Below are 57671 nucleotides of genomic sequence, written 5' to 3'. Positions count from 1 at the left end.
TTTGACCGTGTGGAGGATTTCGGCTTTATCGCTCCTCTCGTCGGTGCACCCGAAGAGGACAAGACACACGAGAACGCACCCGCCGCTGAGTCTGCTGCTTCGACCGCAGAATCTGCTGATGCTAACGCGGTTGCCGCTGAGCCGGTTCGCCGCGGTGCGGTTCCCCTGTCTGATGATGCGGAGAGCACCTTGAGCGCGCATGACTTTGTGGAGAAGCGGAAGAGCCCGCAGGCTGAGGGGAACTAACGCCCGTGAGTGTTTCGCCTGAACGTAATAGTGCTTCCCCCGCGTATTCTCCCGCGCAGGGTGCCGCCACCCCCGCCTCCGGCGAGGAACGGAGCGAGTCTTTTGATGAGCTTCTGACCTGGGCGTACACCGCCGCCGGTGAGCGCCTGCACCGGGTGGGGGAGCGTCTGTGTGCCCTGCCCGCGTGGCTGTCGGTACTGCTGATTTACGGTCTGTCCCGCGTGTGGGGTTTCATCGTGTTTGCCGTGGTCGGCCAGCAGCAGCTGCGCAGCCCGTGGGGTCAGCACCTGGACTACCTGTCGTTCATTAGCATCTGGGATGCCGGCTGGTATGAGCAGATTGCGGTACAGGGTTACCCGAGTGAGCTGCCGGTGAATGCGGCGGGTGTGGTTCAGCAGAATCAGTGGGCTTTTTACCCGATTTTCCCGCAGCTTTCCGGTGCTATTAGCCATGCGACGGGCATCGGGTACTACCCGGTGGCGGCGACGGTTGCTCTGCTTGCTGGTTTTGCGGCGGCGTGGGTGATTTACCTGCTGTTTGAGGCGTCGTTGAAGGCGACAGGTTTCACAAGTGAGGAGTCGCCTTCTGCCCTGTCTATGTGGGCTGTGGCATTGGTGTCGTTCTTGCCGGTGGCGCCGGTGCTTCAGGTGCCGTATGCGGAGTCGCTGAACCTGGTGTTCATTGCCGGTGCGCTGTTGTGCCTGGTGCAGGGACGCTACGGTCTGCTGGTTCCTGTGGCGGCGTTGGCATGCCTGTCCCGCCCGGTGGGTGTGCCCCTGGGTGCGGCTGCTGGCTTGTGGTGGTTTGCGTGCTGGGTGCGTTCGAGCCGCCAGTCCGGTATTGGCGCGGCGTTTGTGCGCCATCTGGGGCAGCTGGTGAGCGCCTTGGTGGTGTGTGCGTGTGCGCTGGTGTGGCCTGCGATTGCGTGGTGGGCTACGGGCCGTGTGGATGCGTACACCGCCACGGAGACGGCGTGGCGCGGTACCCATTTGGCGCCGATTCAGCCGTGGCTTTCGCAAGGGTACCTGTACTTTGGGTATGCGGCTCCGGTGCTGCTGGCCCTGCTGATTTTGGGCTTTATTGCCCTGTGTTTGAGCCCTCTGGCGCGTAGGGTTTTGGCGGCTCCGCTGAACCTGTGGTGCCTGAGCTATTTTGCGTATTTGATTCTGTTTTTGAATCCGCAGTCGTCGACGTTCCGCCTGTTGTTGCCGTTGTTTCCGCTGGTGATTGTGGCGGCGGCGGCGAGCCGTTCGCGGGCGTATCGTTGGGCGTTGCTGGTGGCGGGTGCGTGTGCGCAGTGGGGCTGGGTTGGCTGGCTGTGGCATTGGAAGCAGCTACCCGGCGGTGGAGATTATCCGCCGTAAACCGCTGAATCTATTCAACGGATGTTTGAGACCGCCGGTGCGCTGCCGGCGGTCTTTTGCGTTCTTAGCCGTGGGCGCAATGCCCCTCCGTAGCGCGGTAGCGTACGCCTTCTGCTTGTCCAGAGCTTAAAGACACGTCCAGAAAGCGCCGCGGGTTCGGCGGTGCTGGCTCGGAACTGATAATCTATATTCTGTGTTTGGTATTAGTGGCACCGAGTTGATTATTTTGGCCATCATCACGTTTGTGGTGATTGGCCCCGAACGCATGCCCGAATACGCCCGACAGATCCGTGAATTCGTCAAGACAGTGCGCCGCATGGCGTTCGACGCGAAGGATGACTTCAAGGAAGCCCTGGGCGAGACGGGTCTGGAAGATATTAACTGGCGCCAGTACGACCCCCGCCAGTACGATCCGCGCGTGATTGTGAAGCAGGCGTTCGCTGAGGATGACGCCGAGCGTGAGCGTGAGGCGAAGGAACGTGAAGAGGCATTGCTGAAGGAGAAGGAAAAGTCGGAGAGCCGTGCTCTTCCGCGAGGCGCATACGCCCCCTTCGACGTGGACGCCACCTAAGATTTTGAAATGAAAGAACCCCGCACCGTGATGGTGCGGGGTTCTTTCTGTATCAGCTTTTGGCCGTCAGCTTCTAGACGCTTGGGCCTAGACGGCTACATCTCTAGACGGCTAGATCTCTAAACGAAGAGCGGCAGGCTCTGACCCGCCCGCGACTCGCCCGACTGCAACAGCTGTGAGGCGATGGACTGAATCTCTTCGGCGGTGGGGGAGCTCGGGTGGCCCCAGACGACGGGCATGCCCTCGTCGCCGCCGGTACGCAGGTTCACATCCAGCGGGACGGAACCGAGCAGCGGTACCGGGTAGGAGAGCGCCTCCGAAAGACGCTCAGCGAGCACCTGACCGCCGCCAGAACCGAACATGTCGAGCACGGTACCGTCCGGCAGGGTCATGGCAGCCATGTTCTCCACCACGCCCACGACCTTCTGACCGGTCTGCAAGCTCAGGGTGCCGGCACGTTCCGCCACATCCACCGCGGCGTGCTGCGGGGTGGAAATGAGCACCAGCTCCGCATTCGGCAACAGCTGAGCCATGGAGATGGCAATATCGCCGGTGCCGGGCGGCAAATCGAGCAGCAGCACGTCCAGGGCGCCGAAGTGAACGTCCATGATGAACTGCTCCAGGGCACGGTGCAACATGGGGCCGCGCCACGCCACCGGCTCGTTGCCCTTGAGGAACATGCCGATAGAAATCACGCGAATAAAGCCGCCGCTGACCTTCTGCTCACCCCAACGCTGGGCGGGGGTGGGAACGTCCACGGTCGGCGGAAGAATCAGGTCATCCAGGCGGGTCGGGGCGTCGGTAATACCCAGCAGACCCGGAATGGAGAAGCCGTGCACATCCGCGTCAATAATGCCCACCGCAAGCCCGCGCGAAGCGAACGCGGCGGCAAGATTCGCGGTCATGGAGGACTTACCCACGCCACCCTTACCGGACACCACACCGAACACGCGGGTCAGCGAACCGGGCGCGGTAAACGGGTTGGAACGCTCCGGCTTGAGCATCGAACGCAGGGCAGAACGCTGCTGCGGGTTCATCGCACCCACCTGCAGCTGCACACGCTCAATACCCTCAACGGTGGCGGCGGCGTCACGAACCTGCTGCTCGATGGTGTTCTTCAGCGGGCAACCCTCAATGGTGAGTAGCACCGTGACCTCAGCCCAGTGGCGGCAGGGAATCGGCTCACCGCGCTCATCCAGTTCAGGATGCACGAGCGCAGTCTCCACCATGCCCAGCTCCGTAATGGGGCGGCGCAGTTCAGGATCCTCGACGCGGGCGAGTGCCGCGTAGAGCGCATCCTGCAGGGGCGAATTAGCGGTCACGGGCGCCTCCCTCACGGGTGCGCTCTGCCTGCTGCTGTGCCTGCTGGGATTCGCGGCTCTGAGGCTGGCTCAAATCGCCTCGGTGGGAATCCTGTGGGGAGTCCTTCGCAGAGCGTTCAGCCTTGTCAGAAGACTTCTCGGTACCGTTCTCGGTGCCCTCAGAGCTCTTGCCCTCAGCGCCCTGCTCCTCAGCGTCCTTTTCCTCGCCCTCGGAGATATCGATATCGTCGATAGCCTCCTCCAGGTCCTCAATGTCCTCACTGATGTCTTGCAACTGCTCGGCGTGACGCTCCTGCTCCTGCGCAATGTTCTGCAGTTCCTCAAGAATGTCACGCAGCTCGCTACGGACGAAGTCACGGGTCGCGACCTCACGCAGAGCAATACGCAGCGAAGCAATCTCGCGGGTCAGGTACTGGGTCTCCTCCAGGTTCTGCTGGTCACGCTTACGGTCCTCGGATGCCACCACGCGGTCGCGGTCATCCTGACGGTTCTGCGCCAACAGTAGCAGGGGAGCAGCGTAAGAAGCCTGCAGGGACAGCATCAGGGTCAGCAGGGTGAAGTTCAGGCTACGCGGGTCAAACTGCATCTCCTCCGGTGCCAGGGAGTTCCAGGCAAGCCACACACCACAGAAAATGGTCATCCACATCAAAAACTGCGGGGTACCCATGTAGCGTGCGAAACCCTCGGTCATGCGGCCGAAAGCGTCCGGGTTGGGGCTTGCGAACAGCTTCGGCTTGCGGGTGCCGGGGGTGCTCAGCTGAGAGTCGCTACGCTGCGGGCGGGAGTCGCCGCGCTCGCGGTTGCGTTCAGCGTACTTCTTCTCCAGGCGGTCCTTGAGGATGCGCGCCTTATCGATGCGGGGGTTCTCTTCGGTACGGTTTGCGTCGCGGCGGTTCGATTCAGGCAAAGCGTCGTCCTACCTTTCGTACGGGAGTTCCATCATCGTAAGTGCGCCAGTCTTCGGGCAGGAGCGCATCGAGCACGTCGTCGATGGTCACTGCGCCTACTAGGCGGTGCGATTCGTTCACAATGGGAACGATGGTCAGGTCATAGGTCGCCAGCACGCGTGCCAGCTCTTCCAAACTTGCCTGGTCAGAGACAGGCTCAGTATCGGTATCGAGGATGTGACCAATCGGCTCGCTCGGCGGCACACGCAGCAGTTTCTGCATGTGCACCAGGCCCAGGTACTTGCCGGTCGGCGTTTCCAGGGGCGGGCGGGTCACCATGACGGCAGCCGCCATCGCCGGAGGGATCTCCTCGGCGCGGATGTGCGCGAGCGCCTCCGCGACGGTCGCCTCGGGGGAGAGAATAATCGGCACCGGGTTCATGAGCGAACCGGCGGTACCCTCGTCGTATTCGAGCAGTCGACGCACGTCGTCTGCTTCGTCGGGTTCCATGAGCTCGAGCAGCTTTTCACGCTGGGTGTCGTCCAGTTCGATGAGCAGGTCGGCGGCGTCGTCCGGTTCCATCTCTTCGAGGACCTGCGCGGCGCGCTCGTCGTCCAGGTGCGACAGAATCTGCACCTGGTCCTCGGCGGGCAGCTCCTGCAGAACGTCCGCGAGGCGTTCATCCTGCAGTTCGGCTGCGATTTCGACCATGCGCTTATCGCTCATCTCGTGGATAGCATCCGCAAGGTCGGCGGGCTTGGAGTTCTCGTGGTTCGCCACGAACGCGGTTGCCGCCTGCGGTTCCACGTCGGTGGAGAGCACCGCCTCGTCCCAGTCGACGATGAGGGTCTCCTTGGAGCGGCGGCGCCACGTGCTGGAGGCGGAGCTGACGCGGGAAACGAACAGCTCGGTCACGCCCCAGTCGCCGTTGCGGCGCTGCTCAATGGCGACGTCCTCAATGACGGCGTCGCCGCTGCCGTCGAGCAGGCGCACGCGGCGGTCAAAGAGCTCACCCACGATGAGAGTCTCAGAGTTGCGCTGTTCGAAGCGGCGCAGGTTCACCAGGCCGGTTGAAATGATCTGTGAAGCGTCGATACTTCGCACACGGGTCATGGGCATGAATACGCGTTTCTTGCCGAGCACCTCAACGATGATGCCGACAACAATAGGTTCGGTGCCCTTGGCGGGGCGGGCGCCCGCAATGGACGCGCCAAGGCCGCGTTTGAGCACGACGACGTCTCGGAGACGGCCGAGGCGGTCACCGAAGGGGTCAAAAACGTCGAGGCCCAAAAGGCGGGCAATGTAAATCTTGCTGGGGGTGCTGAACTTCGAATTGCTCACCTCTCTAGGGTACGCTCCACCGCGGGGATTCGCACTTTGAGAAGCCGAATTGAACAGGTGTTCTTACGCCCGGTTGATGCTGCGTGTACGTGCCCTCTACATTCTTTCTACGCTGGGCTTAATGCGGGGCTTGGTAGTGGGCTTGATGCGGAGCTCTACGCCGGGGGAGAGCACTGACCGGCTCACCCCTCCCGGTTTTTGCCGGGCGGTAGAATAGGAGCCATGACTTCTAACCTGCCGAATATTCCCTCGACCCCGCCTTCTTCGTACTTGGCGTCGCGCCTGGCGCAGGCTCAGGGCAAGCCCCTACCCGCCGGTGAGGCAATCGCTTCCTTCGTTCGTCACGATGATGCGCTCGCCGCCTTTGACGTGCTCAGTGAACAGGATTATCCGGTCACGGCACTGTACCTGGTCAATGACGGTATCCGTCAGGTGGAGTACCCGGTGCAGCCCGGTTACGGTCGTGCCCTGATTTCTGCGGCGATTCAGGGTGCGGTGATTGGCCTGGTGTTTTCGGTGCTGATGACCCTTGCCGGTGACTCTTTTATCTCTGAGGCACTCAAGTACGTGCCGCTGTCGGTTGCCGTGTTTGTGCTCTGGCAGATGTACGTTCTGCGCCGCTCTCACGGAGGCCGCTACCCGATGCGTACCGAGGCGATTCCCTCGCGTACCGTGATGTACGCTCTGCCGGAGTACGCTCAGGATGCGCGCCGCGTGCTGGGTGCGCACCCTCGCTTCTCGGCGGCGGTTGCGGCTGCACGTGCGGCGGCAGCCCCGGAAGCTTCGCAGGCTCGTGCGGCTCAGAGCACCGTCTCGATGAACGGCGCCCCGGTTCCGACCGGCGCCCCGAAGGCACCCTCGTACCGTGCACAGGCGGGTAGCCAGCCGGCACCGAACCAGAACCTGCCCGAGCGAGATACTTCCGCGCAGGATGCGGTGGCTCAGAGCGCGGCGCAGAACATGCCCGCTCCCACCCAGCCTACGCAGACCGTTCAGCCCGCTCAGACTTCTCAGCCTGCTAGCCAGGAGCCGGTAAACACTGACCAGGCAAACAGCGCGCAGGCAACCGAACAGAACACCACTGCCCAGAAGCCGAATCCGCAGAAGCGCCCGGCTCAGCGTTTCGGTCTGCGTGTGGACGACCCGGAAGAATACGCGAAGCTGATTCAGCCCAAGCCGCAGCGCCCCACCCCGCGCCCGCAGGGCCTGCACGATAAGAACCAGCCCGCCAAGGACTCCGAATAGCCCTGACACAAATAACCCTAAGCCGCAACGGCGATAGCCGCCCATAACGGCGGAAAACAGGCAGAGAAGCAACCTAGAAGACATGCGAAAGCCCCTCACCGAATCACTCGGTGAGGGGCTTTCGTTACGCATTGTCGTCAGACCGTACTAGCCGGTACAGCCTGGCGGGAATGGTTACGCCTCCTTGGAGAGCTTAGCCATCCACTCCTCAATCTCCTCGACGGTGCGGGGCAGTGCTGCGGAGAGGTTCACGTTGCCGTCCTCGGTGCAGAGCACGTCGTCCTCCAGACGGATGCCGATGCCGCGGTACTCCTCGGGAACGGAGAGGTCCTCGTCCTTGAAGTACAGTGCCGGCTCGATGGTGAAGACCATGCCCGGCTCCAGCTCAGCCCACATGTACAGCTCAGCCTTAGCCTGTGCGCAGTCGTGCACGTCCAGGCCCAGGTGGTGGCTGGTGCCGTGCGGCATCCAGCGGCGGTGCTGACCGCCCTCAACGGTGAGCGAAACATCTGCGGAAACCGGCAGCAGGCCCCACTCCTCCAGGCGGTGTGCCAGAACGTTCATGGCGGCCTCGTGGATCTCGTAGAACTTGGTGCCCGGCTTAGCCACGGCGAACGCGGCGTCAGCGGCATCCAGCACGGCGTTGTAGACCTTCGCCTGAACCTCGGTGAACTTGCCGTTCACGGGGAAGGTACGGGTCACGTCAGCGGTGTACAGGGTGTCGTCCTCAACACCGGCGTCCAGCAGCAGCAGCTTGCCCTCGTCGACGGTGCCGTTGTTACGAATCCAGTGCAGGATGGTTGCGTTGTTACCGCAGGCTGCGATGGTGTCGTAACCCAGGTCGTTACCGTCGGTACGCGCCACGGAGAAGAACGCAGTCTCAACGACGCGCTCGCCGCGGTGGTGCGCCACAGCCTTGGGCAGGGCACGAACAACCTCTTCGAAGCCCTTGACGGTCAGGTCAACGGAACGCTGCAGGTTCTCAACCTCAATCTCGTCCTTAATCAGGCGAGCCTCAGACAGCTCCACAGCCAGTTCGGAATCCAGCTTGTCAGCCTGCTCCAGCTCCACGCCGGTGTTGTAGCGGGAGGTATCAACGAGAGCGTCAACAGCCGGGTCAACGTTGCGGACCAGGCGGATGTTCACGCCGCCCAGGCCCTGGTTACCGGCGTTCTTGGTGATAGCCACCTCAAGCTCGGACAGGTCGCGGGTACGCAGACCGAAACGCTCGGAGAACTCCTTCAGGGTGGGGCGGGGGCCAACCCAGAACTCACCGTAGCGTGCATCCGCGTAGAACTCTGCGGTGTCGCGGCCAGCCAGCGGGCGGAAGTACAGGGTGACTTCGTGGTTGGAACCGTTGTCGCCGGTACCCTCTTCCACGGGCTCAAAAATCAGCACGGCGTCCGGCTCGTGGTCGATGCCCAGGCCGGTCTGGTGCGCAAACGCCGAGTGCGGGCGGAAGCGGTAGTCGCAGTCGTTCGAGCGGACCTTCAGCGGGCCCGCGGGCAGGACGAGGCGCTCGCCGGGGAAAGCCTTGGAAATCTTGGCGCGGCGCTCGGCTGCGAAGTCGGCTACGCGCTCGCGGGTGTAGCCGCCGTCCTCAGCCTGTGCCCAGTTCTGGGCGATGAATTCGGTGAACGCAGACGCTTTGGGGGTGCTGCGGTGGTCGTTCTTCTGAGCTTCGGTGCTCTTCTCATTGTTCTCAGTCATGCCTTAATCATATCGCCTTCGCCACATGTGGGCAGGTGTTTTAGCGCTTTTGACCATAAGAGAGGGGGCGGTGGGTCAGAATATATCTTTGACCTGCGACCGGGTGCCCGATATTGTGCCGCCGATATTGGTAGGGTTGAATCAGAAGAGTAGATGACATACCTTAAAACCCCGCTGAGGTGGCGACGAACTAGCAGGGGCGGGGAAGGAGAGAATATGACGCACACAGAACACCGGAATAGTGCACCTCATGCGAAGCAGGCACCGCAGCCCGCTGAATTGGGCGCGCCTGAAAACCTGAACCCTGCCGGTCGCTACGACTTGCATATTCACTCCGCTATTTCTGACGGAACGCAGAGCCTGACTGAGCTGGTGCCGCTGATTGCTCGCGCCGGGTTGGCGGGTTTCGCGCTGACTGATCACGATACGACGGCCGGGTGGGCGCAGGCGGCTCAGCTGGCGGATGAGTACGGTCTGGATTTTCTGCCGGGTGCCGAGTTCTCTTGCCGCTACCGTTACACCGACGGTGAGGGTCGCTCACGCACGAAGACCATTCACCTGCTCGCTTATGGTTTTGACCCGGTGGGTTCGGAGCTGGCGCACCGTGTGGAGGCGATTCGTGCCAGCCGTGCGGGCCGCGCGCAGGCTATTGTGCAGCGTCTTGCCGCCGACTACCCGCTGACCTGGGATGACGTGTTGGCGCAGGTGGGGGAGGGGAACACGGCGGTGGGCCGCCCCCATATTGCTGACGCGCTGGTTGCTGCTGGCGTGGTGACTGACCGTTCTGAGGCTTTCGCGAAGCTGCTGTACACGGGCAGCCCCTACTATGTGCCGCAGGATGCGCTGGACCCGCTGGAGGCGGTGCGTCTGGTGCGTGAGGCTGGGGGCGTGCCGGTGATTGCGCATCCGATGAGTACGATGCGTGGCCCTGCGTTGAGCCTGGAGTATCTGGGTTTGATGGTGGAGGCTGGCCTGGCGGGTGTGGAGGTGTACCACCGCGAGAACTCCGCGGAGGACCGGGCGCGTCTGCTGGAGTTTATTGAGCGTCAGCGTGCGGCGGGCCGTGAGGTGCTGGTGACGGGTTCGAGCGATTATCACGGCGCGGGTAAGCCAAACCTGCTGGGTGAGAATACGACGGATGCGGTGACGGTGGCGCGTATCCGCGAGCAGCTGGCGGCCCAGTAGTAAGACCCAGTAGTAAGACGAAAGAGTGCGGGGCGGATTCCCGGTCAAGGAACCCGCCCCACACTCTTTTATTTTGTTCTAAAGTGCCGTATAGCTATGTGGGTTGTATCGGTGAATCCTCCAGCTGGCATGACGCAGTCTCAGATAAAGCACATAACCACGAGGCAGCGAACTGGTATATCAGTTCGTGGGCTAGTGACTGCACTTTCACGGGAGTACGTTCTGATAATCCCTACGAAGATAGTGACAATCCAGAGGATAAATTTTCACTTGATACGGCTCTCGCAGCACGATGGGGGTTCTATATTGAAGGAGGAGCCGGACGCCTTAACATCATCGGGGCAAATGCTTTCGACGCCTGTCATCAATCTAGTAAGCAACGTACTAGTGACCAGATAAAATTGCTGACAAATAACTGGATCCTACGCGTTGATAAACCGCTATATAAGTATGCCAGAATTGAAGTTAATCACTACTCATATAATCTTGGAATTAAAGAGGAAGAAACTCCTGAGAAGAAGCTCTCTATAACCGTATAAGAGCGAAAAATAGTTGTGCCCCGCATTTATTATGCGGGGCACTATGATTACTTGTCGAATGCTCCCAGAGAGTCAGCGACTCGCAAAGCTGAAAAAGCTAAATCGTATTCTGCGAAGGTGAACCAACTATTTTTCCCTGATTGTGCATTGAAATTCATTCCGAATCGAACATTATAATATTCGTTGATGTATCCTTCTTTCTCTAAAGAAATCTTTTGGGTAATCCACAAATAAGCCTTATGCAGCTCTGAACCGTAAGGCATATTGGGCCATTCTTTATCCCAGGGGTCGCTCCATGCTTCCCTGTGGTATTCAGGGACATTCACGTCCGGCTTACCGGCCAAGCGGTACAGCATGAGTACAATCGTGGAATCGCCAGCGGGGGTATCGTAATGGAAATTCCCATCACTCCAACCCCAGGTAATGCCCCGCTGACGAGCCCACATCACCACAGGAAAACGCGGATCATCAGTCTTAATATCACCATAAGGAGACTGAGCCGGAAGATTCTTCACCTCAGGAGAACCCGACAGGCGATACAAATACTCCACAAACTGGCCACGAGAGATAACACTATCTTTCTTGACCATTTGGTGCTTCTGATACTCAGAAATCAGACCAACGCACTGCGCCCAATTAAAGATAACGCGACGCCCCAATTCACCATCGTTCCGATAGTACTCATATTCTGCACGGTCGTTACAGGTCACTGCCGGTTCATTCGGGTGCACAATGGGGGTCACCTGGCGAGGTTTCAGAACACCAAGAGAATATGCTGGCACGCTGCCGCACACCATGGCGCCTGCCAAGAGCACAGTGCCACCGGCCTGGATAGCCCGCTTCGTGGGGTGGGCGAATAATTGTCGAAGCATCATAGCTCCTTCAAAATAAGAGGGGAGGCACAATCTTTGTGCACCCTCATGAGTAGAACGTTCTCAGCGTATCAAAAATCCTAACCTTCAGGTAGAGATTTAGAGAATATGCAATGAGGTGAAAACAAAAGAGTGTGGGGCGGGTTCCTTATTGGGAATCCGCCCCACACTCTTAACACGTGCTCTCACGAATACGTGGAAAAGACCGCCTAGACGCTCTCACGCGACGCATGATGCTGCAACACCGCACCCGCAGCAACCGCATCCCGCTGAGCCCGCGCCGCACGAGCCTTAGCCCGCGCCTGATGCTGACGCTGACGACGCAACTCATCACGCCCATCAATACGCATCTTCTTATCCACCGCATCCATTGACCGGTGACGCACAAACCGGCACGACGCACCCTCAACCGGCTGCGTAGTCTCCGTGAGCGTATCCAACACAGCCTTCAGCGCATGACGACTCGCCGCCGTCAACGCATCACGACTCGTACCGCCACGAACACCCACCGTACGCTTCGGCGTGAACAGCACACTCGCCCCACGCGGAACACCACGATACTCAGCGAACGACACCGGATCCACACTCAGGCGCTTAGCCATCACCTCAATAGCCGGCGGATTCTGATCCACACACACGAACTTACGACCCAGCTGAGCCGCCGCCGCACCCGTAGAACCAGAACCAGCAAAGAAATCCAACACCCAATCACCCGGGCGGGAACTCGCCGCAATCATACGGCGCAACAAACCCGTAGGCTTCTGCGTGGGATAACCCGTCTTCTCCTTACCCGTAGGCGACACAATAGTATGCCACCACACATCCGTAGGGAGCTTACCGCGAGAAGCCTTCTCCTCAGTCACCAAACCGGGAGCCATATACGGTTCACGATCAACCTCCGCAGTATTGAAGTAATAGCTGCGGTGATCCTTCGCGTACACCAAAATATTGTCGTGCTTCGTCGGCCAGCGGCGCGTAGACTTCGCACCGTAGTCATAAGCCCAAATCAGCTCATTAATGAAGTTCTCACGACCAAAAATCATGTCGCACATAATCTTCACATAATGAACCTCACGCCAATCCAGGTGCAGGTACAGGGTGCCGTCCTGCGCGAGCAGACGATGCGCCTGCTCAATACGCGGCGCTAGGAACGCCCAATAATCCTCGAACGAGTCGTTATAGCTCGCCAGAGTCTGCAGGGTGCTCGAATAGCTCTTGCCTTTAAAACCGGTGCGGTCACCCTTCTCAGAAGCCTCCGCGCTCAACGTGCGGCGCGTCTGCTTCTTACCCGTATTGAATGGCGGGTCAATGTAAATCACGGTGAACGCACCATCGGGCAGCTCACGCAGATACTCCAGGTTATCTGCCTGCACCAGCAGCGACGGGCCCTGCGGATCGAAAACACTCGAATCCGTGCGGTTCGCCTCAGCGGCAGGGGAGGGCGCGGCGGGCGCCGGGGATGCTGAAATACCCAACCCCGGCCCTAGCCTTCAGAACCAGCACGGTCAGCGCCACGGCCCTTACCGCGAGAACCCTCAGCACGGGAGCCTTCAGAGCGGCGGCGAGCACGGCGGCGGCCCTCACCCTCCACGGGCTGACCCTCAACACGGCGGGTACGGCGACGCTGACGAGGCGCACGCTCAGAACGCTCCGAAGAACGTTCGGATGCGCCCTGCTCGTTACGCTCCGCACGCTCAGAAGAACGCTCAGCGCGCTTGCGGCCCTCGGAGCGGCTACGGCGCTCGCCGCGGCCCTCACCGGAACGACCCTCACGGCCACCGTCACGGCCGCCGCGGGAACGGCGCGAACCCTTCTCACCGTCACGACCGCCAGAACGGCCACCATCGCGGCCACCGCGAGAACGAGCCGGACGGCCATCACGAGAGTCACGGGCGCTCTCAAAGAACTCGTCGCCCATACCCTCAGCCACACGCTCCTCGCGCGGCAGGCGGCCCTTAGTGCCAGCCGGAATGTTCAGGTCATGGAACAGGTGCTCAGAGGAAGAGTACGTCTCAACCGGCTCAGGAACACCCAGCTCCAGGGCGTCGTTAATGACCTTCCAGCGCGGCAGGTCATCCCAGTCAACCAGGGTCACAGCGGTACCCTCATTGCCGGCACGACCGGTACGGCCGGTACGGTGCAGGTAAGTCTTCTCATCCTCGGGCACGCGGTGGTTAATCACGTGGGTCACGTCTTCAACGTCAATACCGCGAGCCGCCACGTCGGTCGCAACCAGAATGTCGACCTTGCCGGTGCGGAACGCCTTCAGCGCCTGCTCACGCGCAACCTGGTTCAGGTCACCGTGCAGGGGAGCGGCAGCGAAGCCACGGTTCACCAGCTCCTCCGCCACGCGGGCAGCGTCACGCTTGGTCTTGGTGAAGATGACGGTGCGGCCGCGGCCGGTAGCGCGCAGAATGCGGCCAATCATCTCGTCCTTGTCCAGGTGGTGAGCACGGTAGACAACCTGACGGATCGACGCCTTAGTCTTCGAGGCGTCCTCGGGGTCAGCGGCGCTAATGCGCATGGGCTTGGTCATGTACTGGCGTGCCATCGCAATGACCGGGCCGGGCATGGTTGCGGAGAACAGCATGCTCTGGCGGTCCTCCGGCAGGTAGCTGAGAATCTTCTCAACCGACGGCTGGAAACCCAAATCCAGCATCTCGTCAGCCTCATCGAGGACCACGATCTTAACCTGCTTCAGGTTCAGGAAGCCCTGCTGGTACAGGTCGATAATGCGGCCGGGGGTGCCCACCGCAACCTCCAGGCCGCGGCGCAGCAGCTCAGCCTGAGGCTCAATCGGCACACCACCGTACAGGGTTGCGACGCGGGCGTTGCGCAGCTTCGCAGCAATCGCCAGGTCCTCGCCCACCTGAATAGCAAGCTCACGGGTCGGAACCAGAATCAGCGCCTGAGGTGCGCCGGGGTACTCCAAATCAGCCCAACCCTCATCGTCGCGGCCGACCACACGCTGAATGGTGGGCAGACCGAAGCCGAGGGTCTTACCGGTACCGGTCTTCGCCTGACCAATGATGTCCTGGCCAGACAGAGCCACGGGAAGAGTCAGCTCCTGGATGGGGAAGGGGGAGGTAATGCCAACCGCCGCGAGGGCGTCACTAATATCCTGGCGAACGCCGAAGTCGGCGAAGGACTTTGCAGTCTGAGTGGTTTCCTGCGTGTTCGTTTCAGTCACTGGACCGTATCTTTCTACCCCTGTTCGGGGTGTGTTTCTCCCCGAGACGGGGTGTGCCAGCCAGCGCCCCAACGGTGGAGGCGGTGACGGGCGGGCGTCGAAAGCCGGCCGCGGGAAATTCTTACACGGGAAATTCTTGCCGAGACGCCGCCTGCACACATGCTCAATGCTCATGGTTGATTCATGATGAGGTGCAGCCTCGGGGTCTTGAAAAAGGTACGACCGGTCATTCACTTAACCCCTCAATATTAACCTGGATTTGCTTCCGGCGCACCCCCGACCGGTTGTGGTGTGCACCCGTGATGGGCGATATACCGCCCCAAAACCGGGTGCCGCGAGGTTTTTGTGTAGGCGGTTTAAAGCGCAAAACCCCGCATTCGGCACGGCGTAACCACGTGGCGCATAAAGCGCACGCACACAGCGCATAAAGCGCGGTTACGCATCGTGACGGATGCGGGGAAAGCTCAAGCTAAAGGGTAAACAGCTACCGAACTAATTAGGCGCCGATACCGAAGCCAACGTGACGCTTAGCGTCGGAACCCAGCTCAACGTAGCCAATCTGAGCGCCAGAAATCAGGGTGGTGTTGCCCTTATCATCCATAATCTGCAGCAGCGAGCCGTCCTCAATAGCCTTCGAGACCTTCTCCATGAGGATTTCCTTAGCCTCACTGGTCTCAACAACGATTTCACGAGCAATGTGGCGAATGCCAATCTTGATTTCCATGAGTCTCCTCGCAGAATAGTCCGGCACAGCCAAACGTGCGCCGGGTATGGGAACTGTCTTATCTAGCATCTACTCTAGCGTGAATACGCCCATCGGCACCGTGAACGGGCGGTACTTCGCCGGGGGCTAATAAAATACTCGCCGCGTCACGCGTGAAAATGCGCGTGAAAAACGCCGGGAAGAGCGAGGGAGAGGTGCTCTTAAGAGTCCTCCACCTGAATACCGTAGAGAGTCTCCAGCGCCTGCACGTAATCCTCTGCGCGGCCCTCCGACGCCAGCTTCTTGGCGCGCACTGTCGGGGTGTGCAGCAGGGACTTCACCATGCGGCGCATCGCCAGCTCAAACTGCTCCGTCGCCGCACCGCAACCAAACTGGTTACGTACCTTCTCCAGCTCGGAATCCAGCACATCCATAGTGTGCGAGCGCAGCGCAACAATCGCGGAGTCAATCGTGCGGGAACGCTGACGAGACACAAACGCCGCCAGCTCAGACTCCACGATGCGCGTAGCCGTCGCCACGGACTCCTCGGTCTCCTCGGGTGCGGCAAGGCGCACCGATTCGAGGGTAATCAGCTCAACGTTCGGCAGGTCGGCGACCGAGGGGTCAAAGTCACGCGAAAGGGCCAGGTCAAGAATCGTGTGGTGGCCGGCCGGAATCTGCTCGGGAAGCAGCGGATCGGAGCCGCCGGAGCAACCAATAATGACGTCAGCCTCAGCCATCGCCTGCTCCATGCCGTCCACCGGCACCGCAGAAACCTCGCGCTTCGCCGCGAACTCGGCGGCACGTCCCGAACGGGAATTTACCCAAATATCGGTGCAACCGCGCTCACGCAGAGCCGCAATGGTCGCGCCCGCATAAGCACCCGTACCGAAAATCAGGGCGCGGCGGGTCGACCAATCCTTCTCGGCGACCTCATCCGCAAGATCCAGGGCAACAGACACAATCGAGCGGCCCTGAGCGCCAAGCGCCGTGTGCTGACCCACCTGACGAGCCGTATGCGCCGCATGCTCGAACAGCTGCACCAGCTCACCCGGAAGAGTCACACCCTCCTCTTGGGCTTTCGCCTGCGCGGCAGCCAGGGCGCGGCGTACCTGACCGGCGATTTCGCGCTCGCCAACCACTGCAGACTCCAGGCCGGAGGCGACCGTCAGCAGGTGGCGTGCCGCCTCCTCGTCTGCGTACACGTCGAAACTGGTATTGACCAGTTCCTTGTCCAGGCCGGAGGTTTGCGCAATCGAATCAACAATCAGCTCACGAACCATGTGCACATGCGCAGAGACGTGCAGCTGAACATACATTTCAAGACGGTTACAGGTGGCAAGAACTACTGCACCCTTAACACCGAGCTGACGCGCTACATCCGCCGCCAGAACATCGGGTACGCCGGAGGCACCGGCGCTCAACGCAGCGACGGTGGTCAAATCAACGGTGTGGTGCGATGCCACAAATGCATAAGTACTCACTAGAGGTTAATCATAACCACGCCGACTAAGCCCCTGTAAAGCTCATAGAACCTAAGTTCACAGCTCCACGCGGCTTAGTGGGTGCCACATAGCGGACAGGAGGTGGGGGAATCTGCGGGGGTGCGGGTGCGGTATTTCAAAAGCGGGGGAGGGGAGAATATCTCGGAATGTGATGCGGCGTATTCGGGGCTTCATCTGCGTATTCTTCGCGTCAACAAGGGGTCTAATAGGGCATATGCAGGGTGTCAGCAGAGTTCTAGCAGGTGCGAACTAAGGTGTCCCTCACCACTAAGAAAGTCACCATTAGGTAAAAGTCACCATGACAAAGTGTCGCAAAAACGCCCACATAAACCTGTCACACTAGACACTATGAGCGAAAACCAGCACACCACTCCCGCGTCGGCAGAAGGCGCCGCACAGGCACCCGCCCTGCCCGCACATCCCACCGACGCCCAGCGACCCCTGCTCACCGCCGAGCAGCTCGCACACCTACCCGCCAACCATCCCCTGCGCGCAGGCACCGCCGCCAACTCGCCCATGCTCCGCGCCCTCACCGGCCGCCCCTCCAGCCACCGACCCGTCTGGTTCATGCGCCAGGCAGGCCGCTCCCTGCCCGAATACCGCCAGGTACGTGAAGGCATCCCCATGCTGGACGCATGCCTCACCCCCGAGCTCGCCGCAGAAATCACCGTGCAGCCCGTCCGCCGCCACAAGGTTGACGCCGGCATCTTCTTCTCCGACATCGTCATCCCCATGAAGCTCGCGGGCGTCAACGTTGACATCGTGCCCGGTAAGGGCCCGGTCCTCGACCAGCCTTTACGCACCCTCGATGAGGTGCGCGCCCTGCCCGAACTCAAAGACAGCGACCTCGACCCCATCCGCGAAGCCGTCGCCGCCACCGTAGAAATGCTCGGCGACACCCCGCTCATCGGCTTCGCCGGAGCCCCCTTCACTGTCGCCGCCTACATGGTCGAAGGCGGCCCCTCCCGCGACCACCTGCGCCCGCGCACCATGATGCACGCCGACCCCGCCGCCTGGCACGAACTTGCCGAATGGGCAGCCCGCACCGCAGGCCAGTTCCTCCGCGCGCAGATCGAGGCTGGCGCATCCGCCGTGCAGCTCTTTGACTCCTGGGCAGGATCCCTCGGCGAAAGCGACTACCGCCGCTACGTGCAGGCGCACTCCGCAACCGCTCTCGATATGGTGCGCGAATACGGCGTGCCGCGCATCCACTTCGGCACCGGCACCACCGCCCTGCTGCCCGCCATGCACGAAGCCGACGCAGACGTCATCGGCGTGGACTACCGCCTGCCGCTGTCCGCAGCGAACACCCTGCTCAACGGCGCCGTACCCCTGCAGGGCAACATCGACCCGGCACTGCTCGCCGCAGGCAGCGAAAACCTCTACGCACACGTAGACGAGGTCCTCGCAGAAGGCAACGCCGCCCCCTCGCACGTGGTCAACCTCGGCCACGGCGTACCCCCGACCACCGACCCGCAGGTGCTCACCGACCTCGTGGCATATATCCACGAACGCACCGCGCAGGCATAGGATAAATAACGATAAATAGACGGCGCAGATGCCGGACACCCTCCGGCATCTGCACCGAACATCTGCACCCCGAACCAACCACCACACCCGTTACCCCCCCAAAAAAAGGGCAACTCCACCGCAGACAGACCGAAGGAGAACCACCATGGGCCACACCAACCAGGCACCGCACCGCACCGCACAGGTCAGTTCCTCCGCCGCGCCCCAGAACGCACGAGCTTTCACCCGCAACGAGAAGGCACCCACCGCCATTGTCATCGGCGGCGGCCCCTCCGGCCTAATCTCCGCACGCCGCCTCGCCGCAGCCGGTATGCGCGTCACCCTGCTCGAACAGCGTCACCACCTTGGCGGTGCCGTTGGTGCCCACGAAGTTGGCGGCCTTCTGCTGGACTCCGGCGCAGAATCCTTCGCAACCCGCAGCCCCATTGTCAGCGACCTCGTCAAGGAACTCGGCCTGGGCGACCAGATCGTCACCCCCAACTCCTACGGCTCCTGGCTGTACCTGCCGCAGGGCGCCCGTCGCACCCCCAGCACCGGCATCATGGGCATCCCCGGCAATGTGAACGATAAGTCGCTGATCCCCGTCATCGGTAAGAACGGTCTGCGCCGCGCCCAGGTGGACAAGTTCCTGCCCGTCTCCGCAGGCGAGAACGCGAAGACCCTCGGTGAGCTCGTGCGCATCCGCATGGGCCAGAAAGTGCTCGACAACCTCGTCGCACCCGTAGTCTCCGGCGTGTACTCCACCCACCCCGATAAGCTCGACGTCGATGCGACCATCCCCGGTCTGCGCGAAGCCTTCCGCAAGCACCGCTCCCTCTCCGCCGCAGCGCACGCTTTCCGTTCGGCAGCCCCCGCAGGCTCACAGGTCGCCGGTATCGTGGGCGGCATGAATCAGCTGTCCGAACGTCTCGTCGAAGACCTGTACGCCTCCGGTGTTCGCATCGTCACCGGATTCGACGTCATCGCCGTTGACCGCGACGAATCCACCGGCCAGTGGTTCATCATCCAGCGCCACACCACCGACGGCGAAAACACCCCCCTCTACGCCGACTACCTGGTGCTCGCCACCGACGGCCCGACCGTGGCACGACTCATCGGACCGCACGTCTCCACCGCACTACCCGCCCTGGAACCCGGCCCCGAAGTCGCCCTCGTCACCCTCGTCGTTGATGCCCCCGCCCTGGACAAGCACCCCCGCGGTACCGGCCTGCTCGTCTCCGAAGAAGCCACCGCCGTACGCGCCAAGGCACTCACCCACGCCACCGCCAAATGGCAGTGGGTCGCCGAGGCCGCAGGCCCCGGACGCCACGTGGTACGCCTCTCCTACGGCCGAGGCGGCGAAGACTCCCGCTTCTCAGAAGTGGCACTCGCCGACGAGCAGCTCATCACCCTCGCCCTGCGCGACGCAAGCCGCATGATGGACGTAGCCCTCACCCACAGCAACCTCGTTGACGCGGACGTCGTACGCTGGCGCGGTGTACTACCCGCCTCCACCCCCGGCCACCGCGACCGAGTCAAGGAATTCCGCGAACGCGCCAGCGAACTCGGAACCCTCAGCACCGTCGGCTCCTGGGCGGCAGGCTCCGGCCTGGTCTTAACCGTCAAAGACACCTACGAACAGATGGACCGCCTCATCTACCACGCGGCACAGGACTGGGAAGGCGTCACCTCCCCGCAGGTCGCAACCGCCAAATAGACGGCACCGCAACCTCCCAAATCAGCCAACAACTAAGCCAAAAATTTGAGAAAACGCGCGGCTACGGAAGCCGCGCCTCCAGCACAGCGAACCCTCGCTGAAGAAAGGAACACACAATGTCTCACGATCACGCAGCACACGGCCACGGCGGCGCACACGGCGCAGGTCAGGGCGGCTACACCCACGCAGGCCACGGCTACGGCGGCGCACCCAAGGGCTACGCAGTCCAGCACTCCGCAGCTGACGAGAACCGCCGCGGCCGCGAAGAGGGCGAAACCCTGCACTACGCCCTGTACACCGTGTTCGCACGCTCCGGCGCACGCCCCGCAGAGTCCAACACCGACGAGGCACGCGCCGAGTTCGAGAAGGTCGCAGAACAGCTCGCAGCAGACGGCGTGACCCTGCGCGGCATCTACGACGTCTCCGCAATGCGCGACAACGCAGACGTCATGATCTGGACCCACGGCGCAACCCCCGAAAAGCTGCAGGCAGCAGTCCGCAAGATCCGCCGCACCGCACTCTTCGCAGGCACCACCATCGTCTGGTCCACCATGGGCGTACACCGCGAAGCTGAATTCACCCGCAACCACGCACCCGCCTACGCACGCGGCAAGGCACCCGAAGCATGGGTCTGCGTCTACCCCTTCGTACGCTCCTACGACTGGTACTACATGAACCCCGAACGCCGCGCAGAAATGCTCAAGAACCACGGCATGAAGGCAATCGACTTCCCGCAGATTCTGGCAAACACTGTCGCAACCTTCGGCATGAACGACTACGAATGGGTCCTCGCCCTCGAAGCACCCGAACTCGTTGACCTCGTCGACATGATGCGCCACTTCCGCAACACCGAAGCACGCCTGCACGTGCGCGAGGAAACCCCCTTCTACACCGGCCGCCGCATCGGCGCAGACGAAGTAGCAGAGGTTCTGGCGTGAGCCATCAGCCGAATGACGGCGTAACCCTCAACGGCACGCTCCTGCCGGACGACGTGGTACCCAACCGCACCGACCCGGCGAACACCGCCTCCAACGGCCCCGCCGCGCTCAACGAGCAGACCCTCGGCGACTACCGAAGCGAACGCAGCATCACCCGTGAACGTGCCGAAGAGGCACGCCCCTACGACCTGGTGATTCTCTCCTCCTTCGGCGGCCCCGAGGGGCAGGAGGACGTCATCCCGTTCCTGCGCAACGTGACCGCTGGCCGCGGCATTCCGGATGAGCGCCTCGAAGAGGTCGCCACCCACTACCGTGCCAACGGCGGCGTCTCGCCGATTAACGAGCAGAACCGTGCCCTGCTCGCCGCGCTGCAGCAGGCGCTCGCCGAACGCGGCCCGCACATCCCGATCACCTGGGCGAACCGCAACTGGAAGCCCTACGTGAAGGACGTGCTTGCCGAAGCCTACGAGAACGGCCACCGCAACGTGCTCGTGCTGGCGACCAGCGCCTACCCCGGCTACTCGAGCTGCCGCCAGTACCGCGAGGACTACGGCATCGCGATTGAGCAGCTCGGCCTGGAAGGTCGCGTGCATGTGGGTAAGATTCGTCAGTTCTTTGACGTGCCCGGTTTCTCCCGCGCTTTTGCTGACGGACTGAAGGACGGTCTGGCAACGGTGCGTGAGCAGCTTGCCGCACGCGATAGCGGTTCGCTGAACCCGCGCCTGCGCATCATGTTCTGCACCCACTCGGTACCCACCTCCGCAGCGAACGAGGCTGGCCCGCGCGGCGTGAACTATGAGGGCGGCTCCGCCTACGTGGAGAAGCACCTGCAGGTCGCCCGCGCCGTGCTTTCGCTGGTTCGCGATGAGGCTCCGCAGCTTCTGCAGAACGTCGAATGGGAGCTGGTGTACCAGTCCCGTTCAGGCCCGCCGTCCATGCCCTGGTTGGAACCGGACGTCAACGACGCCCTGGAGGCGCTGCCTACCCCCGCCAACCCCGGAGAGGACGGCGAAGCCCCCGTGGAAGGCGTCGTGCTGGTGCCCCTCGGATTCGTCTCCGACCACATGGAAGTCAAGTGGGACCTGGACACCGAGGCGCTGGACACCTGCGAGCGCCTGGGCGTGGTCGCGGTACGCACCCCGACCCCCGGTACGCATCCGGCGTACGTGGAGTCGCTGCGCCGCCTCATTGAGGAGCGCGTGGAGAACGGTGTTCCCGCCGATCTGCGCCCCGAACGTGAGAGCGTTCTCGCTCCGAGCGCGAGCGGCCAGTACGGCTGGTTCGACGAGTGCGAACCCGACTGCTGCAAGCCCGGCCGAGGTGCCCCGAAGCCGGTCATCGCCGAGTACGCAGCCGGTGCTGATACCGCCGAGTCTGAGGAAGCTCCCGCCAGCCGCTCCGGTGGATGCGGCTCCGGCGGATGCTGCTCCCACTAACACCACCCCCTGTAGCTCCGGCTCGCCTCAACACCCCCTGACCGGGGTGTGCGGGCGGGTCGGAGCGCACGTGCCTACGGGCTGCCCCCAGAATTTAGACAAACACACAGCGTCGCAAACACACAGCCTCTGGGGAAACGCACACGCCTACGGGCTATCACACACATCACCGACAAGGAGAGATATGAGCCATCACGAGTACATCTTGGGCACCCGCGGGTCTGCTCTCGCCCTGACCCAAAGCCGTATTGCCGCTGAAACCGTCACCTCCCTCTACACCGAACACCAGGCACACCACGGCGCCGCAGATGCCGAGGTCGTGGACTTCACCCTGCGCACCGTCAAAACTGAAGGTGACGTGCTCACCGGACCCCTGGCAACCCTCGGCGGTACCGGCGTATTCGCTGCGGCACTGCGCCAGCGTCTGCTCGACGGCGAGAACGCCTCCGAAGAAAACCGCGTGGACATGGCAGTACACTCCCTCAAGGACCTGCCCTCCGCGCCCTGCCCCGGCCTGGTGGTCGCCGCAACCCTCAAGCGTGAAGACCCCCGCGACGCCCTCGTGGCACGCGACGGCCTGACCGTAGACACCCTGCCCGAAGGCTCCCGCGTGGGCACCGGCTCACCTCGTCGCGCCGCCCAGCTGCGTGCCCTGCGTCCCGACCTCGAAATCGTGGATATTCGCGGCAACGTGGGCACCCGCATTGGCCGTGTCAAGGGCCTGGAAGAGCACGCCGGTAAGCAGGTCGTGCTCCGCCAGAACACCGAAACCTCCGAACGCGCCGACCACGGCGTAGGTACCGAACGCAGCGGCGACTGCGACGCCGTGGTGCTCGCCGTCTCCGGTCTCAAGCGCCTGGGCAAGGAACACCTGATTACCGAGTACCTTGACCCCAGCCGCATGCTGCCCGCCCCCGGCCAGGGCGCGCTCGCCCTGGAAGTGCGCGAAAGCGAATTCGAGAACCCGGACCCCGCTGTGCTCTCCGACGCTGAGGTGGCACGCCCGGTCCGCGCCCTCGGCCGCGCCCTGCTCGCCGCAAACCACCACGAAACCCGCCTCGCCGTCAGCGCTGAGCGTGCCCTGCTGCGCCGCCTCGAAGCCGGATGCGCTGCCCCCATCGGCGCGTACGCGCAGGTGGTCGAGGGCGACCTGGTGCTCAACGTCGTGGTGGCGTCCCCGGACGGCACCGACATGCTGCGCCACACCTCCGCAACCGCCGAACTGGATGTGCCCGGCGCCGAACGCCTGGGCGTGCGCGTGGCGGAAGACCTGCTGCAGATGGGTGCCGCCGCCCTGGCTGGGCTGGAGGCGAAATAGGCGTCATGTCTGCCGACAGCTCGCAGACCCACCGGGGGTTTGAATCCCCGCGCACGGTTCTGCTGACCCGCTCCGCCGCCCAGGGCGCCGCCTTCGCACGCGTCCTCGCCGAAGAATGTGCACAGAATGGGTTGGGGGAGCCCCGGGTACTCTTCGCCCCGCTACAGCAGGCACGCACCGTCGAACCGGACGCAGACCACGCCGCCGCGCTGGCGGCGCTCGCCTCCGGTCAGTACGCGTGGGTGAGCTTCACAAGCGCCAACACGGTTCGCGCCTGCGCCGAGCTGTGGGGTGCGGAGTTTGCCCGCGCCTGCGCGAGCGGGGGAGTGCGCATCGCCTGCGTGGGTGCGGCAACCGCCCGCGCCGTGCACGCCCAGCTGGGGCTGGGCACGGATTTTCAACCGCAGGTGCAGAGTGCCGCCGGTATGCTCGCGGAGTTTGAAAAGCCTGCAACCGAGCCCGCCGCCGTGCTGGTTCTGGAAGGCTCCAACGCCCGACCGACCCTGCGCGAGGGCCTCAAAGACCTGGGCTGGGATAGCCACCGCTGCGTGCTCTACGACATGGTGCCCGCCGAGCAGGTGGCGCCCGGCGAGCTGAGCCTTGCCGCCGCCCGCGCACTCGTGCAGGGGAGTACCGTAGATGTACCCGCACCGGATGTGCTGGTGGTGACCGCCCCCTCCCGCCTGCACGCCCTGCTGGACGGCACCCCCGCGCTAACGCCTGAATCTGTGCCTCCCGATTCCGTGCCGCCGGTGGTGGCAATTGGGGCGAGTACCGCCTCTGCATGCCGCGCCCTGAACCTGCGCTACGTGCAGGCCGATTCGCCGTCACCGCAGGATTTGGCGCGCGCCGCTGCATCCCTCATCTACTAAGACCACATATTTTTATCGAGTTTTCAGGAGAGATCATGAACCTCACCCGCCGCCCGCGCCGTCTGCGCACCACCGCAGCCATGCGCTCCCTCGTCGCTGAGACCACCCTGCGCCCCGCGCAGCTGATTCAGGTGTTCTTCGTTCGCGACGGCATTGACGAGCCGCAGCCGATTCGCTCCATGCCCGGCCAGTACCAGCACACCCTGGAGAGCATCATTCCCGCCGTGCGTGAGGCGTACGAGGCGGGCATCCGCTGCATTGACCTGTTTGGCATTCCCCGCGATGAGGATAAGGACGAGGTCGGTTCGACCGCGTGGGATCCGCAGGGCATCCTGAACCGTGCGATTGCGGTGTGCCGTGAGGAGTTCGGCGACGACCTGGTGGTTATGGCTGATACCTGCCTGGACGAGTTCACGAGCCACGGCCACTGCGGCGTGCTGGTTGATGACGGCCACGGCACCCTCGTGGTGGATAATGATGAGACCGTGGAGCTGTACTGCAAGATGGCGGTTTCGCAGGCTCGTGCGGGTGCGCACACGGTGTCCCCGTCGGGCATGATGGACGGCCAGATCGCGGCGATGCGCGCTGCCCTGGACGAGGCTGGCTTTGAGGATGTGTCGATTCTGGCGTATTCGGCGAAGTACGCTTCGGCGTTCTTCGGGCCGTTCCGTGACGCGGTGGAGTCGACCTTCAAGGGTGACCGTAAGACGTATCAGCAGGATCCGGCGAACCGCCGCGAGTCGCTGCTGGAGGTGCGCGCCGACTTGGAGGAGGGCGCGGATATGGTGATGGTGAAGCCTGCCGGTAGCTACCTGGATATTGTGCGTGAGGTGGCGGAGTTTTCGCCGGTGCCGGTGGCGGCGTATCAGGTGTCGGGTGAGTACGCGATGATTGAGGCGGCTGCGGCGAACGGCTGGATTGACCGTAAGGCTGTGGTGTTGGAGTCGCTGCGCTCGATTCACCGCGCCGGTGCGGACGTCATCCTGACCTATTACGGTACGGAGGCGGCAGGCTGGCTCCGCGAGCTGGACGCCTAAATCCCTCCCTCTTTGAACGCTGAGAAGCCACATGTGTTTCGAAAAGCCACTTCTTTGGTGGCTTCTCGAAACACATGTGGCTTTTCGCTGTTTATGATCGTTCCTCCGGCTCTTCGCTGACGGGTTTGTACCCGAGGGAGGCACACACAATGTTGCCGTTGGTGAAGTATTCCGTGAGCTTCTCACGGTCGGCGGGGGAGCGTAGGTACGCCCAGCGTTCCTGCTCCAGGTAGAAGGCAACCTGGGAGGTGAGGCAGACGACGCGCTCATCGTGCACCGCCACAATGTGCCTGCGCAGCCACGGCATGCGCTTGGCGAGGTTCGGCGGAATGAAAGACGGCACCTTGATTTCTATCTGCCACTGCGACGGCTCGTAGAAGGTCGGCTTGATCTGTTCGGGGTTCTTCGGGAAGACACAGAACTCCACAATATCGGGGTAGCTGTACTTCTTCGCGGGGAGGAAGAGCCGCCCGATGTAGAACGAGTCGGGGTTGAATAGCAGGTACCGCCTCATATGAACCCACCGAGTTACTGCGGTTACGGTGGTAACAATTGCCAGCGTTATGGATGCGCCACCAATGGGCATAGGGCGGACACCCAGAATCGTCCAACCGACCAGCGAGTAGAAGAAAACGATGAGAGCCAGAACCAGCACAAAGTGGGTTTCAACGTAGAAATCATTCTTTGCTCGAACCGGTTTAGCTTGAGGATGAGCCCCATTCGGCACAGCAAAAATGTTTAGACGCATCAATGCTGCGCTATAGATTTGAGGCAATCCGGCTGTAATGTCATCCGCGTCGATGCTGCGGGCTTTACGCCAGGTACGGCGACCTGAACGTGCACCCACGAACACCATGTAGAACGGCAACAACAGCGCCGGTAGCAGAATGCCATTATGGGCAATATCTGTGTACAGACGAAAGATGGATCGTGCGACAAGGCATGCCCACACATACATGAGCACGTGGAACCACGCCTCAATCGAGGAGATACCGTATACGCTATCGATTTCTTTGCGGGCGCGGGTGAGGTTAGAGCGCAGTTTATGTTTTGGTAGCGGGTTACCCTCCAGGGAGCGACGTTCGGCATACCTCATTGCATTGTTGACGGGAGAGCCGTAACGGGCGATGTAGAGCTCTTTTGCTTTCTCCGTGGTGATGGTTGCCGGATGGGTGATAGCGGGCACTACGCATAACCCTATGTAAACGATAAAGGCGATGAGCCATATGTAGCGTACTGGCTCTAGGGGCATCCCCAAAGCGCTTAGCTCCATGAATTGTCCTCTCTACGTTGTCGGTGATGGTGTGTTCGTGATGGTGTGTCTACGGTGCTGAGAAGCCACATGTGTTTCGAAAAGCAACATAAAACGTGGCTTCTCGAAACACATGTGGCTTCTCGCGGTATAAGAGCGGTATTAGAGCAGTCCGCTTACTTGTACTGCGCCTTCTGGAAGGACGCGCGGCGTGCCGCCTCCTCCGCATGCTTACCGGCAGGCTTGTACCCCATGGTCGTGCAGATGACGCGGCCGTCCACGAAGTACTTCGCCAACATTTCACGGTCCGCCGGCGAGTCCAGCTGCGCCCAGCGTCCCTGCTCAATATTGAATGCAATCTGCGCCACCAAACAATCAATCTGGTGATCATTCAGCGAATAGTTGTGCTTGCGGCCGCCGGGAAGCAGAATCTCCAGCTTCCACTGGCTCGCGTCCTTTGGGTTCAGCTTGATAGCGTCCGGGTTCTTCGGGTACACACGGAATGCGCGAACCTCAGAGTAGGGGCGGGACTTCGCCGGAAGGAGCAGACGCCCAGCCTGGAACGAATCCGGGTTGTACAGCACGTAATCGCGGTTATACATCAGCAACATAATCAGCAACGGAATGTACGCCGCCGCCAAGAACCAAGAAGCATGACCGATATAGATTGCTTCCCAATCCTCGTCGATGCTCCAGCCAGCCAGCGAAACTAAGAAGACCGAGGCGAGCAGGAACGCAATACCACCGAGGATCCAGTAGGCGGTGCGGTCGTCACGAATCGGCTCCACACCCGGCACGGTGCCGCGCACACGGAACGGGGCGCTCAGCTTACCCAGCGTCGCCGAGTAGATGCGCGGCATGCCCAGCACACGGTCGTCCTTACTGTATCCGCGGGCCGCACGCCAGTGGCGGCGGCCAATACGCGCACCCAGGTACACCATGAGGAACGGCAGAAGCAGCGCCGGCAGTACAACGCCGTCATACACGATATCCCAGTACAGGGTAAAAATGGAGACCGCCACAATCCAGCCCCACAGGTACATGACCACGTGGAACCAGCCGCTAAACACGCCGGCGCCCTCTATGGAATCCAGCTTCTTCTTCGCCTTCTTCGTGGCGCTACCCTTGCGGGAGGAGCTCAGCGGCGCACCCATCGCGGTGCGTTCCGCGGTGGCGCGGCGCGCCTCATCAACGGGCGAACCGGACACCTCAAGGTACAGTTCGGCTGCCTTCTCCTTCTTGATGGGCACCGGGTAGGCGATATCCACCAGCAGGCACAAGCCCAGGTACACCATGAAGGCGATCAGCCACACGTCGCGTAGCTGCTCCATAGGCAGTCCCAGAGCGCTCAGATCCATGAGCGGCTCACCTCCTTACGTCTCTCAAACCCTTACGCGGAGGCAGCCGCGGCGGCTGCAGCCGGAAGAGCCGAGATGATACGGTCCATCGCCTCATCGTCGTGTGCGGCAGAAACGAACCATGCCTCGAATGCGCTCGGCGGCAGGTACACGCCGGATTCGAGCATGGAGTGGAAGAACGCGTTGTATCGGCTGGTTGCCGACGCCTTGATGTCGGCGTAGTTGTGCACGCCCTCCTGAGAGGTGCCAAACGCGACCGAGAAGAGGTTACCGGCGCTCTGGATGGAGTGGTCCACACCGGCGGCGTTGAACGCCTCGGTCAGAGCCTGCTGCAGCTGGGCGCTACGCGAATCCAGGTGCGCGTAAACGGCGGCATCAGCGAGGGTCAGGGTCGTAATACCCGCCGCGACGGACAGCGGGTTACCGGAGAGGGTGCCCGCCTGGTAGACCGGGCCGACCGGTGCCAGGTGCTCCATGACCTCACGCTTACCGGCCAGGGCAGCGATGGGCATACCGCCACCAATGACCTTGCCGAACGTGAAAATATCGGGAACCCAGCCGCCATCCTCGGGAGCCGCGTAACCCCAGTAACCAGCCGAAGACACACGGAAACCGGTCAGCACCTCATCAAAAATGACGAGCGCACCGTTCGCGTGAGCAATCTCGTGCAGGCCACGGTTGAAACCGGGCTCGGGGGTCACCACGCCCATGTTGCAGGGCGCCGCCTCAGTAATAATTGCGGCAATCTGACCCTCATGGTTCGCGAACGCCTCACGCACAGCGTCCAGGTCGTTATAGGGCAGAACGATGGTCTCCGCGGCGGTTGCGGCAGTCACGCCAGCAGAACCCGGCAGCGCCAGGGTAGCCACACCCGAACCAGCCTCAGAGAGCAGCGCATCCACGTGACCGTGGTAGCAGCCCGCAAACTTAATAATCTTGTCGCGACCAGTCACACCACGCGCCAGACGAATCGCAGTCATGGTCGCCTCAGTACCGGTGGACACCATACGCACCTGATCAATAGCGCCAGGAATCACCGCGTTAATACGGTTGACCACCAGCTCAGCCAGCTCAGCCTCCGGCGCGCTCGCCGCACCAAAAGACAGGCCGCGCTCAGCCGCCTGCTGAACAGCCTCAACCACCTGCGGATGCGCGTGACCCAGAATCGACGGACCCCACGAGCAGACCAGGTCAACGTACTCGTTGCCGTCCGCATCGTACAGGTACGCGCCCTTAGCCTTCGCCGCAAACGCAGGAGTGCCGCCCACAGAATTGAAGGCGCGCACCGGGGAATTCACACCACCGGGAATCACCGCGCGAGAACGCTCAAAAAGCTTCTCACTGGTTTCATGATGCAGCGGGTGAGTAGAAGAGGAAGTCATCGTATCGGTGCCTTTCAAACGAGAGGGCGAACTAAAGAATTACAAGGGACGACGCACGGCAGGCGACAGAGCCCGCACGTTACTAACGTCCCGTACCCTAACCATCATAGGTGCTACAGATGAACCGCAGGTGACAAGCACCTGAACGTACCGAAAGGTGACGATAAAACACAACAAACAAGTTAGGGAACAGAGAGGATGCGCAACGCGCTAACGCAGGTGCCGGTCAGTGTCCAGACGGTTGAGCACCTGAGTGTCCTGATCAAACAGCCAGTTCTTATCAAAGAGCAGACGCACAAACGCCAGGCCCATACCCAACGCCATGAAAATCAGCAGGGACTGCACGAAACCGCTCGCCGCCGAGTACATGTCACCGCTAGCAAAATGCGACATCGAACGGTAGAACGGAACACCCGGAACCATCGTCACCACCGCCGGAACCGACAGGGAAATACGCGTGTACTTACGCTGATGCAGCGGCGCCACAATCTCAGCCAAAATACCCACACCAAACACGGCAATCGTCGCTGCCATATGCGCGGGCATACCCGCCTCCACCATATGAATACGGATGGGGTTCGCCACCGCTGCAATCACGCCGCCCCACACACACGCCACCGGGGAAGCGGCAAAAAGCATCGCGAAGCCAGCCGCCGCAACACCCGAGGAAAGCACCTGCAACACCAAATACAGGGTCGGGTCAAGGTTAAGAGGCGCAGGAGCCGCCAACGGCAGGTGGAAGAGTGAACCCAAAACCCACACCGCAAATGACGCACTCAGCAACAACAAACCCACATAGGTTAGACGCGAAATACCCGCCAAAAAGTCCATGCGCGAAATATCGAGCATGCCCGTCACCATGGGGAAACCAGGCACCAAGAACAGCACCGACGAAATGAAACCAATCATGTGGTTCGGGCTAACCCAACCCGCCGCAACCAGCACATTAACAATCGCAATGTACAGGCCCGCCGACAGGAAGCCACACGCCATCCACGTCGCCAGGTGGCTCACCCCACGCTTGAGCAGAGTCGAACGCAAAAACTGGCCGGCACCCGCCGCGAAGAACACCACCGTGCACTCCACCAGGCCGCCACGGTTCAAGAACGCGAACCCGGCACACGCCACCGCCGACGCCAACGCCAGCATCCAGCGGGTGTACAGCGGCTTCGCCGAATCGATAAGGTCCAGCTCGGCGTTCGCCTCCGCAGGAGTAATCTTTTCAGGAAGCTCAGAAATAAACTTGCCCAACTGATCCAGCTTATGAGCGTTAATGCCCATCGTGCGCTGCTCAGCCACCTCAGTACGGAAATTACCCTCCGTGTACGAAGAGGTCGAAATCTCGGTGAAGGTCACCTGCGCGTGATGCTCCTTCAACCCCACAGCCTTTGCCAAACGCGCCATCGACGCCTTAATACGGTATGCGCTCGCACCCGACTTCATCAGGATGCGGCCCAGGCGGAGCACCACCTGCGACTGCGCCACCAAATGCTCATGAGCCAGACGGGTAGACCCCAGATAAATACTGCGCGTATTAGTGTCAGGGTACGGCTCGGTAGTGCGGGGCTGATCATCCATGAGAGGCCTTCCGGGTCGTGCTATTCACGTGCTATTCGTGTAGGTGCGGTTACCTTCTAGCATAGGGGAGAAGCCCAAACGGGGATAGTGTCAGCCCGTCAGTAAAGGAGAGGTGTTTGGGGATGCTGCCTAGGTTTTTAGCGGCGCAGTTTTATCGGCGCACGGGCCAGCGGCCGTCAATGACCTCAGATTCCTTACCCGGCTGCGTACGCAACCACGCTTGGAAGCTCGCCGCCTGCTCCGCTGCCCACTGAATCTGCTGCTCGTGCAGCTGGTGCGCATCCACGTTGAGGACCTCGGGGAACTGCTCGGTGAGCTTCACCAGCAGACGCTCCGCCGCCAGGGCATCATCGGCGGAGGTGTGCGCGTTCTCGAGGGAGACGCCGTACTCGGCGGCAAGAACCTCCAGGGTGCGCTTGCCGCGTTTACGCGGAATCACATGCTTATGCAGAACGTACGGGTCGAGCACCACACCGGGCGGCAGCTCGCCGTTTGCAATATTGTGGCGCAGCATCTCGTGGTGCAGCACAGAGAAGTCGTAGGCGGCATTGAACGCAATAATCGGTACACCATCAATATTGAGCGCACCAATCGCGCCGGCAAGCTCCCACACGACCTCGCGGGCGGGACGGCCGTGCTCGCGAGCGTACTCGGTCGTAATACCGTGCACGGCGGCGGCACCGGCGGGAATCTCAACGCCGGGGTCGGCAAGCCACTCGCCACGGCGCACCACATTACCCTGAGGGTCCAGTAGGATCAGGGAAGCAGTCACGATGCGGGCGGTGGTGACGTCCACACCGGTGGTTTCAAGGTCAAAAGTGGCGCGCAGGCCGTTCATCCAGGTCATGCTATAAGACTAACCCAGCGGAGAAGGAGGCGCGCGCCCGGTCGTCACGCGGCTATGGATAAGCCCTCGGCGGAGCAGCATATTAAGCCCTGGGAGCGGCATATTAAGTCACCGAGGCGGCACATAAGCAGCTGACGAGCCCACATGACCGCCCACAAGGTACAACCGCGCTACAGCCGATAGACTGAAACCATGACAACCCAACTTCTCACCGGCATCCCCGGAACCGGTAAAACCCACCACCTCACCCAACGCGCCCTGCGCTACCTCGCCGACGGGAACGACCCCGCCCGACTACTCATCCTCGCACCCACCCGCACCGCTGCAACCCGCATGCGAGACACCATCGCCGCATCCAGCGACCGAAGCCTCTCCGTAGCACCCACCCGCGCCTGGGCAGCATACGCCTTCGACCTGCTCAAACGAGCCCAAACCCGCGGGCTGCTCAGCGGCGTAGAAGGCAACCTCAAACTCCTCTCCGGCCCCGAGCAGGACGTCATCATCGGCGAACTGCTCGCCAACCACGCCCAAGGCATCGCACCCGGCCCCACCTGGCCCGACGTACTCCGCGACGCCCTGCCCACCCGCGGATTCCGCCACGAAATCCGCGACTTCTTCGACCGCATGGCAGAATACGACCTCACCGCCGAAGACGTACACGCCCTCGCCACCGAACACAACCAGCCCGCCTGGCACGCCCTCGCCCAACTGCACACCGAATACCGTGCCGTGCGAGCCCTCCGCGCCAAAAACGCCTACGACCCGGCAGTACTCATTAACGATGCCTGCCGGCTGCTACTGCGCGCCCCCGAATTCCTCGCGGAAGAACGCCGCCGCTACGACCTGATCCTCATCGACGACGTGCAGGAACTCAGCCCCTCCATCTACCGGCTGCTGCGCCTCATCGCCGCAGAAGTCGCCCCCGCAGACGCCGCGCACCTGACCGAAACCCACCCCGACCTCTTCGCTGAAGGCCCCCAGGTTGTCATGACCTACAGCGATGAAGCCGTCGTCCAGGGCTTCCGAGGCGCCCGCCCAGACCTCGTCACCACCCTGCAGGCAAGCTTCCCGAGCATGCGCACCCGCACGCTCACCACCTCGTACCGCCTGCCCGCTCTCATGATGCCGCTCGTGGCAGACATTCGCCGCCGCCTGCCACGCTACACCCGGTTTGTGCCGCTCACCGCTGAACAGGATAGGGCGAAGAATGGTGTGCAGGGAGGCGCAAAGAACAGTGCGCCCGCAACCTTTGGACGCATCAACACCACCCCCGCCGACGAAGCCCTCACCTGGGGCGCCGCAGACGAACCGCTGCTGCACCTGGGCGCCGACGGCAAAATCCTCGACCCCGCGCACTACCGCACCGCACCCGCCGGCGTGTATAAGTATGCGCTCTCCAGCTCTCAGGACGAGGCGAACCTCATCGCCCAAATGCTGCTCGAAGAACGCATCTACGGCAACCACCCCTACCGCGAGTCCGCCATCATCGTGCGTAGCAGCGCGGACGTGGCGCGCATCCGCCGCGTGCTCTCCTCGAACGGTATTCCCTCGCGTACCTCCGCGGCGCTCGTGCCGGTGCGCGACGAGCCCGCCGTACGCCCCTTCCTCGACGCGCTCAGCCTGCTCGTCTACGCCCGCAAGCGCGGCGAGAAGGCACTCAATCCCGCCGTGCACATGCCCGCCGCAGAAGGTGCAGAAGGTACGGAGGCGGCCGAGCGCAGCGGTTACGAAACCCTCAGCGCAACCGAAGCTGAAGAGCTCATGCGCCGAAGCCTCGACGACGTCATCGCCGAAGAAAGCCGCGCCAACCCCCTCGGTGGCGCGCAGAGCGCCATCACCCTGCTCACCTCCCGGCTCGGTGGCGCATCCAGCATGGACGTGCGACGACTCCGCCAGCAGCTACGATCCATCGAACTGCAAAGCGGCGGCCACCGCCCCAGCGACGACCTGCTCCTCGGCGCCCTGCTACACCCCGAAACCCTCCCCGAAGAGGGCGTAGGACGCGCCGTGCACCGCATCGCAGCCGTGCTCTCCGCCGGACGTAAAGCACTCGCTCGCCCCGAATCCACCAGCACCGAAGTGCTCTGGGCGCTCTGGGAAGCCAGCGGCCTCGAAAAGACCTGGGTCGCCCAGTCACGCGGCGCAGGCCCCGACGCCGATGCCGCCCACCGCAACCTCGACGCCATGATTGGTCTGTTCGAAGCTGCCGACCGCTTCGACGAGCAGATGCGCGGCGCCGGTGCCGAGCAGTTCCTCGATTTCATCGACGCGCAGGACCTACCCATGGACACCCTCGCCGCCCGCGGCGTACGCCAAGACGCGGTCGAGATTCTCACCCCCGCGCTCGCCGCAGGTCAGTCCTGGCGCACTGTATATATATGCGGTCTGCAGGAAGGAACCTGGCCCAACACCACCGTGCGCGGCTCCCTGCTGAGCACCGGCGACCTTGTGGACCTGTGCGATGCGCGCCTCCGCCAGCGCGCCCAGCAGGCAGAACAGCAGGCGGGGGAGAGCGAGCAGCCTGTGCCGCCCGCCCGCATCCGCAGCTACCCCGAACGCGTGCGCGACACCCGCCACGACGAGCTGCGCATGTTCGCCGTCGCCGCCACCCGAGCCAGCACCCGCCTCGTGCTCACCGCGGTACGCAACGACGATCAGGCACCCGGCGAGTTCTTCGACTTCGTGCTGCCCACTGACGCGGTCGGCGACTCCACGGACGTGCCCATCACCCGCGTGCGCCGCCCCGCGACCCTGCGTTCCCTCGTGGCGGAGCTTCGCCGCACCCTCGTTGAGGAGTCGCTGAATGCCATGCGTGCCGAAGACGCTCAGGACGGCGCGCCGATGCACAACGCACCGGAAGAAGAGGCGCCCACCCCGGAGGCTTCCGCATACCGACTTGATGCCGCCTCCCGCACTCTGGCGCGTCTGGCGAATGCGCAGGCACCCGGCGCCGCTCCCGACGAGTGGTGGGGTCTGCTGCCGCTTTCTAGCACGGAGCTGCTCTTTGCGCACCGCCCGGCAGATCACGCTGAGCTGGACGAAAACCACGGCGAAGACGACGAAGAACACGGTGAAGAACAGGCCGAAAACCCCGGCCGCCGCACGATTACGCTCTCGCCCTCGCGCCTGGAAACCATCCACAGCTCCCCGCTGGACTGGCTGGTTTCCGCAGCCCGCGCGGAAGCCCAAACCGACCTGTCCCGCTCCCTCGGCACGCTCGTGCACGCCATCGCCGAAGAGTACCCGACCGGCACCCTCGAAGAGCTCCAAACCGCCCTCGACGAGCGCATTAGCTCCCTCGGCGTGCCCGCCCGCAAGGAGGACGAAACCGACGAAGAGTACCGCGAGCGCGTGCCCTGGGAATCCTACGCCCTCTACGAGCGCGCCAAGCGCATGATTCTGCGCCTGAGCTACTACTACCGTCAGCACATGGGTGACGCTGGCTGGCAGAACCTCGGTGTTGAAGGCTCCTTCGCGGTACGTGTGCCGGTGCCCTTCGACCCTGCCGGTGAGGTCGGCGAGCTGGATGCGCTGCTCACCGGCCGTGTGGACCGCCTCGAGGGTACCGCCCCGGCTGAGGACGGCACCCGCCGCTACGCCATTGTTGACCTGAAAACCGGTAAGTCTAAGCCGACTGGCTCGGAGATGGAGACGCATCCGCAGCTTGCCGCCTACCAGATTGCGGTGGAGGCTGGCGCGGGTGAGCAGCTGGAGGAGCGCTACCGTGCAGAAGCCGCCGCCCTGGAGGTGGGCGAACCGATACCGGATGCCCGCCCCCAGGAGCTGGAGTACACCGGCTATACGGGTCGTTCCGGAGGCGCGGCGCTCGTGCAGCTGGGCGCCTCGGGCGTGAATGACGAGAGTAAGACTCGCCTGCAGGTTCAGCCCGCCCTGACGGAGCACGATTCGTGGGCGGCTGAGCTGGTGCAGCACGCCGCGGAGCTCATCGCCGGTGCGCAGGTGCAGGCTCGTCACCGTGAGGGCGGCTATGGGTGCCGTCTGCCGGAGATTTGCCCGATTTGTACGCGCGGCCGTCAGGTGACTCAGCCCTAGCACCCCTGTTCTTTCGATATCACTCACCCCGAACCTCCCATGAGAATGATCCATGAGGAAGAGGAATCATGACTGACTCTGGCGCATATGGCGCTGATATGCAGGGCGTTACTACCCCCGGCGCTCACCCCGGTTCTGGCACCGGCATGCTCACCCCCGCCCAGTGGTGTGAGCACAATAGCTGGCAGCTGCCCAACGGCGTGCTCTTCTCGGCTGAAGCCGTCGCGAACGACCCCGCGCTGAAGCCTGCCGACTACCGCAGCGCCCTCGACATTGCCGAGATGCTCAACGGCGCCGACGGCAAGAAGCCGACCCCCGAGCAGATCCGCATGATTGAGGCGGGCCCCGCCCCGACCCTCGTTATTGCGGGCGCAGGTTCGGGTAAGACCGCGACCATGGTTGACCGCGTGATTTGGCTGGTCGATAACGGTTTTGTGCGCCCTGAAGAGGTGCTCGGCGTGACCTTCACCCGCAAGGCGGCAACCGAGTTGCGCAGCCGCATGCGTGCCGGTCTGAACACTCTGCGCCGTAGCCGCCGCGTCGCCCCGAGCGATGAGGAGCTACGCGAGGGCATCGCTGACCCGACCGTGCTCACCTACCACTCCTACGCGAATAACCTCGTCAAGGAGTACGGTCTGCGCTTGGGCGTGGAGCAGGACGCGCAGATGCTTGGCGATGCGCAGAAGTGGCAGCTTGCCGCGCAGATTGTGCAGTACTGGGAGGGGGAGCTTCCCCTCGATAAGGACGGCGTGCCGGTGTCTGCGGCGACCATGATTAACCAGATGCTGCAGCTTTCTGACGAGTGCGCGGAGCACCTGGTGGAGCCGCAACAGGTTATTGACTTCTGTACCGAGCAGTTGGCGGCTTATGCGGCGGTGCCCGAGCCTCGCCGTGAGACGAAGACTGAGAGGGACATTCTGAAGGTTCAGCGTCTGCTGCGTAACCGCCGAGTGTACGCGCGCATGGCGATGAGCTACGCCCGCGTGAAGGCACGCATGCAGGTGCTGGATTTTGGTGACCTGATGCGTTTTGCCGCCCGTATTGCGGAGGCTGACCCGGCGATCCGTGAGGGTGAGCGTGCCCGCTTCAAGGTGGTTCTGCTGGACGAGTTCCAGGACACTTCGCACGCGCAGATGAGCTTGTTCTCCTCGATTTACGGTGCCGATGAGGCGGCGGGTATTCCGGCGCATCCGGTGATGGCTGTGGGTGACCCGAAGCAGTCAATTTACGGTTTCCGTGGTGCCTCGGACGGTCAGATGTTCAGCTTCTACCGTCATTTCCCGACCGCGCATGTGCGGCCGCTGTTCCTGTCCATTGCGTGGCGTAACGACATTTCGGTGCTGAACGCGGCGAACCACGTGGCGGAGAAGCTGAAGGAGGTTCCCGAGTGGGTGCGTGCCGCCGACGGCGATATTACCGCCGCTCAGGTTCCTGACCTGCGCCCGCGCTGCGCCCTGGTGGGGGAACCCGGTTCGCCCGCCTTTGAGCAGGCTGCCGCGGGCATGGTGGGGCGCGTTGATTTGACGTACCACGACTCTGACCGCGAGGAGGCTGTGGCTATTGCCGAGCGTATTGCGGCGATGCGTGCGCAGGCGGTGCGCGAGTATGAGCGCGCCTACGCGGCGCATCGTTCCGGTGATGGTTCTGTGCGTCCGCGTTTGAAGATGCCTGAGATTGCGGTGTTGGCGCGTGTGCACGGTCAGCTGGACCCGATTCGTGTGGAGTGTGAGCGCCTGGGTATTCCGGTGCAGCAGGTGGGCCTGGGCGGTCTGCTGTCCCAGCCGGAGGTTGTGGATTTGGTGTCGGCGCTGCGTGTGCTGGCTGATCCGAACCGTTCGGATGCTCTGGCGCGCCTGCTGACGGGTGCGCGGTGGCGCCTGGGCGCGGCGGATATGTTGGCGCTGGGTGATTGGGCGCAGTCGCTGGTGCGTGAGCGTGAGCGTGCTCTGCGTGAGCAGATGGCGTTGCGTATGCTCACGGAGGCTGAAGACGCTGACAACGCCGAAGATATCCGCTTGGAGACAGAGCATCTGCGCGCCGCCCAGGAACGCCTGGACGAAACCCTTAAGGGCGCGGTGGAGGACTCCTCCGGCTACGCCTCCCTGATTGAGGCGGTGGAGAACCTGCCGCAGGACGGACCGGACGGCGAACCGCTCTACGGTGAGCACTACCGTGGTCGCCGTTTCTCCCCGGCGGCGCTGGAGCGTCTGCGTGCTTTTGCTGAGCAGATGCGCGTGCTGCGTGCCGGTTTGAGCGAGGACTTGGGCACGCTGCTGTACGAGATTGAGCGGACCATGCTGCTGGATATTGAGCTGGCGGTCCGCCCGGGTACCGACCCGCTGGGTTCACGCGCGAACCTGGACGCTTTCCACGAGGTTGCCGCTGCCTACGGCATGTCGGCGCCGCGTATTAACGCGATGATTTACGCCGGCTCTGACGGCGTGAGCGCGGAGGAGGGCGACCCGGGTGCGCGCCGCTTCCTGCTGTCTTCGGGCGGCGTGAGCTACGTGATGGGCTTCCTCGCGTGGCTTGAGCGTGCCGATGATGAGGAGAAGGGCCTGGCGCTGGGCGCTGTGGAACCTGACCCGAACGCGGTGCAGCTGATGACCATGCACGCCGCGAAGGGCCTGGAATGGGATCATGTGCTTCTGCCGGGCCTGTGCGGTAGTGCGACCGGCGGGCAGACCCCGAACCTGTGGCAGATGTCGGCTAATACGGCTCTGCCCTGGCCGCTGCGTGGCGACCGCGAGTACCTTCCGTCGATCCTTGAGACCCCGGAGGAGATTACCGCCTTCGAGAAGGCGAAGGACCTTGAAGACTACCTTGCCACGCATAAGGACGACGCCACCGAGCACACCGGCATGGAGGACCGCCGCCTCATGTACGTGGCGATGACCCGTGCCCGTAACCTGCTGGCGATGAGCGCCTACCGGTGGAAGAGCACCGCCGCAACACCCCAGCCGGTGCAGCCCTTCTGGGAGGAGCTGCTGGAGATGCTCTTCAAGTCACCCATAGGTCTAGACGCGCCTTCTGTGCGTTTCCAGGAGACGATAGACGAACCCTGGGCGGCACCGCAGCTGGTGGGCATGGGCCTGTCTTATACGATGCCGAACCCCGCGGACAAGCGCAAAAAGGTGCATCTGAACCATGTGCGCCGCTGGGCTGAGCAGCTGGCTGAGTCGAAGTACCGCCTGGCGGAGCCGGTGACCCTGGTGCACGGCACGGTCGTGGACCCCTCGAACCTGCCGCCCGCACCCGATGAGGCGGCACTGCTGGAGGAGCTGGAACGCTACCCCATAGACGCCGACGAGCTCACCCCCGGGCAGGAGGAGGCGCGCGCGGCCGCCCAGGCAACCTACGTCGAGCAGGTGCAACGCTATGCCTGGGCGCTGGTGGAGGCGATGGCTCCCGCCCTCGCGCGGGATTGGCAGCTGGCGGCTCTTCATACCCGCGCCCGCACGGTGGCGGAGAACTGTACCCGCCTGAACCTGCCGGTGCCCGAGTGGGTCATTGAAGCCACCGAGCGGGAGAAATGGCGTGAGGCGCAACCGCCTCAGCCCGGTTTCTCACCGACGGTGGCGGCGGCGCTGCCGATTGAGGTGCGCGGCCAGTTCGCCCAGAAGAACTACGAAGACAGGAACCCGAACCTGGGTGCGGTGCTGACCGCCATGTGGCCTTTTGACCCGCTGGAGCGCCCTGTGATTTGGCGTTGGGCTTCTGACGACGCTCTCACGCAGGGTACGAAGGCGGTGCTTCGCCGCGGCCAGCATGAGCAGCTGGAGCGTGAGATTGCGATTAACTCCTCGAGCCGTCGTGAGGCGGTGGAGCGTGCCGCCCTGGCGGTGGAGCTCGCCACCGGTGAAGACGACCCGCAACAGAGCGCGGAGGTAGCGGGGGAGAGCGTAACCTACCCCGCACCCGACTCTGCACCCGCCGCACATGCTGCGTCTGCTACACACGGCGAGTCCGCCATTCCCGAGCCCCTGCGCCAGCAGGCGGTGGACTGGGAACGCGAAGCCGACCTGCTGCTGCTCATGATGGGCCAGACCGACCCGGTGCTGACCGAGCAGCTGCCCGGGCACCTGTCCGCCTCCACGTTCATTCGCCTGAGCGAGGACCCGCAGGGCACGGTGCATCAGCTGATGCGCCCGGTGCCTCAGCGTCCCTCGCGTGCGGCAACGATTGGTACGGCGGTGCACGCCCTGATTGAGGAGCACTTCGGTGTGGTTCCGACCGCCGACCCGCTGGAGGCACCCGAGGCAGAGGATACGGTGGGCGTTTACCTGCCGGGCTCCGCCTCCGTTGCCTCCGCCGCATCAGGTGCACCCGCTGAGTCTGCAGACCCCGCCGACCTGCAGGAACAGGCGCTGGGGGAGGGCTCCGAGGAGTTCACCTTTGAGGATGCCTACGAGGAATCCGAGAGCGAGCTGGACGCCTCCGTGCAGCGCCTCTGGGAGCGCTTTGCCAACAGCGAGTGGGGTAGCGACGAGTGGAAGGAACGCATCTGGGCGGTCGAGTACCCGGTCGAAACCCACATTGAGGGCGTAAGTCTGCGCGGCCGAATCGACGCGGTGTTCCGCACCGAAGACGAGGACGGCGAACGCTGGGTCCTGGTGGATTGGAAGAGCGGTTCCCGCCCGAAGGCAGCCTCGATGCAGTCGCGGCGTTTCCAGCTGGGTCTGTACCGTATCGCATTCTCCCGCATCATGGGCGTGGACTCGGAGCGTATCAGCACCGTGTTCGTGTACCTGGGCGGCAAGGGCGTTGCGGAGGTGTGGGATCACCAGATTCGCGGTGGCCTGCCCACGGAGGCGCAGCTGGCGAAGGTGATTCGTGAGGCGCGTAAGGGCTAGGCAACCGGGCTAACCGGTAGAGCTAGACAGTATGCGCTCGCGCGTTAGCTTGAACCAATAACCGCATATAGAAAAGCAGCTCACGGAGGCATTACGTCTCGTGAGCTGCTTTTCTGTGTGGACTTTTCGTGTTAACGGCAGAGGACGCCTCGTTACCCCACTGCATTAGGGTAAGAGGCGTCCTCAGCCGCTGAAGAACTATAGAGGTACTTCGTGCCCTCGCACGCTCCGGGAAAGAATCGCGCCGAACGACTGCCGCTCTCGCGGCCTCACTCGCGCCGCCGGCGCCCCGTGGGGTTTGCGTGCGTCTTTACTCTCAAACACAACCTCGAAAGTAACTCTATAGATTTCTGCCATCGGTGATTGGTTGCGCGGTGCATGAATCCGGCTCGGGTCTGACATGACCGGTCAGAGTCCCGTCCAATCTGTCTCCCCAATTTATCGCTGCCACGATATCAGCGCTGGTCAGTGCGCTATGGGGAGTGTGTCCGCTGGTTTTCTCGCGGCACAGCAAAAGTATTCCAGGAGTTTTTGAAAAAATCTACGGGCAAAGTTTTTACCCTAAAATGCACCATTTTGAGCATGGTTCAAGGTGAAGTTGAGGCTCTGTGGACTCTCAAAACCAAAAGTTGGTTTTTGTGGGTTTGGGGTGTAATTGCACCCGGGAAATATTGTGAATGGCACCTTTAGCGCACCTTCAACTCTCAGCCTTAATCTGAGTCATTCATGCACAAAAATGCAAAACTGGTGCTCAAAAAGTGTCGGAAAACACTTAAATAAATTTTGATAAAAAGCCGTCAAAAGCTGCTCCACTTGCCCTTATAGGTATCATTCCGCCGGTTTGACAGACACTCTGTAGAGCTGATTTCGTCGGGTGCCACGCATGCTTTAACTCCTGCAGATACTCACCCGGATGCAGTTTCAGCCCCGCAGTGCAGTACTGCGGGGCTGAACTGAAAAACCTATGCGGCAGGTGACACCCTGGCTGGCGGCAACCTGGCGGGTACCTACCCTAACGCCTACTCGGCGGGACCGACCAGCGGGCCGACCTCCTCCTGTCCGAGCAGTTCGCCGGAGGCACGCAGGTCGTCCTGAATGTCCAGGAGCATGGACACTGCGTGGGTTGCGCCGTCGCGGTCGCCCACCTCCACGGTGTGGGTGAGCCACTGGGCGATCGCGAACTCTGCGTAGAAGTTCGCGCGCTGCGCCAGGTAGGCGTCGGGCAGCTGAGGCATCTGCTGGCGGTACACCTCGATTGCCTCGTCGGTGAAGTCGATGTCCTGGCAGGAGTACAGCCAGGCGAAGTCCTGCGCGGGGTCGCCCACGTGCACATCGGACCAGCCGGTGACCTCCACGATGCGCGCCGTCGAGGGCGTGACGTGCAGTACGAGGTTCTCGGCCCCCATGTCACCGTGGACCACGCGCGGGCGGAACTGCCACATGGGTCCGGGGGAGAGCACAGCGCGCCAGTGCGCGAGCAGGTCGGCGGGTACCTTGCCTGTTGCGGCGGCACGCTCGAGCTCGGCGTTCTTGCGCAGGCGAATCTGCTCCGAAGAGTAGGAGGGCAGGTCAGCCTCGTAAATAATGTCTTCGGGCATCACGTGCAGGGTCGCAATATCCTTGGCGATGATGGACGCCAGGGAGGGGCGGTTCGCCGCAACTTCGCGGCGGCTCAGCTCGGCGAGCTGGTCTACGTCGTAGATGGTGCCGGGGATGTGCGTGTACACAAACACGTTGCCGCCCGCGTACGGTACGGTGCCGGCAACGGTGGGTACGGCGAAGGGCAGTCGGGCACGCAGGCCGGGGCTGAACGACTGCAGGATGAGGTGTTCAGCTTCCAGGCGCATGCTGGCGTCGGGGCGGCGCGGGGCGCAGACTCGCCAGCGGCGACCGGTGGAGTCGGCGATGATGGCCGAGTCGAAGTCGTCGCTGTCTTCGCGGACCGGTTCGGCGCCGACGGGGTAGATCCCGGGCACTCCGGCGGAGACAATGGCTGCTAGCTGAAGGGGAGATAAAGTCACGGGTTAAGGTTACCAAACCAATGTGTGCCGTTTAGTAGTTTTTGCGATCTTTATGCCAAGTGGTGAAGATACTTGTGGACAAGCCTAAATACACTCGGTGGTGGTTGCTTGCCTCCGGCTCCCGGAGGTTCCGCTATCTGCCTGCCGCCTCACGCCCTGAATGAAAGAAGCGACGGCTAAGAAGCCCCGGTGGGCTCTGGGAGAATACAATGGAAGACCGGCTATCACCGCCTCCGCGCGCCCGCACGTCCATATGTTCACGTGCCCGCGCGAGCGCCTGCCGCCTGCCCGTACCGCCCGCCTTACTGATGGAGCATTATGACCGCCACATCTCAGCAGCCTCAGCATATGATCTCCGCAGACGATATTCTTGCCGGGCTTGACCCGGATCAGCGCGCGGTCGCCACCGAGCTAGACGGCCCCATGCGCGTGCTGGCGGGTGCGGGTACCGGTAAGACCCGCGCGATTACGCACCGCATCGCCTACGGTATTGCGATTGGTCGCTACCAGGGCCCGCGCGTGCTCGCCCTGACCTTTACCCTGCGCGCGGCGGAGGAGATGCGCACCCGTTTGCATCAGCTGGGTGCGCACGGCGTGCAGGCGCGTACCTTCCACTCGGCGGCGTTGCGTCAGCTGGCGTATTTCTGGCCGCAGGTGGTGGGCGGTACCTTCCCGTCGATTGTGCAGAATAAGGCAACGCTCATTACGGAGGCGGCGAACCGTCTGCGCATCAGCACGGACCGTTCCCTGCTGCGTGATTTGGCGTCGCTGATTGAGTGGGCGAAAGTCCAGCTGCTCACCCCGGACACCATCATGCAGCGCCTGAGCGAGAAGCAGCTGCCCTCGGCGATTACCCCGCAGAATATGCAACGTATTTTCCAGGCGTACGAGGATTTGAAGGATGAGCGTAACCTCATCGACTTTGAGGACGTACTGCTGCTGACCATCGCTATGCTGGAGGAGGACGAGAAGCTCGCCGCGACCGTGCGCCAGCAGTACCGCCACTTCGTGGTGGACGAGTACCAGGACGTCTCCCCGCTGCAGCAGCGCCTGCTGGACGTGTGGCTGGGCGGCCGCGACGACATCTGCGTGGTGGGCGACGCCTCCCAGACGATTTACTCTTTCACCGGCGCGACCAGCCGTTACCTGCTGGATTTTCCGCGCCGGTACCGTGGCGCGCACACGGTGAAGCTGACTCGCGACTACCGCTCCCATTCGCAGGTGGTGGAGTTGGCGAACCGTCTGTTGGCGGCGCGTCGCCCGCATCCTGATTCGAGCCCTCACTCCTGGGCGCCGCCGCTGGAGCTGATGTCTCAGCGCGGCCCCGGCGTGGACGTGGAGTGGTTCGGTTACGCGGACGACGAGCAGGAGGCCGCCGGCATTGCCGAGGATATCCGCGACCTGATTGAGAAGGATGGCGTGGCGCCTTCGGAGATTGCGGTGCTCTTCCGTACGAACGCCCAGTCGGCGGCGATTGAGTCTGCGTTGGCTTCCGCCCACATCCCGTACCAGCTGCGTGGCGCGGAGCGTTTCTTTGAGCGCCCAGAGGTCAAGCAGGCGATGCTTGCCCTGCGCGGTTCGGCGAAGTCCACGGACGGCACCGAGGACGTCACCCGCTACACCCGCGACGTGCTCGGCGGCCTCGGCTACAAGGAGGAGGGCCCCCTTTCCGGAGGCGCCACCCGCCAGAAGTGGGAATCCCTCGCCGCCCTGGTGCACATGGTGGATATGATGGCGCAGCACCGCCAAGAGCAGCTCAAGGAGCACCGCGCCAACCCGCGCCCGGGCGTGCCCGAGCCGCTCCCTTTGACCATGCACGAGGTCGTGGCGACCCTGAACCACCGTAGCGAATTCAACGACGCGCCGCAGGTCAACGGCGTAACCCTCGCCTCCCTGCACGCGGCAAAGGGTCTGGAATGGGATGCCGTATTCCTGTGCGGCCTGAACGAGGGCCTCATGCCGATTACTTTTGCGACCACCCCGGATGAGGTGGATGAGGAGCGCCGCCTGCTGTACGTGGGCATTACGCGCGCCCGCAAGTACCTGTGGCTGACCTGGACCATGACCCGCACCGTGGGCGGTCGCGGTCAGCGTAAGCGCTCGCGTTTCCTGGACGATATTGATCCGGCGAAGCGCCGCCGCAGGGCTGAGAGCGCCGGCTCCTCGTATAGCCAGGCTCGCTCGGCTCAGCCTCGTGCCACGCAGCCCCGCCGTTCGTCGAAGGGAAGAGGAGACTATGGCTCAGCGTTTTAAACGTGAAATTCTGCCCGCCACCGAGGACCGCCCGCAGATTGAGCTGGTCCGCTCGGCGCGCCGCACCCGCACCATCAGCATGCAGCGCGACGGCGTGGACGAGCACGGCAACCCCGCCTACCGCCTGCTCATTCCCGCCGCGAGCACGAGCGAGGAGATTGACGAGCATATTGCCCGCCTGCTGCCGCGTATCCAGCGCCGTGCCGCCCGCCGTGAGCGTGCCACGCAGCTGACGGTCACGGACGAGTACCTGCGCTCCCGCGCGCTGCACCTGGCGCAGAAGCACCTGCCGGAGCTGGTCGCCTCCGGCAGGCTGGAGAAGCTGTCGATTCGCTGGGTGAGCAACCAGCGTCAGCGCTGGGGCTCGGCAACCTACGCGACCACGCAGATCCGTATCTCCTCGGAGCTGCAGGGTGTGCCCGAGTACGTGCTGGATTCGGTGATTCACCACGAGCTATGCCACCTGCTGCAACCGAATCACTCGGCGGCGTTCCGTGCTCTGGAGGCGCGCTACCCGCAGCTGCTACGCGCGCAAGCCTACCTGGAGGGGTACGAGTTGGGGCGCTCGCGTGCTGAAGGTGAACGGGGCGAGCGCGGCGAAAACAGCGCCGACTAAAATCCAGCCGGCTAACGCGCTTCCCGAAAATCAAAGAATCAAAAACCAAACGAAACACTCGAGCGGGGGTGGCTTGTACATTCACAAGCCACCCCCGCTCGAGGTGTCAGCTGTTAACTTTCGCCGCTCAGCGTTACTTCGCTCAGCTTTACTTTGCTCAGCTTTACTTCTCTTCGGGCGCGTCGCCGAAGCCGCCGTCCAGCAGCTTCTGCAGCTCCGAGTCGAAGTCCACGTCGTCCAGGCTGATTTCGTTCATGCGCGCGTCGTATGCGGTGAAGTCTTCCAGCTCGGCGGGGGTGGGCAGGGTCTCCGGGGTGTCCCAGAGGCCGTCGCGGGCCTCAATGCCGTGGGAGTTTTCGTACCAGCGCCAGAACTGCTGTGCCTCACGCACCAGGCGCGGGCGCAGCTCCAGGCCGACCAGGTTCTCGAAGACCTGCTCGCTGGGGCCGCCGTCGATGCGGCGGCGCGCCATGATTTCGGTCAGCTGCGGTGCCTTGGGCAGGTTGCGGGTCGCGTCCTCGGTTACGACGGATACCCAGCCTTCGATGAGGGCGAGCAGACCCTCCAGGCGCTGTACCGCCAGTTCCTGGTCTTCGGTGCGCTGGGGGCTGAACATGCCGCCTTCGAATGCTTCCTGTACAGCGTCGGGGTTGCTCATGTCCACCTGGGATGCGGCGTCCTGCATGCGGTTCATGTCCACGCGAATGCCGCGGGCGTAGCGCGCCACGAGCTGAACCAGGTCTTCACGCAGCCAGGGGTTTGCCTTGTGCAGGCGGATCAGCGCGGATTCACGCACGGCAAGGTAGAGCAGAACCTCCTGCGGGGGCACCTCAATGTTCTCAGCGAGCTGCTGGTAGCCGTTGGGCAGCAGGGCGGAGGAGCCCGGTGCGAGGGGGAAGCCAACGTCGGTGGAGGAGTACACCTCACCGGCGAGCTGTGCAAGCGCCTGCGCCATCTGCGCACCAAAAATCACGGAACCAATATTGTTCAGGAAACCGCTGTTGAAGATCGAGGCGATTTCTTCGGGCAGTTCGTCCGTGGGGCCGGGCATGACCATGGACTGGGTGACCTCGGCGGCGACGGGCTCAACCATTTCGCGCCAGGAGTCGAAGGAGTGCTCAACCCATTCCGCCTTGGACCATGCCTGCACCGGCAGGTTGTGGCGTTCAACGGTGGTTACGGCGTCCAGCCAGAGGTCGGCGAGGTTCGCGGCGTCTTCTACGGCACGCTTGAGGTTTTCGGGTACGGAGGGGTCTTCACCCTTGGCGGCGAGCATCTGGCGGGTCTGGTTCTTCACGCTATCCCAGTTCACGCCGCTGGGGCTGTCGGAGGCGCCCGCGCCGGAGAACATCGCCTGCACCTGCGCAAACATGCTCTGCATCATGGCGGGGTCAAAGCCCATGCCCATGTTCTTGAGGTCTTCGGGGTCGATGCTGATGCCGAAGGGGTTCTGGCCGCCTTCGCCGAAGAGCGCGCTGAAGGGGTTCTGCGCGTTGGAGGCGCCCTTGCCGCCCTGGCCGGTTGCCCCTGCGGAGGGGTCGAAGCCCTGCTCCTGCATCTTCTTAAGGAATTCTTCGAGGGGGTCGCGCTCGTTGGAGGCGCCGCCGGTGGGGTTCTCAGACATGTGAAGCCTTTCGTAATCCGGGGGTGGGCGTAGCTGGCCCGCTCGCTGTCCAGCCTACCGATTTTTGCTGAGAATTTCCCGCGCCACCGCTGTGGAGGCGGCTTAATCAGCTGAGGGCTCACAAGCTTGTCTCTGGCGCCCCGGTTTGGGAGCTTTTTCGTGCCGCTGTAACTGCGGGGTGCTGACAAAGCGCGGCGGGGGTAAGAAAGTGAACGCCCCGTGGTTGCTCTATTTTTAGCGGGGTGACGGTGCCCGCGTGCGTGCTGAAAAGCCGGTTTATCCGGTACTGTAGAAACCATGACTAAGCCCACCCCCACCCCCGATGCTGAGCAGCAGCCGAACGCCGCCTCCGCGAGCGTGAAGAGTACCGAGAAGGCGGCTAAGCGCCGTTCGCGTTTTGCGCCGCGCCGCGTGAACCTGCGTTCTGTCAGTGCTGTGGCGACGTGCGCCCTGCTGGCGGGGGCTTTTGTTCTGCCGAGTTCCTATGTGAAGGAGGGCCCCGGCCCTCTCTTTGACGTGCTCGGAACCTACCAGGAGAAGGACGTCATTGAGGTCTCGGGTGCGCCGAGCTATAAGACGTTCGGCAAGATGAACATGACCACGGTGTCGGTTTCGGGTGGCCCGTACACTGAGCTGTCCGGCGCGGAGGCGTTCTACGGCTGGTTGGCGTTTGACGGTAACCGCAGCCTCGTGGTGCCGACCGATGCCCTGTACCCGCATGTGAGCCATGAGCAGGCGACGGCGGCGACCGGCGCGCAGATGGCTGATTCGCAGACTCAGGCGAAGGTCGCGGCGATGCGCCAGCTGAAGATGCCGGTGACCGAGAAGGTTCAGGTGCTTTCCACGGTGGAGGGTTCCCCGGCGGCGAGCGCGCTGAAGGCTGATGACCGCATCGTGAAGGTGGGGGACAAGCAGATTGAGACCCTCACCGATGTTCCGAAGGAGGTAAACGCCTCGAACGGTTCGCCGATTGATGTGACCGTGGAACGTGACGGCAAGCAACAGACGTTTAAGCTGACCCCGGTTCGTTCCAGCGACAATAGCCGCTGGATTCTGGGCGCGGGTTTGAAGCAGAGCTATGACCTGCCGGCGCACGTGCAGTACAACCTGGACGGTGTGGGCGGCCCGAGTGCGGGTCTGATGCTGGCGCTGGGCACGGTCGATAAGCTCAGCGAGGGTACCCTGCTCGCCGATGAGGACGCCGGAGGCGACCCGTACCGCAGCTACATTTCGGGTACCGGCACGATTGATGCGAACGGTAAGGTCGGCGCAATTGGCGGCATTAAGTACAAGATTTTGGCGACGGGTCGTTACGGTGCGCGCTATTTCTTGGCGCCTAAGGAGAACTGCGATTCGATTGTGAAGATGCAGGCGCAGGACCCTGACCTGTTCAACTACTATCACGCCGGTCAGGTGCGCGGCACGATGGTGGTTGTGCCGGTGTCGACCCTGGATGAGGCGGTGAAGACGGTGGAGGCGATTAAGTCCGGCACCCCGGATGATTCCCTGCCCCGCTGCGGTTCCTAACGTAACGTTTCTCTCCGCAAGGTTCTCGCCCGTATAGCGTAGAAGTCAGCCCCGGTACTTTACGGTACCGGGGCTGTTCTGCACCCTATTCTCTGTCCTCGTCTGCGTCTCCGTAATCCTCGCCAGCACCTCTCACCTCAGCATTTCGCGTCCCAAAACCTCTCAACCCGGTCATATTTCGCCCCGAGCTTCTACGAGGTTCTGCCCTTCTGCGTTACCTCTGAGATACTTAAAGGCAGTTATTTTCTCTGAACGTATGATGAGCGAGGAATTGTGTCTGAGTCGACCAATAACACCGCGCATCCCAAGCCGAAGAAGTCAACGCCTAAGCGTCGTAGTCCCCTGAGGGTGACGATTGCTGTGGTGGCGGTGCTCATTGCTGCTTTTGTGGGTGCGTCCCAGGTGTACACGGACTGGCTGTGGTTTGATCAGCTGGGTTATAGCACCGTGTTCACTACCCAGATTTTGTTGAAGGCAGCCGTTTTTGTGGTGGCTGCTGTGGTGATTGCTGTGCCGCTGTGGGCTTCGATGTCCTACGCGGTCCGTCATGCTGATGTGGCGCCGGCGTCCGAGAAGGAGCCGCAGGAGGCGCCGAACCCGAATCAGAGCGTGCCGACGAGCGGCACGGATGCTGCCGAGCAGATGCTGCGTGATGTGTTTGGTCAGCAGCGTGCTGAGGAGAGCATGCGCCGCTACCACGAGAGCGTGGATAAGGCGCGTAAGGTTCTGCTGATTGTGGTTCCGCTACTGTTGGGTCTGTTTATTGCTTCGGCGACGATGACTCAGTGGAGCACCGTTGCGCTGTTCTTCAACCAGCAGTCCTTCGGTAAGACTGACCCGGAGTTCGGTCTGGATTACGGCTTCTTCCTGTTTGCGTTGCCGTTCTTCCGCATGGTGGTGACTCTGGTGACCTCCGCTGTGGTGCTGTCGGCGCTCGCGGGCCTGTTCATGCACTACTTCTACGGCGGTATTAAGGTGCAGCCCGGTGGTGTGAGTACCACGTCGGCATTCCGCCGTCACGCTGCGATTGTGGTGGCTGTGTTTTTGCTGACTCGTGCGGTGAGCTTCTGGTTGGACCGCTATTCGTCGACTCAGCAGCAGGTGGGCCGCTGGGCTGGCGCAATGTACACGGACGTGAATTCGTCGATTCCGGTGAACGCTATTTTGGCGATTTCTGCTCTGCTGGTGGCTGTCATGTTTGTGGTGGCGGCGTCGATGAATCGTTGGCGTCTGCCGCTGATTAGCACCGCGATGCTGGTGGTTGTTGCTCTGGTTGCTGGCGGTCTGTACCCGTGGATTGTTCAGCGTTTCCAGGTGGTTCCGAATGAGCAGGGTGCTCAGTCGAAGTTCATCCAGCGCAATATTGATGCGACCCGTTACGCGTACGGTTTGGACAAGATTGAGACCACCCCGTATGACGCGACGATTGATACTCGTGCGGGTGCGTTGAGCTCTTCGAGCGCGACCATTGCGAATATTCGTCTGTTGGATCCGAATGTTGTGTCCTCGGCGTTTGCGCAGATGCAGCAGTTCCGCCCGTACTACCGTTTTGATTCGCAGCTGTCGGTGGACCGCTATTCGGTGGGTAACACCACGCAGGATACGGTGCTGGCGGCTCGTGAGCTGAACCCGGCGCAGACCAGCGGCGATTCTTGGTATAACCGCCACGTGGTGTACACCCACGGTTACGGTGTGATTGCCGCCTATGGTAACCAGGTGGATTCTGCGGGTAACCCGAAGTTCTTGCAGTCCGGCATTAAGGCGACCGGTACCCTGAGCGAGGATTACGAGCCGCGTATTTACTTTGGCATGAGCTCGCCGGAGTACTCGATTGTGGGCGGTAAGGGCGACACCCTGGAGCTGGACCGTCCGCTCTCTGCTGAGGAAACCAACGCCTCCGATGCGAAGTACACCTTCACCGGTTACGGTGGTCCTCGCGTTGATTCGCTGCTGGCTCGCCTGTCCTACGCGATTAAGTTCCAGTCCTCTGACATTCTGCTGTCGGATGCGGTGCGTGAGGGTTCGCAGATTCTGTACGAACGCAACCCGCTGGATCGTGTGCGTAAGGTGGCGCCGTACCTGAGCGTGGATTCTAAGCCGTACCCGGCGATTGTGAATAACCGCGTGCAGTGGATTGTGGATGCTTACACCACGAGTGACCAGTTCCCCTACGCGCAGGGTAGCTCCCAGGACGCGGCAACCGCGGCGGGTGCTCAGCGTTCTAACTCGGTGAACTACATCCGTAACTCGGTGAAGGCCACCGTGGACGCGTACGACGGTTCGGTGACCCTGTACGCGTGGGATGAGGAGGATCCGGTGCTGAAGGCGTGGCAGGGCGTTTTCCCTGGCACGGTGAAGAGCTACCGTGAGATGAACGCTTCGCTGATGAGCCACGTGCGTTACCCGACTGATATGTTCAATATTCAGCGCACCATGCTGAATAAGTACCATGTGACGAACGCGAATAGCTTCTACGCCGGTGACGATGTCTGGTCGATTCCGAACGACCCGACGAATGATCGTAACCAGCCGATTTCGCCCTACTACCTGTCCCTGCAGATGCCCGGCGATTCTCGCGCGCACTTCTCGTTGACAACCACGTTCATTCCTCAGCAGAGCGATTCGAACTCTCGTAACGTGATGTACGGCTTCCTTGCCGCTAATGGTGATGCCGGTACCGGTAAGGATGGCGAGCGTAGCCCCGATTACGGCAAGCTGCGCCTGCTGGAGTTGCCGCGTTCTTCGGTGGTTCCCGGCCCCGGCCAGGCTCAGAATATTTTCAACTCTGATGCTGAGGTGTCGAACCAGCTGAACCTGCTGCGCCGTGGCTCGTCTGAGGTTATTAACGGCAATATGCTGACTCTGCCGGTGGGCGGCGGCATGCTGTACGTTCAGCCGGTGTACGTGCAGTCGAGCGGTGACGCTAAGTATCCGCGTCTGCAGCGTGTGCTGGTGAGCTTCGGCGATAAGGTTGGTTTCGCTCCGACTCTGGAGGAGGCGCTGAACCAGGTGTTTGGTGGCTCTTCGGGTGCGAAGCTGGACGGCTCGGCTACGGCTTCGCCGGCTCCTTCGGCGTCTGCCTCTGGTTCCTCGGGTACTTCGGGCGCTTCGACCGGTAGCTCGTCGGCTTCGCAGTCTTCGGAGCTGAAGCAGGCTCTGACGGATGCGTCGAAGGCAATGACCGATGCTGACGCGGCGATGAAGAAGGGCGACTGGGCTGCCTACGGTGAGGCTCAGAAGCGCCTGGAGGCAGCCGTGAAGAAGGCGCTGGAGGCTGAGGAGGCGCAGAACGCGGCGTCCGCTAAGGCTTCTGCATCAGCAGCGCCCAGTGCCTCGGCGGCTCCGAGCGCAGCGGCTAGCGCTAAGCCCAGCGCCTCGGCTTCTCGCTAAGCCTAAGAGACAGCGGGGGAGTAGCGCATACCGGATGCTCAGGGATCGGATGTCCACGGGTCTAGCGTCCTCGCTCTAGATCCGGGGCCTGCACTGGATACGGCTCCTACCGACTAGCTCTAGCGGTCTCTGCGGGAACATCTCTGCGGGAACGGGGTGGGAGTGATTCACTTCCACCCCGTTCCTGTATGTTCTACCCCTGGCACTGCCCCGTAGCCCCTATTCCTACCCAACTGCTTTCTACCCAACAGCCCCTATTTTTGTGTGCTTGGTTACAAATCGCGTTTTTGGCTTGCATGCCCGGTTTGGGGTCTGTATAGTTGTATGAGTCGCCGCGGGGTGGAGCAGTTCGGTAGCTCGCCGGGCTCATAACCCGGAGGTCGCAGGTTCAAATCCTGTCCCCGCAACCAGAAAAACCCGGTATCTCAACGAAAAGTCGCTGAGATACCGGGTTTTGTTTTGCCCTGACGAGACCGAATCCCTATGTTATTCCCTACCTTTCAGCCAAACTCAGGCCCGTCGTCGAGGTGGGGGGAGGGGGGACTATCACCCAACATCGAGGACTATCATCCAACGCCCCTTCGGGGCGTATGACTATCTTCGCTCGTGCATGATCTCGTGGGAGGGAGGTTGCAGAGGAGGATTTTCACCGCCTAATCGGCGTTGATACCGGCTGTTTACCGCCTGAAAATGCAAAAGCGGTATAGCATTTTCCCTCGTATCTCAACCGAATCCCAACCCTTTACCGCCTTCACCGCCTAAAACCGAAAACTTTTATATATACACACGCATATGTAGGAAGATGAACACTCGCGTGTACACTTTTTAGAAATTAGGCGGTAGAGGCGGCAACACACCATGTTTTGACTGATATACCAACGTTTTCGATATACCGCTTAGCCTCAAACAGGCGGTAACTAAGCGGTGAAAGAGTAGCGTCCCGCATAGTGGTGTAACCGTGTGGTGATCGGCCCGTTGCTTGTGATGGGTGCGGTCACCGTGTGATCCTTCGAGAAAGCTCTTCTACTTCTGACTCGAAATGATTTGGAGGCACAACGATGACCGCTCCTCATATTATCGACCCTGCTGGCCTGCTTGGCGAGGCGTTATCCCAGGCGTCCCCAGATTTGATGCGTTCCCTGCTCCAGCACGTGATCAACGCGTTGTTATCAGCGGACGCTGACACCGTGTGCGGGGCCCAGTGGGGCCAACAAGACCCGCAGCGTCAGGCCCAGCGCAATGGGTATCGCTACCGGCCCCTGGATACCAGGGTCGGCACCATTGACGTGGCGATCCCCAAGCTACGCTCAGGCACCTACTTTCCAGAGTGGCTGTTGCAGCGCCGCAAACGCTCCGAAAACGCCTTGATCACAGTGGTTGCTGACTGCTACTTAGCGGGAGTATCCACACGCCGCATGGACAAGCTCGTCAAAACCCTGGGGATCACAGGACTATCGAAGTCCCAGGTCTCACGTATGGCAGCCGACCTGGACGAACACGTGGACGAGTTCCGCCATCGCCCCCTCGACGACGCTGGGCCTTTCACGTTCGTCGCCGCTGACGCACTGACCATGAAGGTGCGCGAAGGAGGACGCGTCGTCTCGTGCGCGGTCCTGGTTGCCACCGGAGTCAACAATGACGGACACCGCGAAGTACTGGGGGTGCGCGTATCCACCAGCGAGACCGGCCCGGCGTGGAACGAGTTCTTCGCCGACCTGGTCGCCCGAGGCCTCACCGGCGTGCGCCTGGTGACCAGTGACGCCCATCTGGGCCGGGCGTGTTCAATTGTCTGTGTATCCGTCTTTTTGTTTGAAAGGATTGATGCATGATGAATGATGATGATGTTGTTGTGTCTGGCGCTAGTGGGCGTGAGGCTGTGGAGGAGCTGCGTCGCTCGGGGGCGTTGGATGCGTTGTTTGAGCGTCTTGATGCTGGCGAGGTCGAGATGACGGGCAGCCAGGGGTTGTTGCCCGCGTTGCTGAAGGAGGCTTTGGAGCGCGGGCTTGCCGCTGAGCTTTCTGAGCACTTGGGGTATGAGAAGGGCCAAGCCAGCACGCAGGCGCGCTCGAACACGAGGAACGGCACGACGAAGAAGACCGTGATGTCGGAGGTGGGAGCCTTTGAGATCGAGGTTCCCCGGGATCGGGCAGGCTCTTTCACCCCACGCCTGGTACGCAAAGGACAGCGGCGCCTTGATGGCTTGGATGCGATGATTATCAGCTTGTATGCCGGGGGAATGACAGTGCGCGATATCCGTCATCACCTGGCTTCCACCATCGGCGTGGAGGTCAGTGCCGGGACGATTTCCACGATCACTGACGCGGTGTGCGACGCCGTGCTGGAGTGGCAGCACCGCCCCCTAGAAGCGTTCTACCCGGTGATCTACCTGGACGCGATCCGCATCAAAATCCGACGCGATCACACCGTGGAGAACCGGGCCGCTCACTTGGCGGTGGGAGTGGACATGGAGGGCGTCAAGCATGTGCTGGGCATCTGGGTCCAAGCCGATGAAGGAGCGGCTTTTTGGGCCCACGTATGCGCCGAGCTGGCCAACCGGGGCGTGCGCGATGTCCTGATCGTGTGCTGCGACGGACTTGCTGGCCTGCCCGAAGCCATCGAAGCGACCTGGCCCCAGTCCATGGTCCAAACCTGCGTCGTTCACTTAATCCGCGCGTCCATGCGTTTCGTGTCCTACAAGGACCGCAAGGCCGTCGCAGCCGCTCTCAAGAGCGTGTACAGCGCGCCCAACGAAGAAACCGCCCGAGCGGCGCTGGAAGAGTTTGCGGCCAGCGACCTGGGAGCACGCTACCCCCAAACGGTTGCGACCTGGCAGCGTGCTTGGCAGCGCTTCACGCCATTCCTGGCGTTCCCGCCCATGCTGCGCCGCGTCGTGTACACCACCAACGCTATCGAATCGTTGAACTACCAGCTACGTAAAATCACCAAGAACCGCGGGCATTTCCCCAGCGAAGAAGCCGCCATCAAACTCCTGTGGCTGGGAATTTGCAACATCGAAGACAAACGAGCCACCCAGCGCCTCACAGACGCAGGCAAACCCGCCAACAAACGAACAGCCCCCACACGCCTCATCCAAGGACGCACCACCACCAACTGGAAACAAGCCCTCGCCCAACTCACCACCGCCTACCCCGACCGAATCACCCCCTACCTCTAACCCCCATACACAGAAAAATTGACAGGCTCTCTGGGCCTGGTCGAAGCCATCGCAGCGAACCTACCCGGAGCCACCTGGCAACGATGCCGCACCCACTACGCCGCGAATCTCATGTCCATCACCCCCAAAGCGCTATGGCCCGCCGTCAAAGCGATGCTGCACTCGGTGTACGACCAACCCGACGCCGCCTCAGTCAACGCTCAATACGACCGACTCTTGGACTACGTGCACGACAAGCTCCCCGCTGTGTGTGATCACCTCGATCAAGCCAGGGCAGACGTCCTCGCCTTCGCGTCCTTCCCCACCGGGGTATGGACCCAGATCTGGTCCAACAACCCCAATGAGCGCCTCAACCGCGAAATCCGCCGACGCACCGACTCCGTGGGGATCTTCCCCAACCGCCAGGCCATCATCCGCCTGGTCGGAGCCGTCCTAGCCGAACAAAACGACGAATGGGCCGAAGGCCGACGCTACCTCAGCCTCGACATCCTCACCAAATCACGACTCACACCCCAACCCACCCAACAGGAGGAACCCCCACTCCAACTCAGCGCATAACCCACTCCGAAGGACACAAAACGATTACACCACTCCACAGGACTTGACCTGAGCAAGAGCACGTTCTACAATTGACGCATAAGTTCAAGGGGGTTCGCATGACCGCTTACGACCACTCGTCGGGGTACACCTACGGCACCGATGCCGTCCCCACGTCTCCGCTCACACTCGAGGATCTACGCCAGATTGAGGCCGCCGCGCACGTCCAGCCCGGTGACGCAGAGCTGCTCGCGCGAGCAGAACCCATCCTGGCGCCGCATGCCATGGAAATGGTCGACACGTGGCGCGGGATTTTGGCTCAAAAGACCTACCTGGCAGCACATTCCGCGCATCCGGATGGACAGCCGAACCCCGAGTACGCGCAGGCGTCAAAGCCCCGATTCGCCCAGTGGATCATCGACATGTGCACGCGCGAGCGGGATCAGGCGTGGTTGGACTACCAGTACCTGATCGGAGCTCGACACATGACCGCGGCGAAGAACGCGGCGGATGGGGCGGACTCGACGCCATTCGTGCCTCTGCGCTACGTGCTCGCCTTCATCGCGCCGACTGTGGAGGTCGGGCACCGTCTCCTGGCGGAGGGCTTCGAGGGCGCAGAACTGGACGCTGTCCGTGACGCGTGGACTCGCGCTGTGACTGTCGCCGTGACAGTGTGGGCGTATGCCTACCGCGATCACCCCGAGCAATTCTGATCCGGCGCTCGCCACCTACGACTCCCCCATCGGCCGCCTCACGCTTGATAGCGGTGTATTCGTCTTTCGCACTCTCTGACTGCTCTCCCTGGAAGCCTCAGTGGCTTCCAGGGAGAGCTTTCTTTCTGGGTTATAGGACACTACGTGTTGCTGGTTGGGTGACTTTTCGGCTTTCTGGTGCGGGAAAGTCACTCTTTCAGTTGGTCGTGTTTGCCTCGTTCCTGTGAATACTGCATCGTGCTCTGTGTGTGGCTGCCCCATGATCCGTCACGGTAAGAAGTCAACAGGAGGTCCTTTGAAGATCGCGGTGGTAGAAGTCCGCTCATCATCAAGGACCTCGACCTCTACCCACAACCCCCGACCAATACCTGGTCACCCACACTCAACTCGGAAGAGCCGGAAATAGCCTTCGTGATAGCGGAATAAAACGAAGGTGTGGAACTTGCAAGGACCGATCTCAAACTGGGATTCGATAGAACAGTTTAGCAAACGCTGACTTCGCTTTGCCGTCACTTGGAAACCTATCCGTTGGAAGTGCAGCTATCCTCACATACGCTTTTCCAAGTGAAGTATAGCTATGCACGTTTCACCGACGTTAGTAAAAACCCCGAACTTATCGCAGCCAACAGAAACCCGGTAGAAAATATATAGGAGCCAAAGGTGGCGCCTTTTAAAATCCAAGTCGTGGGAACGACAGCAAACAAGATCGGTGAGTTCGCAAAATCACCTGTGCTAATCGGAAGACCTGCCACCACAAAAAAGATGATAACAATCCATGAAACTAATGAAGTAGTCCAAAGCCGAAGCGCAAAACAGGCCAGAGTTAGCACAACCGAAGAGAAAACAAGTACTAAAGCAGTATGACTCGACAGTCGCTCATTAACAAGCTCGCCAATGATAGAGACATAAAGCAGACTCAAACAAAGGTTAACTACTTGTGCGAGAAGCAGCGATTTAGCAATGAACCGGAGCAGAACTTTATCGT

At 62.1% G+C, this 57671-nt stretch carries 37 protein-coding genes, 1 tRNA gene and 2 pseudogenes (2 of these 40 only partly in view); 23 read left to right on the top strand and 17 right to left on the bottom strand.

What is annotated here, in order from left to right; translation table 11 throughout:
* The 3 genes from HMPREF2682_RS03900 to HMPREF2682_RS03890 all read left to right on the top strand — a co-directional run.
* Positions 1–246, top strand: partial view of a taurine ABC transporter substrate-binding protein gene (locus HMPREF2682_RS03900; protein ID WP_070629889.1) — the 3' portion only. It extends 135 nt beyond the left edge of the window; the window shows 246 of its 381 coding nt (coding positions 136–381); the start codon falls outside the window, past its left edge; the stop codon is at positions 244–246.
* 5 nt (positions 247–251) lie between these two features.
* Complete coding sequence (locus HMPREF2682_RS03895; RefSeq protein ID WP_070831627.1) at positions 252–1610, top strand: hypothetical protein; 1359 nt, start codon at positions 252–254, stop codon at positions 1608–1610.
* Positions 1611–1803: 193 nt separating this feature from the next.
* Positions 1804–2181, top strand: coding sequence for a twin-arginine translocase TatA/TatE family subunit (locus HMPREF2682_RS03890; RefSeq protein WP_005505243.1), 378 nt, complete (start codon positions 1804–1806; stop codon positions 2179–2181).
* Positions 2182–2300: 119 nt separating this feature from the next.
* Here HMPREF2682_RS03890 and HMPREF2682_RS03885 read toward each other — a convergent pair whose 3' ends face one another.
* The 3 genes from HMPREF2682_RS03885 to HMPREF2682_RS03875 are packed head-to-tail and all read right to left on the bottom strand — an operon-like array spanning position 2301 to position 5731.
* Complete coding sequence (locus HMPREF2682_RS03885) at positions 2301–3503, bottom strand: P-loop NTPase (RefSeq protein ID WP_070831624.1); 1203 nt, start codon at positions 3501–3503, stop codon at positions 2301–2303.
* Positions 3493–4410, bottom strand: a complete 918-nt coding sequence (locus tag HMPREF2682_RS03880; protein WP_070831619.1) for a DUF1003 domain-containing protein — start codon at positions 4408–4410, stop codon at positions 3493–3495. Before HMPREF2682_RS03880 ends, HMPREF2682_RS03885 begins: the two co-directional genes overlap by 11 nt.
* A complete protein-coding gene (locus tag HMPREF2682_RS03875; protein ID WP_070831617.1) occupies positions 4403–5731 on the bottom strand; it encodes a magnesium transporter MgtE N-terminal domain-containing protein in 1329 nt (442 codons plus the stop codon). The genes HMPREF2682_RS03880 and HMPREF2682_RS03875 overlap by 8 nt, the downstream gene beginning before the upstream one ends.
* A gap of 222 nt (positions 5732–5953) precedes the next feature.
* On the opposite strand from HMPREF2682_RS03875, the gene HMPREF2682_RS03870 reads away from it, so the two are divergent.
* The gene (locus HMPREF2682_RS03870; protein WP_070831613.1) at positions 5954–6976 is read left to right on the top strand and encodes a hypothetical protein; all 1023 of its coding nucleotides are present in this window, start codon (positions 5954–5956) and stop codon (positions 6974–6976) included.
* A 174-nt stretch (positions 6977–7150) separates the two neighbouring features.
* Here HMPREF2682_RS03870 and HMPREF2682_RS03865 read toward each other — a convergent pair whose 3' ends face one another.
* A complete protein-coding gene (locus tag HMPREF2682_RS03865) occupies positions 7151–8686 on the bottom strand; it encodes an aminopeptidase P family protein (RefSeq protein ID WP_070831610.1) in 1536 nt (511 codons plus the stop codon).
* Between the two features lie 216 nt (positions 8687–8902).
* Here HMPREF2682_RS03865 and HMPREF2682_RS03860 point away from each other — a divergent pair, with 216 nt between their 5' ends.
* Complete coding sequence (locus HMPREF2682_RS03860) at positions 8903–9871, top strand: PHP domain-containing protein (protein ID WP_083321756.1); 969 nt, start codon at positions 8903–8905, stop codon at positions 9869–9871.
* Positions 9872–10457: 586 nt separating this feature from the next.
* Here the strand turns inward: HMPREF2682_RS03860 and HMPREF2682_RS03855 are convergent.
* The 5 genes from HMPREF2682_RS03855 to HMPREF2682_RS03835 all read right to left on the bottom strand — a co-directional run bounded on the left by HMPREF2682_RS03855 (position 10458) and on the right by HMPREF2682_RS03835 (position 16659).
* Positions 10458–11285, bottom strand: a complete 828-nt coding sequence (locus HMPREF2682_RS03855; protein ID WP_246827245.1) for an S-layer homology domain-containing protein — start codon at positions 11283–11285, stop codon at positions 10458–10460.
* A 206-nt stretch (positions 11286–11491) separates the two neighbouring features.
* Entirely contained in the window at positions 11492–12757 is a 1266-nt protein-coding gene (locus HMPREF2682_RS03850) for a DNA-methyltransferase (protein ID WP_070831604.1), read from the bottom strand.
* Between the two features lie 8 nt (positions 12758–12765).
* Complete coding sequence (locus HMPREF2682_RS03845) at positions 12766–14472, bottom strand: DEAD/DEAH box helicase (RefSeq protein ID WP_070831601.1); 1707 nt, start codon at positions 14470–14472, stop codon at positions 12766–12768.
* Between the two features lie 496 nt (positions 14473–14968).
* Entirely contained in the window at positions 14969–15196 is a 228-nt protein-coding gene (locus HMPREF2682_RS03840) for a DUF3107 domain-containing protein (protein WP_005505268.1), read from the bottom strand.
* A gap of 200 nt (positions 15197–15396) precedes the next feature.
* On the bottom strand, positions 15397–16659 hold the full coding sequence (locus tag HMPREF2682_RS03835; RefSeq protein ID WP_070831598.1) for a glutamyl-tRNA reductase: 1263 nt from the start codon (positions 16657–16659) through the stop codon (positions 15397–15399).
* A 369-nt stretch (positions 16660–17028) separates the two neighbouring features.
* Here HMPREF2682_RS03835 and hemE point away from each other — a divergent pair, with 369 nt between their 5' ends.
* The 7 genes from hemE to hemB all read left to right on the top strand — a co-directional run bounded on the left by hemE (position 17029) and on the right by hemB (position 25507).
* Positions 17029–18210, top strand: a complete 1182-nt coding sequence (gene hemE, locus HMPREF2682_RS03830; protein ID WP_070831595.1) for a uroporphyrinogen decarboxylase — start codon at positions 17029–17031, stop codon at positions 18208–18210.
* A gap of 145 nt (positions 18211–18355) precedes the next feature.
* Positions 18356–19906, top strand: a complete 1551-nt coding sequence (hemG, locus tag HMPREF2682_RS03825) for a protoporphyrinogen oxidase (protein WP_070831593.1) — start codon at positions 18356–18358, stop codon at positions 19904–19906.
* Positions 19907–20022: 116 nt separating this feature from the next.
* The gene (hemQ, locus tag HMPREF2682_RS03820; RefSeq protein ID WP_049356470.1) at positions 20023–20844 is read left to right on the top strand and encodes a hydrogen peroxide-dependent heme synthase; all 822 of its coding nucleotides are present in this window, start codon (positions 20023–20025) and stop codon (positions 20842–20844) included.
* Positions 20841–22280, top strand: a complete 1440-nt coding sequence (locus tag HMPREF2682_RS03815; protein WP_070831591.1) for a ferrochelatase — start codon at positions 20841–20843, stop codon at positions 22278–22280. The genes hemQ and HMPREF2682_RS03815 overlap by 4 nt, the downstream gene beginning before the upstream one ends.
* 184 nt (positions 22281–22464) lie before the next feature.
* Positions 22465–23598 carry a hydroxymethylbilane synthase gene (locus HMPREF2682_RS03810; RefSeq protein WP_070831589.1) on the top strand — a complete coding sequence of 378 codons (1134 nt, stop codon included), beginning with the start codon at positions 22465–22467 and terminating at the stop codon, positions 23596–23598.
* A gap of 5 nt (positions 23599–23603) precedes the next feature.
* A complete protein-coding gene (locus tag HMPREF2682_RS03805; protein ID WP_070831587.1) occupies positions 23604–24470 on the top strand; it encodes a uroporphyrinogen-III synthase in 867 nt (288 codons plus the stop codon).
* Between the two features lie 35 nt (positions 24471–24505).
* Complete coding sequence (gene hemB, locus HMPREF2682_RS03800) at positions 24506–25507, top strand: porphobilinogen synthase (protein WP_070629876.1); 1002 nt, start codon at positions 24506–24508, stop codon at positions 25505–25507.
* 91 nt (positions 25508–25598) lie between these two features.
* On the opposite strand, the gene HMPREF2682_RS03795 is transcribed toward hemB, so the two are convergent.
* The 5 genes from HMPREF2682_RS03795 to HMPREF2682_RS03775 form a co-directional block, all read right to left on the bottom strand.
* Positions 25599–26693: a transcriptional regulator gene (locus tag HMPREF2682_RS03795; RefSeq protein WP_246827244.1), complete on the bottom strand. Its 1095-nt coding sequence runs from the start codon at positions 26691–26693 to the stop codon at positions 25599–25601.
* 242 nt (positions 26694–26935) lie between these two features.
* On the bottom strand, positions 26936–28117 hold the full coding sequence (locus tag HMPREF2682_RS03790; RefSeq protein ID WP_070831581.1) for a sugar dehydrogenase: 1182 nt from the start codon (positions 28115–28117) through the stop codon (positions 26936–26938).
* 32 nt (positions 28118–28149) lie between these two features.
* Complete coding sequence (hemL, locus tag HMPREF2682_RS03785) at positions 28150–29499, bottom strand: glutamate-1-semialdehyde 2,1-aminomutase (protein WP_070831578.1); 1350 nt, start codon at positions 29497–29499, stop codon at positions 28150–28152.
* A 210-nt stretch (positions 29500–29709) separates the two neighbouring features.
* Positions 29710–31077, bottom strand: a complete 1368-nt coding sequence (locus HMPREF2682_RS03780; RefSeq protein ID WP_070831576.1) for a threonine/serine exporter family protein — start codon at positions 31075–31077, stop codon at positions 29710–29712.
* 151 nt (positions 31078–31228) lie between these two features.
* Positions 31229–31924 carry a 3'-5' exonuclease gene (locus HMPREF2682_RS03775; protein WP_070831573.1) on the bottom strand — a complete coding sequence of 232 codons (696 nt, stop codon included), beginning with the start codon at positions 31922–31924 and terminating at the stop codon, positions 31229–31231.
* A gap of 192 nt (positions 31925–32116) precedes the next feature.
* On the opposite strand from HMPREF2682_RS03775, the gene HMPREF2682_RS03770 reads away from it, so the two are divergent.
* On the top strand, positions 32117–35977 hold the full coding sequence (locus HMPREF2682_RS03770) for an ATP-dependent DNA helicase (protein WP_070831570.1): 3861 nt from the start codon (positions 32117–32119) through the stop codon (positions 35975–35977).
* 68 nt (positions 35978–36045) lie between these two features.
* Positions 36046–40830 carry an ATP-dependent DNA helicase gene (locus tag HMPREF2682_RS03765; protein ID WP_070831567.1) on the top strand — a complete coding sequence of 1595 codons (4785 nt, stop codon included), beginning with the start codon at positions 36046–36048 and terminating at the stop codon, positions 40828–40830.
* Between the two features lie 1019 nt (positions 40831–41849).
* Here HMPREF2682_RS03765 and HMPREF2682_RS03760 read toward each other — a convergent pair.
* Positions 41850–42851, bottom strand: coding sequence for a phosphotransferase (locus HMPREF2682_RS03760; RefSeq protein WP_070831565.1), 1002 nt, complete (start codon positions 42849–42851; stop codon positions 41850–41852).
* A 318-nt stretch (positions 42852–43169) separates the two neighbouring features.
* On the opposite strand from HMPREF2682_RS03760, the gene HMPREF2682_RS03755 reads away from it, so the two are divergent.
* Together HMPREF2682_RS03755 and HMPREF2682_RS03750 are read left to right on the top strand one after the other, a co-directional pair.
* Positions 43170–45104 (top strand): ATP-dependent helicase, encoded by a 1935-nt coding sequence (locus HMPREF2682_RS03755; protein WP_070831557.1) that lies wholly within the window; start codon positions 43170–43172, stop codon positions 45102–45104.
* Complete coding sequence (locus HMPREF2682_RS03750) at positions 45088–45720, top strand: M48 metallopeptidase family protein (protein WP_070831554.1); 633 nt, start codon at positions 45088–45090, stop codon at positions 45718–45720. The genes HMPREF2682_RS03755 and HMPREF2682_RS03750 overlap by 17 nt, the downstream gene beginning before the upstream one ends.
* A 163-nt stretch (positions 45721–45883) precedes the next feature.
* Here HMPREF2682_RS03750 and HMPREF2682_RS03745 read toward each other — a convergent pair whose 3' ends face one another.
* Positions 45884–47344, bottom strand: a complete 1461-nt coding sequence (locus HMPREF2682_RS03745) for a zinc-dependent metalloprotease (RefSeq protein WP_070831550.1) — start codon at positions 47342–47344, stop codon at positions 45884–45886.
* 297 nt (positions 47345–47641) lie between these two features.
* On the opposite strand from HMPREF2682_RS03745, the gene HMPREF2682_RS03740 reads away from it, so the two are divergent.
* The 7 genes and pseudogenes from HMPREF2682_RS03740 (at position 47642) to HMPREF2682_RS03710 (ending at position 56686) form a co-directional block, all read left to right on the top strand.
* Positions 47642–48871, top strand: coding sequence for a YlbL family protein (locus HMPREF2682_RS03740; RefSeq protein WP_070831547.1), 1230 nt, complete (start codon positions 47642–47644; stop codon positions 48869–48871).
* A gap of 273 nt (positions 48872–49144) precedes the next feature.
* Positions 49145–52261, top strand: coding sequence for a UPF0182 family membrane protein (locus HMPREF2682_RS03735; RefSeq protein WP_070831544.1), 3117 nt, complete (start codon positions 49145–49147; stop codon positions 52259–52261).
* A 333-nt stretch (positions 52262–52594) separates the two neighbouring features.
* Positions 52595–52671 (top strand) — tRNA-Met (locus HMPREF2682_RS03730).
* 648 nt (positions 52672–53319) lie between these two features.
* Positions 53320–54033: pseudogene (locus tag HMPREF2682_RS03725) on the top strand (IS256 family transposase); the annotation flags it as partial.
* Positions 54034–54086: 53 nt separating this feature from the next.
* Positions 54087–55436, top strand: coding sequence for an IS256 family transposase (locus tag HMPREF2682_RS03720; protein WP_049341892.1), 1350 nt, complete (start codon positions 54087–54089; stop codon positions 55434–55436).
* A gap of 33 nt (positions 55437–55469) precedes the next feature.
* A pseudogene (locus tag HMPREF2682_RS03715) lies at positions 55470–55994 on the top strand (transposase); the annotation flags it as partial.
* A 98-nt stretch (positions 55995–56092) separates the two neighbouring features.
* A complete protein-coding gene (locus HMPREF2682_RS03710; protein WP_005505324.1) occupies positions 56093–56686 on the top strand; it encodes a protoglobin domain-containing protein in 594 nt (197 codons plus the stop codon).
* Between the two features lie 575 nt (positions 56687–57261).
* Here HMPREF2682_RS03710 and HMPREF2682_RS03705 read toward each other — a convergent pair.
* Positions 57262–57671, bottom strand: partial view of a hypothetical protein gene (locus HMPREF2682_RS03705; protein WP_005505326.1) — the 3' portion only. Its footprint extends 214 nt past the window's final position; only the last 410 of its 624 coding nucleotides appear in the window; its start codon lies off the right edge, out of view; the stop codon is at positions 57262–57264.

This window comes from Rothia sp. HMSC061D12, from assembly GCF_001836735.1.
GTDB lineage: Bacteria > Actinomycetota > Actinomycetes > Actinomycetales > Micrococcaceae > Rothia.
Note: the sequence above shows the minus strand (reverse complement) of the source record. Positions and strands in the feature narration are given on the sequence as shown.

Bases quoted from the DNA above. Each gene is read 5' to 3' on its own strand.
- HMPREF2682_RS03870 (WP_070831613.1), top strand. From the start codon at position 5,954: ATGACTTCTAACCTGCCGAATATTCCCTCGACCCCGCCTTCTTCGTAC.
- HMPREF2682_RS03865 (WP_070831610.1), bottom strand. From the start codon at position 8,686: ATGACTGAGAACAATGAGAAGAGCACCGAAGCTCAGAAGAACGACCAC.
- HMPREF2682_RS03860 (WP_083321756.1), top strand. From the start codon at position 8,903: ATGACGCACACAGAACACCGGAATAGTGCACCTCATGCGAAGCAGGCA.
- HMPREF2682_RS03855 (WP_246827245.1), bottom strand. From the start codon at position 11,285: ATGATGCTTCGACAATTATTCGCCCACCCCACGAAGCGGGCTATCCAG.
- HMPREF2682_RS03840 (WP_005505268.1), bottom strand. From the start codon at position 15,196: ATGGAAATCAAGATTGGCATTCGCCACATTGCTCGTGAAATCGTTGTT.
- hemE (WP_070831595.1), top strand. From the start codon at position 17,029: ATGAGCGAAAACCAGCACACCACTCCCGCGTCGGCAGAAGGCGCCGCA.
- hemG (WP_070831593.1), top strand. From the start codon at position 18,356: ATGGGCCACACCAACCAGGCACCGCACCGCACCGCACAGGTCAGTTCC.
- hemQ (WP_049356470.1), top strand. From the start codon at position 20,023: ATGTCTCACGATCACGCAGCACACGGCCACGGCGGCGCACACGGCGCA.
- HMPREF2682_RS03810 (WP_070831589.1), top strand. From the start codon at position 22,465: ATGAGCCATCACGAGTACATCTTGGGCACCCGCGGGTCTGCTCTCGCC.
- HMPREF2682_RS03805 (WP_070831587.1), top strand. From the start codon at position 23,604: ATGTCTGCCGACAGCTCGCAGACCCACCGGGGGTTTGAATCCCCGCGC.
- hemB (WP_070629876.1), top strand. From the start codon at position 24,506: ATGAACCTCACCCGCCGCCCGCGCCGTCTGCGCACCACCGCAGCCATG.
- HMPREF2682_RS03790 (WP_070831581.1), bottom strand. From the start codon at position 28,117: ATGGATCTGAGCGCTCTGGGACTGCCTATGGAGCAGCTACGCGACGTG.
- hemL (WP_070831578.1), bottom strand. From the start codon at position 29,499: ATGACTTCCTCTTCTACTCACCCGCTGCATCATGAAACCAGTGAGAAG.
- HMPREF2682_RS03780 (WP_070831576.1), bottom strand. From the start codon at position 31,077: ATGGATGATCAGCCCCGCACTACCGAGCCGTACCCTGACACTAATACG.
- HMPREF2682_RS03775 (WP_070831573.1), bottom strand. From the start codon at position 31,924: ATGACCTGGATGAACGGCCTGCGCGCCACTTTTGACCTTGAAACCACC.
- HMPREF2682_RS03770 (WP_070831570.1), top strand. From the start codon at position 32,117: ATGACAACCCAACTTCTCACCGGCATCCCCGGAACCGGTAAAACCCAC.
- HMPREF2682_RS03765 (WP_070831567.1), top strand. From the start codon at position 36,046: ATGACTGACTCTGGCGCATATGGCGCTGATATGCAGGGCGTTACTACC.
- HMPREF2682_RS03755 (WP_070831557.1), top strand. From the start codon at position 43,170: ATGACCGCCACATCTCAGCAGCCTCAGCATATGATCTCCGCAGACGAT.
- HMPREF2682_RS03750 (WP_070831554.1), top strand. From the start codon at position 45,088: ATGGCTCAGCGTTTTAAACGTGAAATTCTGCCCGCCACCGAGGACCGC.
- HMPREF2682_RS03745 (WP_070831550.1), bottom strand. From the start codon at position 47,344: ATGTCTGAGAACCCCACCGGCGGCGCCTCCAACGAGCGCGACCCCCTC.
- HMPREF2682_RS03740 (WP_070831547.1), top strand. From the start codon at position 47,642: ATGACTAAGCCCACCCCCACCCCCGATGCTGAGCAGCAGCCGAACGCC.
- HMPREF2682_RS03720 (WP_049341892.1), top strand. From the start codon at position 54,087: ATGATGAATGATGATGATGTTGTTGTGTCTGGCGCTAGTGGGCGTGAG.
- HMPREF2682_RS03710 (WP_005505324.1), top strand. From the start codon at position 56,093: ATGACCGCTTACGACCACTCGTCGGGGTACACCTACGGCACCGATGCC.